The following is a 57,671-nucleotide window of genomic DNA, read 5'->3' as shown; positions in this document are numbered from 1 at the left end:
TGGGGAAAAAAAGGAAAAGAATCTTCGTCGTTATTTAAAATGGCAATAGGTGTTATTATTATGGCTTTTGGTTTTTTCTTTATGAGCAAAGCAAGTACAGAAGTAGTTATGGATGGAGAGAATGTTATAGCAAAATCAGCGATGATATGGTTGGTTTTAGCATATTTATTCCATACAATAGGAGAGTTGTGTGCTTCACCAGTCGCATTATCTTTTATAACAAAATTAGCACCAGTAAAGTATGCATCATTTATGATGGGGGCATATTTTGCAGCTACAGGTTTAGGTAATAAAGTAGCTGGGTTAGTTGGAGCAATGTCAGAAGGAGCAGGAGAATTTCAGGTTTTTACTGGTATCGCAGTTTTCTGTACCATTTTTGGAATACTAATAATTTTAATATTAAAGCCTCTAAAACGATTAACACATGGAGCTGAGGATATTAAAGGAACTTCAAACGAAGAAGCTGAAGGATTTGAATTAGCAGATAACAATTAAAAATAAAATAAAAACCTTGTGATATTAAATATTACAAGGTTTTTTTATTTGTAAATTATATATAACAAAAATATGAGTACAAACACAGTTAGATTTGAAGGTTCAGAAATGAATCGTAAATTATTAATGGGACACCCATCAGGACTATTTGTTCTTTTTTTTACTGAAATGTGGGAGCGTTTTTCGTATTATGGAATGCGTGCAATTTTAGTGTTATTTTTAACATCTGCTATCACTGGAGATAATCCTGGTTGGGGATGGTCGAGAGAGGATGCGTTAGGATTATATGGTACATATACAATGCTTGTGTATTTTTCTCCAATTATAGGGGGGTATTTAGCAGATAAAATTTTAGGATATCGATATGCTGTGGCAATTGGTGCTTTTATAATGACGTTAGGACATGCAACAATGGCTTTAAATACAGCCTGGAGTCTGTATTTAGGTATTGGTTTGTTAGTTGCGGGAAATGGATTGTTTAAGCCGAATATTACATCTATTATTAATGGTGTTTACAAAAATGCTCAAGATAAAAAAGATGGTGCTTTTACCATATTTTATATGGGAGTAAATGCTGGTGCTTTTGTTGGGATCTTACTTTGCGGATATGTTGGTGAAACTGCTGGTTGGCATTATGGATTTGGATTAGCAGGTGTATTTATGTTTTTAGGAATGTTGCAATTTTGGTTTGCTCAAGGAATTTTTGGAAGCATAGGATTATCGCCATCAAAGGCTATTGAATATAATGATGCAATTGAAAACATAGAAGAAAAGGGAACAATAGAAGAAGAAGAAATTCCAGCTAATGTTCAAAGAGATCGTTATATAGTTGTAGCTATTTTAGCCTTCTTTACTGTTTTCTTTTGGGCAGCTTTTGAGCAAGCTGGTGGATCAATGACTATTTTTGCAGGAGATTATACAAATAGAGTTTTAGAAGGAGATTCTGCAAATATATTTAGAGTTGCAAATACGTTATTAACAGTAGTTCCTTTATTAATAATAACATATGTTTTATTTCAATTATTTAAAATAACTTTTAAAAAATATGCTTTATCTAATCTTTTTTTAGGAGCTAGTTTTGCAATTATTTGGTGTATTGTTATTTGGATGTTAAAAAATCAATTTAGTGATGTTAAAACAGAAGTCCCTGCTTCTTGGTTCTCTATTTTAAATTCATTTTATATTATTGCTTTTGCTCCTTTAATTTCAAAAATATGGGAGAGTAAATTTAATCCTCCAGCTACAGTGAAATTCGGAATGGGACTGATCCTTTTGGGGTTAGGTTTTGGAGTGCTAGCTTATGGATCTTCTGAGATTCCACAAGGAGCACAAACGGCATCTGTAAGCATGGTTTGGCTAATACTAGCATATTTACTTCATACTTTAGGTGAACTATGCTTGTCGCCTGTTGGTTTATCTTATGTATCAAAACTTGTTCCAGCATCTACAATTGGTGTAATGTTTGGTCTTTGGTATATTGCGGTAGGTATGGGTAATAAAGCAGCTGGATCTATGGGAGGTATGATAGATAAGATTACTGCAACTTATGATATGAGTACATTCTTTTTAATTTTTACAATTGTACCAATGCTTGCTGGTTTTATTTTAATGGGATTAACTCCGTTAGTAAAGAAATTAATGCACGGGGTAAAATAAACTTAAATAAAACGTTAAAATATTTCATAAACCTGTCAATTATTAATAATTGACAGGTTTTTTTGTAAATTTGGAATACTTATTGAGACTTAAGAGATATGAAGAAATTAATTTTAGTAGCAGTTTTAGCAATTATTTCAGTTGGAGTAAAGGCACAAGAGAAAGTTAATTGGTTAACCTTTGAAGAAGCGTTGGAGAAAAATAAAGAGACTCCAAAACCTATTTTGGTCGATTTATATACAGACTGGTGTGGTTGGTGTAAAAAAATGGACAAGACTACTTACAAAAATAATGTTATTGTTAAGTTTATTAACGAAAACTATTATGCAGTAAAAATGGATGGTGAAGGAAAAGAGGATATAAGTTTTAAAGGTAAAACTTATAAATATGTACAAAAAGGTAAAAGTAAGTACCATGAGTTAGCTGCTGCTATTATGAAAGGTAAAATGAGTTACCCTTCTACAGCTTTTTTCGACTTAGAAGAAAGATTAATACAAACAGTGCCAGGTTATTTAGCCGAAAAGAAGTTCGAGATGGTTTTAGCTTTCTTTACAAAAGATAATTATAAAACAAAAAAGTGGTCTGAGTTTTCAAAAGCTTTTAAAGGTTCTATTTAATTAATTAACCTTATTTAATAATAAACGCTCCGTTTTGTCTAGTTTGATGAAACGGAGTTTTTTGTTTCTTACATGTAGCTTTCCATCTATTTAAAGAGCTTTTGTAGTTACTGCCATCTGCAATTATCTGTTTAGGTTCTAAAGTTTCAATTAACCTATTTAAATTTATTTTTGGAGAGTGCTGTAGAATTATTATAGGTTTTTTTAATGCAAGATCATAAATTCCTAAACTATCTATTATTAAAATAGTGTCCGAATTATAGCGAATAATGTTACCTATTTTAGGAGGGAAATTACTTTTTATATTTTCATTTATTCGATATGCTTTAATAACATTATTGTTATACGTTTTTAAAGTATCACCGTACTGTAGTAATTTAAATAGTTTTCCATTTCTATAACCTAGTAAATTTTCCTTAGTTTTATGAAAAACAATAATTTCTTGTTTATACTCCCTATCAATTTTATTATAAAGTAAAGAAGTTTGTAATAAAACTATCGAGAAAAGTAGAAACAGAAGTTGTTTAGTTTTTTTATGTATGCTTAATTGGTAAACAGATATAATTATAAAGTACCAAGTAATCATTTCATAGAAAGACATTGAAATTTCATGAAATAAAAAGGACTCTTGGTTTGATATCCAATTAACATATTTATTCATTAGTGAAATAATAGACCCATATATGTTAGCTAATAAATTGGGTAATGCTTTTGATAAAGCAAGTATTATAATTAATATACCTCCAATTAGTATTCCTCCTAAAAATGGAATAATTAATAAATTTGAAAGTATAAATAAACCAGGAAACTGATGAAAGTAATATAAGCTTATTGGTAATATTCCTGCTTGTGCAGCTAAAGAGATAGTAATAAGCTTCCAAAGTTTATTAAATAACCAAAGCTTAGGACTCCATAATTTGTAAAGTAGTGGTTGTATCCAAATAATTCCAAAAACGGCTAAATAGCTTAATTGAAACCCAACATCGAATAAAAATAAGGGTTTTATTAATAATAAGAAAAACATTGAGCTTATCAATGAATATTCAACAACTTTTTTCTTTTTAAACGATTCACCAACAGCTATGAAACAAAACATGGTAACTGCTCTAACTACCGAAGCGGATAAACCTGCAACAAAAGCAAAAGCCCACAGTAATATAATAATGAGTGCCGTTTTTATATATGAGCCATGTTTTAGCTTTTCTATAGGGGTTAATAAATATGATAAAATTAATAGAATGATTCCTATATGTAACCCTGAAATAGCGAGAATGTGTATTGCACCAGCTTTTACGTAACTATTAAGAATATTTTTTGATATGTCCTGTCGCTGACCTAGTAATAGTGCGTTGATTACCGAAAGTTGATCTTTAGTGAATGAATATTTTTTTAATGAACTAAGAATTCTATTTCTAAGTTTTGATGATAAGCTATAAATAGATATAATACCTTTTTTAAATTTTTTATAATCTTCTTGATTAATAACAATTTGCTGGTAAATGTATTGTTTAGCTAAATAGTCCTTATAGTTAAATTGGTAAGGATTTAATGGAGAGGTTAAATTTTTAAACTTCTTAGTTATATAAATTTGATTCCCCACTTTTAATAGAGTAGAAGTACTATCTTTTTTTAGATTTACTAATATATTGCCAATAGTTTTCCTGCTGTTAATTTGAACTACCTGAGCTACAAATTTATGATAGTATCTACTAGACTTTAATATTTTATTTATATGTAGTGTTGTTCCTTTCTTTTTTGAAGAATTATACTGGTAATGATTAGCGTAATTTTTAGGATTGTTTATAAAAGTTGTAGATATTCCAATTAAAATGAATAATATCATTGATACTACCGTAAAAGTCTTACGGTTTCCATTTCTTTTAAAAATATACAATAAACAAAGCATTAATAACATCAGACATACTATTAGTATTAAGTTACGCGCCCAAAGATTAGTATAGAATTGTATAGTAATTCCAGATATTATACATATAAGGAAGTGGAATGGTAAATATTCAATCAGTTTTTTCATAGCACAATAAAGTTATGAAAATAATAATAAATAATAATGTGTTGATTTACAGTGGTTTATTTTTATTTAGATTTATTATTCTCTTTTTAATAATAAATGCCAGTCCATTAAGTGTTATTCCTCTAGTTTGTAACTATAATTATTATTAGTTCTTATTATAAATAAAGGTTTTTCGATATTTTATAGTCAATAAGATGGGTAATAAGTTACTGATTATTAGTATTTTATGTAAATAATCGTTATCTTTAGAATAATAATTTTAACCAAACTAAACTTAAAAATTATGAAAAAATTAATTAAATTAATTTTCGTGCTAACACTTTCAGTTTTATTGTACAATTGTGCTAATAACACAGAAGACATTATTGAAACCGATCAAGTTCTAACTCCAGCAGATGTTAAAATTCCGATGGCAAAACAGAATACCGCTGTTAATGAATTTACTACTCTCGTGGCAGATCCTTGTGATGGGGTTGCTGAGTTTAATGGAGATAGCTCTTCTTATTCTATAGGAGATACGGTAACTTTCTTAGGTTCTTTATATGTAAAAACGGCTATTGGATGGGATTTTGTAGCCACGTGTGGTACTGGAGGAGGTCCATGTGATGGTGTTGATGCGTATAATGGGGATGACTCTTCTTATGCAGTTGGAGACTTAATGATTTACAAAGGGGTATTGTATGAAAGAACTGCTAGTGGATGGAATAACCTTGGACCATGTAGTGGAGGAGGTAGTTAATTGATTATCTAATTTATTGAATAAATTAGGATAAAAAACTTATTTTAATAAATGCTCTGGAAATACTCCAGAGCATTTTTTTTAGTAAAATACGAAGTTTTAAAATTCAAGGTTGAATTTAATCTTATAAATTTAAAACTATATATAACTGCTTTTTTTAGTGGTTATATAGCCATATTTTTATTTTTTATTAGAATGTAATTATATGGTTGCTTATTTTGTTAAGACATTAAAATAGGAGTACTCTTGTTTGTAATTTATGATATAAAAATAGGTTTAAAATCAATAAGTATAGTGCTTTTGTGTAGGGTAGAGTAAATGTAATTGTTTGTAATTCACAAGATTTACCACAGAGATTTAATAGTTTTAAAATAAAAAAAGATCGTTAAAAATTAATTTAACGATCTTTTAAACAAACAACTAAATTCTAAAACCTATTGGCTATAGAAGATTTTAAATAAGTAATTAGATAACAACTTGTGCTAATTACTAAATATAATTTAATTCCTCTTAGAGGATTAGAAGCAGTATTTATTCTCTGCTTTTAATTTTTCTGCAATCGTGTTACGTAATTCAACTACGTTAGGATAGTTAGCGTATTTAGTAAAACGCTTTAACCCCATTAACATCATACGTTGCTCATCACCTTCAGCAAAAGAAACAATTCCTTCCTTAGCATTTTTAATAACGATATCTACTGCGTTGTATAAATATAATTGAGACATAGCGATTTGCTCTTTTTGAGAAGCTTCACCAGAACGCTTAGCATTCTTTTCAGTTCTTAAAATAGCAGATTCAGCCATATACACTTCAATTAAAATATTTGAAGCTGCGTTTAATAATTGTTGATGCTCTTCTAGTTCAGGACCATATTTTTGAATTGCACCACCGGCAACCATTAAAAACACTTTTTTAAGCTTTGCAATAATTTCTTTTTCTTCAGCAAATAACTCAGAGTAATCTGGAGTATCAAAAGAAGGAATGCCTAATAATTCATTTCCTACAGCCGTTGCTGGTCCTAATAAATCAACATGACCTTTCATTGCTTTCTTCACTAACATACCAACAGAAAGTAATCTGTTAATTTCGTTAGTTCCTTCGTAAATACGAGCAATACGAGCATCTCTCCAAGCAGACTCCATAGGAGTTTCTTCTGAGAATCCCATTCCTCCAAAAATTTGAATTCCTTCATCAGCACAGGCTTGTACATCTTCAGAAACAGCAACTTTTAAGATAGAACATTCAATTGCATATTCTTCAACACCTTTTAATTCTGCTTCTTGATGTGTGTTTCCTTCAGCTTCACGCATCGCAATTCTATCTTCAATGTTTTTAGCAGCTCTATAAGAAGCAGATTCACCAACATATGCATTGGTTGTCATCTCAGCTAATTTCATTTTAATAGCACCAAAGTCAGCAATAGGAGTTTTAAATTGTTTACGTTCAGTAGCGTATTGTGTTGCATATGTAATTACTCTTCTTTGAGAATCTAAACAAGCACCAGCTAATTTAATACGACCTACATTTAATGCGTTCATGGCAATTTTAAAACCATTACCTCTTGCAGATAACATGTTTTCAATAGGAACAATAGTATCGCTATAGAATACTTGACGAGTAGAAGAAGCACGTATACCTAATTTGTGTTCTTCTTCACCTAAAGTAATTCCGTTTGGATTGTTTTTATCATATTCAACAATAAACCCAGTAATGTTTTTATCATCTTCAATACGAGCAAAAACGATCATTACTTGACAAAAACCTGCGTTTGAAATCCACATTTTTTGTCCGTTAATTTTATAATTTTTTCCGTCTTCAGTTAACTCAGCTGTAGTTTTTCCTGAATTTGCATCAGACCCAGCACCTGGTTCTGTTAAACAATAAGAACCAAACCATTCACCTGTAGCTAATTTAGGTACATATTTTTGTTTTTGAGCTTCGGTACCGTATAAAGTTATTGGCATTGTACCAATACCTGTATGTGCACCGAAAGCAGTACTAAAAGAACCTGTACCACTTGATATATAATCACAAGTAAGCATGGTGGAAACAAATCCCATTCCTAATCCGCCATAAGCTTCAGGAACAGAAACACCTAAGAAACCTAATTCACCTGCTTTACGCATTACTTCTTCTGTTAAAGCATAATCTTTAGCTTCAAAGCGAGCTTTATGAGGTGTGATTTCACGATCGTTAAATTCCATAACCGCGTCTTTCATCATTTTTTGCTCTTCAGAAAAATCTTCTGGAGTAAAAATATCTTCACATTTTGTTTCTTTAACTAGGAATTGACCTCCTCTTAATAAATCTGCCATTTTGTTTTTTTTTATTATTAGTTTAAGAATTCGAAAATACCTGCAGCACCTTGACCAGTACCTACACACATGGTTACCATTCCGTATTTTCCTTGCATATTACGCTTGCGCATTTCATCGAATAATTGAACCGATAATTTAGCTCCAGTACATCCTAATGGGTGTCCTAATGCAATCGCTCCACCATTTACATTAATAATGTCTGCGTCTAATCCTAATTCTCTGATTACAGCTAATGATTGAGAAGCAAATGCTTCGTTCAATTCAATTAAGCTAATGTCTTCTTGTTTTAAGCCTGCTTGTTTTAATGCTTTTGGAATAGCAGCTACAGGTCCGATTCCCATAATTCTAGGCGGAACACCAGCAGCAGCATAACTTACCATACGAGCGATTGGTTTCAGATTTAATTCCTTCACCATATCTTCACTCATCACCATTAAAAATGCAGCACCATCACTTGTTTGAGAAGAGTTACCTGCAGTAACACTTCCTCCAGTAGCAAATACTGGTTTTAAACGTTCTAAACCTGCAATGTTAGATCCTTTACGAGGTCCTTCATCTTTAGTTACTGTATATTTTCTTGTTACTTTTTTATCGTTAGCATCAACATACGTTTCTTCAACTTCAATTGGTACAATTTGATCTTGAAAACGATTTTCAGCTTGAGCTCTTAATGCCTTTAAGTGCGAGTTTAAAGCAAACTCATCTTGGTCTTTACGAGAAATGTTGTATTTATTCGCAACTTCTTCTGCAGTATTTCCCATACCCCAGTAATAATCTGCATGACCAGCAGCAACTGTATCGTAATTTAATTCTGGTTTAAAACCTGTCATAGGTACAGAACTCATACTTTCAGCTCCACCTGCAATAATACATTCAGCCATTCCTGATTGAATTTTTGCCACAGCCATACTAATAGTTTCTATTCCTGAAGAACAAAAACGGTTTACGGTTACACCAGGAACAGCATCAGTTTTTAATCCCATTAAAGAGATTAAACGAGCCATGTTTAAACCTTGAGAACCTTCTGGCATTGCATTACCAACGATAACATCGTCAATACGTGACTTATCAAAATCAGGTAACTGCTCCATCATATATTCGATAGTTTCAGCAGCTAACTCATCAGCTCTTTTAAATCTGAACGCACCTCTTTTAGACTTTGCTATGGCGGTTCTATATCCTTTTACTATATATGCTGTTTTCATCTTTTAGTTTCTTAATGGTTTACCAGTTTTTAACATGTGTTGAATACGCTCTAATGTTTTGCGCTCTGTACATAAACTTAAAAATGCTTCGCGTTCTAAGTTTAATAAATACTGTTCAGAAACTTTTGTTGGTTCTGATAAATCTCCACCAGCCATTACGTAGGCTAATTTATTTGCAATTTTTTGATCGTGCTCTGAAATAAATTTACTTGCTTGCATAGAATCGGTAGCTACCATAAATGCACCTAATGCTTGTTTACCAAGAACTAATACATCTTTACGAGCAGTAGGTTGTGTATAACCCGCTTCGGCCATTAACACTGCATGCTTTTTAGCTTCAGCAATTTGACGTTCTCTGTTTACAACAACAACATCTTTTCCTTTTTGTAATAAACCTAAGTCGTAAGCTTCATAAGCAGAAGTACTAACTTTGGCCATACCAATTGTTAAGAAATATTCTTGTAATACATTTAATTGAACATCTCCTGTACGGAAAGTATCTGAAGCGCGTAATGCCATTTCTTTAGATCCACCACCACCAGGGATAACTCCAACACCGAATTCTACTAATCCCATATAAGTTTCAGCAGCGGCAACAACTTTATCTGAGTGTAATGATAATTCACATCCACCACCTAAAGCCATACCGTGAGGTGCAGCAATTGTAGGAATTGATGAATAACGCATACGCATCATTGTATCTTGAAAATACTTGATAGCCATATTTAACTCATCATATTCTTGCTCTACAGCCATCATAAAAATCATTCCAATATTAGCACCAACCGAGAAGTTTGCTCCTTGGTTACCAACTACTAATCCTTGAAAATCTTTTTCAGCTAAATCAATTGCTTTATTTAATCCAGCTAAAACGTCTCCACCAATGGTGTTCATTTTAGATTGGAATTCACAGTTTAAGATACCGTTTCCTAAATCTTCAATAACAACTCCTGAGTTTTTAAATACTTCAGTCGTTTTACGAATGTTATCTAAAATGATAAACGAATCTTGACCTGGTTTTTTAGTTTGTGCTTTTGAAGTAACATCATAAAAATAAGTAGCTCCTTCTTTAATAGAATAGAAAGAAGTTTCTCCTTTAGCTACCATTTCAGTTACCCAAGCAGCAGGTTCTTTACCTTCTGCTTTCATTAAATCGATACCTTTTTCTACACCTACAGCATCCCATATTTCGAAAGGTCCGTTTTCCCAACCGAAACCAGCTTTCATAGCATCGTCAATCTTATATAATTCGTCAGAAATTTCTGGAATTCTATTTTGAACATACGCAAACATTGCTGCGAAGTTTTTACGGTAGAATTCTCCCGCTTTATCTTTTCCGCCAACTAATACTTTAAAGCGATCAATTGGTTTGTCAATAGTTTTTGTTAATTCTAAAGTAGCAAACTTAGCACGTTTTTTAGAACGATATTCCATCGTATCTAAATCTAACGTTAAGATTTCTTTCTTTCCTTCAGCGTTTACTGTTTTCTTGTAAAATCCTTGTTTTGTTTTACTTCCTAACCATTTGTTTTCCATCATGGTGTTGATGAAACCTGGTAATTTGAATAATTCGTGCGCTTCGTCGTTAGGACAGTTGTCATAAATACCATTAGCAACGTGTACTAAAGTATCTAAACCTACAACATCAACAGTTCTAAAAGTTGCTGATTTTGGACGACCGATTACTGGTCCTGTTAACTTATCAACTTCTTCAACAGTTAATCCTAATTCTTTTACTTGGTGAAATAAAGACTGAATTCCGAAGATTCCAATTCTATTTCCAATAAAAGCAGGTGTATCTTTAGCTAAAACAGACGTTTTTCCTAAAAACTTAGAACCGTAATCCATTAAGAAGTCTGTAACTTCTTGCTTACAGTTTGGTCCTGGAACAACTTCAAATAATTTTAAATATCTCGGGGGATTGAAAAAGTGAGTTACCGCAAAATGCTTTTGGAAATCATCACTTCTTCCTTCGTTCATAAATTTGATAGGGATACCCGAAGTATTAGAAGTAATTAAGGTACCTGGAGTACGATATTTCTCTAATTTTTCAAAAACGATTTTTTTAATATCTAATCGTTCAACAACAACTTCCATAATCCAATCTACATCAGCAACTTTTGCGATGTCATCTTCTAAGTTACCTGTAGTAATTCTACTTACAAACTTTTTAGAATAAATTGGTGACGGTTTCGATTTTAAAGAAGCAGTTAACGCGTCATTTACTAAACGATTACGAACAGCTTTGTCTTCTAACGTTAGTCCTTTTGCTTTTTCTTTGTCGTTAAGTTCTCTAGGAACAATATCTAATAATAAGACTTCAACGCCGATGTTAGCAAAATGACATGCAATTCCGCTTCCCATAATTCCGGAACCGATAATTGCTACTTTCTTAATTCTTCTTGTCATTTGTTTACAGGTTTATTTTATACAGCTTTTTTGTCGGTGTCATTATACACCATTTTGTCTGTAATAAGTTTGTTTATAGTGGTAGTTACTTTAAAGAAAGTGTTTAACTCTTCTTCAGTAATATGTTTTTTTACTTCATTATTAAATTGATATACATGGCCTTTTGAAATTTCACGCATTTTTTTACCGTAATCTGTAAGCTTTATGATGACACTTCTTCCGTCAGTTGGGCTTTTTTCTCTACAAATTACGCCCTTATCTTCCATTGTTTTTAATAATCGAGAAAGACTAGTAGGTTCCATTCCCATTAAAGGGCCAAGGGCAGTAGAAGGGGTACCTTTTTCAAAATCTATATTCAATAAAACAAAAGCAGTTGCCATTGTACTATCATGCTTTGCAGCCTGTTCGTTGTACATTTTTGCAACAGCTTGCCAAGTAGCTCTTAATTGATGATCTATTGATTTGTTTTTATCCATGTTGATGCCAAAGATACAGAAATTTATTATGCATGCATAGTATTTTGCGAAAAAGTTATGCATGCATAGTAAATTTAATATAGAGTTAAGTGTAACGTTTGTTGTAAACTGACTACTAATCATTGTAAAATATGTAAGTTTGTCATAGCTGGTTTTTTTGACAAACAGCAATTAATCAACTATAAAATCAATGAATAATTTATTAGAAATTAATAATGTAGTAAAGCGTTACGGCGATTACACAGCATTGAATAATGTGTCAATGCATATACCAAAGGGAAGTGTTTTTGGACTTTTAGGACCTAATGGAGCAGGTAAAACATCTTTGATTAGAATTATTAATCAAATTACAATGCCTGATAGTGGAGAGATAATTTTAGATGGAGAAAAATTAGCCCCTAATCATATTGAATATATTGGGTACTTACCCGAAGAAAGAGGTTTGTATAAATCGATGAGGGTAGGTGAACAGGCTTTGTATTTGGCGCAATTAAAAGGATTGAGTAAATCGGAAGCAAAAAAACGATTGAAATATTGGTTTGATAAATTTGATATTGGTGCTTGGTGGAATAAGAAAGTAGAAGAGTTATCTAAGGGAATGGCGCAGAAGGTGCAGTTTATTGTTACGGTTTTACATCAGCCTAAATTATTGATTTTTGATGAGCCTTTTTCGGGATTCGATCCAATTAATGCACAATTAATTGCTAAAGAAATTTTACAATTACGAGATGAAGGTGCTACTGTTATTTTTTCAACACACCGTATGGAAAGTGTTGAAGAGATGTGTGATAATATAGCTTTAATTGATAAGTCTAATAAAATATTAGATGGGAATTTAGATGATATTAAGCGTCAATTTAGAACCAATACATTTCAAGTAGGATTAAATACTTCAAATGAAAAAGAAGTAGAAGCGAAGCTAAAGGAAAACTTTAAAGTGTTGCCAGCAGATTTTAGGTTGTTAAATGATGGGTTAAAGTTAAATATTCAGTTAACTGAAGGTAAATCAGCTAATGAACTTTTATCATTTTTAACAACTCAAGGCCAAGTGCAGCATTTTGTAGAGTTAATACCAAGTGCTAACGATATTTTTATTCAAGCAATAAATAAAAACAGTTAAACTATGAGCAGATTACGATTAATTATAGAACGTGAGTTTATTGCTAAAGTTCGAAATAAATCATTTTTAATGATGACTTTTTTAAGTCCTTTACTAATGGTAGGTATGGGAGCATTGGTTTTTTTCTTGATGAAAAAGAACGATGAGAAGGTTAAGAAAATAGTATATGTTGATGAATCTGGATTGTTCTCTAAAGATATATTTAAAGATTCTAAAACTATTAAATATGAGGATTTTACAAAGCTAGGCTTGGTTGATACCAAAAAGAAAGTTGAAGAAGGGGATTATTATGGAGCTTTGTATATACCACAATTAGATAGTTTAGAAGTTTTGGCTAAATCGATTGAGTTTTACTCTAAAGATTCACCAGGAATGTCGGTTTTAGGAAATATAGAACGAAAAGTAGAAACACGTTTCAGAAATTTAAAACTTAATAATTTTGGTATTGATTTGGCTAAAATAAAAGCTTCAAAAATTTCTTCAGATATTAAAATGTTTAATTTTTCAGGAGAAGAATCTTCAAAAGCGAAAAATGTAGCTAGTATTATTGCAGGAGGAGCTGCAGGTTATTTGCTTTTTATGTTTGTAATGATTTACGGTACTTCAGTGATGAGAAGTGTTATTGAAGAAAAAACAAGTAGAATTATTGAAATAATAGTTTCTTCGGTAAAACCTTTTCAATTAATGCTTGGTAAAATTATAGGTAATGCATCAGCAGGTTTATTGCAGTTTTTAATTTGGGGAATTATTCTATTTATAATAAGTATTGTTGCATCCTCTTTATTAGGAATTGATATGGTAGAGATGCAAACCTCTAAAGTTTCTGCTGAGCAAATGGATGCAATGAAACAAGCTGCAAGTGGTGGTAAATTAGAGCAAATAATGAAAGAGGTTTTAAATCTTCCTTTATTTAAAATTTTCTGTTTATTTATTTTCTATTTCTTAGGTGGTTATATGTTGTATAGTTCTTTATTTGCAGCAGTTGGAGCAGCAGTAGATAATGAAACAGATACACAACAATTTATGATGCCAATTATGCTTCCTTTAATGCTTGGTATTTATGTAGGATTCTTTACTGTAATTAATGATCCTCACGGACCTATATCTATTATATTTTCATATATTCCATTCACATCACCCATTGTTATGTTAATGCGTATTCCGTTTGGTGTAGCTTGGTGGGAAATCGCATTATCAATGTTGTTATTAGTAATAACATTTATGTTTATGGTTTGGTTTGCAGCAAAAATTTATAGAGTAGGTATTTTAATGTATGGTAAAAAACCAACATATAAAGATTTATGGAAGTGGATTCGTTATAACGGATAATAAAAAAAGCAGTTATCATAAAAAGATAGCTGCTTTTTTTATCTAAAAACTATATATTTACTATAAATTTATTTTAGTGAAAGAACTTAATAAAATACTTAACTACACATTCCTGTTTAATAAAGATATTGGTATAAGTGTAAAGTCAATTTTAATGTTAATACTTGTATTAATTTTGGCCTCATTTTTAATTAAATTTTTCAAGAAATTTGTAAAAAAGAGATTACAAAAAGAAGATGAAAATAAGTTTGACACTGTTTTTTCATTTGTCAGCTGGTTATTATATATTGTTATATTCTTAACAACATTAAACTCATCAGGTGTAAATGTTACGGCAATATTTGCTGCTTCAGCAGCATTGTTAATTGGTGTTGGTTTAGCACTTCAAACTTTTTTTCAAGATATAATATCAGGAATTTTTATTATTATAGATCAAAGTGTACATGTTGGTGATATTATTGAACTAGACGGTAAGGTTGGAAGAGTTGAGGAAATAAAACTACGTACAACAAGAGCTGTAACGATAGATAATAAGGTGTTGGTGATACCAAATCATAAATATTTATCTAATAGTTTATATAATTGGACACAAAATGGTACAACAACACGAGAGAGTGTTTCTGTTGGCGTTGCATACGGTAGTGATACGCAGTTGGTGAAAAGCTTATTATTAAAAGCGGTAGATGAGCATCCTAAAATTTTTAAACATCCAGCAGCATTGGTTGTTTTTGAAAATTTTGGAGATAGTGCTTTAGAGTTTAAGGTTGTTTTTACATTAAATGATAGTTTTCAGGCGTTAATACCAAAGAGTGAAATTCGATTTAGAATTGATGAACTATTTAGGGAGCATAATATCTCAATTCCTTTTCCTCAAAGAGACATACATATTATTAAACAATAACTATTGATGGCGCGGTTATTGTGTCTCTTTAAAAAATAAATTTAGAAAAGAATGTCAAAAATATTAATCATAGAAGACGAAGCGGCAATCCGTAGAGTTTTAAAGAAAATCATTTCAGAAGAGAATGATACTTATGAAGTTGAAGAGGCAGAAGATGGATTGGCTGGAATTGAAATGATTAAAAATAAAGATTATGATTTAGTACTTTGTGATATTAAAATGCCAAAAATGGATGGTGTTGAGGTGTTAGAAAAGGCTAAAAAAATAAAACCAGAAACACCAATGGTAATGATTTCTGGGCATGGAGATTTAGATACCGCAGTAAATACAATGCGTTTAGGAGCATTTGATTATATTTCTAAGCCACCAGATTTAAATCGTTTATTAAACACTGTTCGAAATGCGTTAGATCGTAAAGAGCTTGTGGTTGAAAACAAACGTCTTAAAAAGAAAGTAAGTAAGAGTTATGAGATGATTGGCGAGAGTGATGCAATTACTCATATTAAAGAAATTATAGAGAAAGTAGCAACTACAGATGCAAGAGTTTTAATTACTGGTCCAAACGGAACAGGAAAAGAATTAGTAGCGCATTGGTTACATGAAAAATCAGATAGAGTAAAAGCTTCAATGATTGAAGTAAACTGTGCTGCAATTCCATCAGAATTGATAGAGAGTGAGTTATTTGGACATGTGAAAGGTTCTTTTACAGGTGCAAACAAAGATCGTGCTGGTAAGTTTGAAGCGGCAAATGGGGGAACTATTTTTTTAGATGAAATTGGAGACATGAGCTTGTCTGCACAAGCTAAAGTATTGCGAGCCTTACAAGAAAATAAAATTCAAAGAGTTGGTTCAGATAAAGATATAAAAGTAAATGTACGTATTGTTGCTGCAACGAATAAAGATTTAAAAAGAGAAATTGCAGAAGGTCGTTTTAGAGAAGATTTGTATCATCGTTTAGCGGTAATTTTAATAAAGGTTCCTGCGTTGAACGAGAGAAGAGGAGATATACCTTTATTAGTTGATTTTTTCTCTGAGAAAATTGCATTGGAACAAGGAATGGTTCAAAAAGAATTTTCAGTAGCTTCAATTAAGTTATTACAAGAATATGATTGGACGGGTAATATTAGAGAGCTTCGTAATGTTGTAGAGCGTTTAATTATTTTAGGAGAAAAAATAGTCTCAGAGAATGACGTGAAACTATTCGCGACTAAATAAAGTAAATCTATTTCACCACACCTATTGTATAGATAAAATTGATAACAAAATAAAAAATTAGCATTAAGTTTTTTATTAACTACCTTATTTCGGTGGTATATTTGTACCTGAAAATAATTAATAAAACATATAAAATGGCTACAGCAGTTGGTAAAAAATTTCCAAGTTTAAGCGTTGACGCAATGAACGAAATGGGTGATACATTTAAGTTAAATGTATTAGAAGAAGCAGTAAATAATAAGAAAAAGGTATTGTTATTTTGGTATCCAAAAGACTTTACATTTGTTTGTCCTACTGAATTACATGCTTTTCAAGAAGCATTGGGTGAATTTGAAAAGAGAAATACTATTGTAATAGGAGCTTCTTGTGATACTCCTGAGGTACATTTCGCATGGTTAAACCAATCTAAAGATAATGGAGGAATCGAAGGTGTAACATACCCTTTATTAGCAGATAGTAATCGTAATTTATCATCGATTTTAGGTATCTTAGATATTTCTGAAGAGATATTTGACGAAGCTACTCAAACAGTACAAGTAGTAGGAGATAATGTAACATACAGAGCAACTTATTTAATTGATGAAGAAGGAATTGTTTTTCATGAAGGTATAAACCATATGCCAGTAGGTCGTAATGTAAATGAATTCTTACGTTTAATTGACGCATATACTCACGTACAAGAGAAAGGAGAAGTTTGTCCTGCAAACTGGGAAGAAGGTAAAGATGCTATGCAACCAAACGCAAAAGGAACTGCTGAATATTTAGCAAGTCACTAAAAAATTAAAAAAAGAAGGGAATAAGTTCGTGTACGGTAGGTGAAGGGATCGAGCACGAACTCCTTTCGAAAAAATATAAATTATGATACAAGAATTAAGCAATGATAATTTAGCAGAACTAGTTGTAAATAATCCAAAAGTCGTAGTACAGTTTTCAGCAACTTGGTGTGGTAATTGTCGCATTATGAAGCCAAAATTTAAAAAGCTATCTTCAGAAAATGAAAATATAGTTTTTGTAATTGTTGATGCAGAAAAATTTTCTGAGAGTAGAAAATTAGCAGATGTAAGTAACTTACCTACTTTTGCAACCTTTGTAAATGGTAAAATTGTTAATCAAGTACAGACCAATAAGTTTGATGTATTAAAAAGCTTAGTAAACGAAGTTATTTAATGCCTTTATTAAGAAAGCAATAATCTTAATAAAATAAAAAACATTTAAAGTAAATTTTAAATTTACTTCGAAATAAATACACATACTTATGAAATTACCAGTTATTAAACATTTAACTTCTTTTATTGAAGAAAATGATCAAGATTATTTACTTGAAACAATAGAAACATTAGAAGCTTTAACTGAAGTTCCATCGTTAAAAGATGAAGAACTAGATGTTATAGGTGAGTTAATCTCTAACATGTATGGAGCTATTGAAGTAGATAAAATGATAAAAGAAGGTACTCCTAAAAAAGAAGCTTTAAATAGCTTTATGAAACGTGTTTTAGGATCTATAGATAAATAGTTTTTATTAAAAAATAAAGAAAATCCTAAACTTTAAAGTTCAGGATTTTTTATGCGTAATAAAATTAAACTTTGTAAAAAGGTATCTTATTTTACTTGCTTTATAAAGTTAGAAATACCAGTAATTCCATTCTTATCTAACTCTTTTATAAAGGCAGATCCAATAATGGCTCCGTTGGTATAGTTACAAGCAGTTGCGAATGTTTTGCGATCTGAAATACCAAAACCAAGAATTAACTTACTTTTTAATTTCATTGCGTTTATTCGATTAAAATAATCAATTTGCTGTTGTGATATTTCTCCTTTTGCTCCTGTAATTGCAGCAGATGCGACTACATAAATAAATGCTTCGGTTAATGAGTCTATTTTGCGAATTCGTTCTTCAGAAGTGTGTGGAGTAATTAAAAATACATTAATTATTCCGTAATTAGCGAATAGTTCTTTGTAATGATTTTCATACTCAATCATTGGTAAATCTGGTATGATTACGGTATCTATTCCACAATCTTTTACTTTTTTACAAAAACGATCTTCACCGTATTTAATAATCTGATTTAAATATCCCATTAATACTAATGGAGTTTTATTAGACTCTTTAATTTCTAATAATTGATTGAATATAATATCAAGGTTTATTCCGTTTTTTAGAGCGACAGCACTGCTGTGTTGTATTGTAGGGCCATCAGCCAAAGGATCAGAATAAGGAAGGCCTACTTCTATGAAATCAACACCACTTGAGCTTAGTTCTGAGATTACATCTTTAGTATCGTTTAGTTCTGGAAAGCCAGCTGTAAAGAAAATAGAGAGTAAATCTTGACTCTTATTTTGAAATATGTTTTTTACTGAATTCATTTTATTCGATTTTGTCAGTTCGAGCATGGTCGAGACCTATTTATTAAATTTGTCAAAACTTTTCGATTGCGCTTAAGGTGACAATTTATATTTTCTTAGTAATAATGGTTACTCTAAATGTTTAATGTAGGTTTCTAAATCTTTGTCACCTCTACCAGATAGGTTAATTACAACAATCTGACCTTTCTTTAAATCCATTTTAGGTAAAACAGCTAATGCATGTGCGCTTTCTAATGCAGGAATGATTCCTTCGATCTTAGTTAATTCATAAGCAGCAGTTAAAGCTTCTTTGTCTGTTGCATTCATGAATTTTGCACGCTTAGTTTCATGTAAGTAGGCATGTAAAGGGCCAACTCCAGGGTAATCTAACCCAGCAGATATTGAATAAGGTTCAACTATTTGTCCGTATTCATCTTGCATTAAAATTGTTTTACTACCGTGAATAACACCAACTTCACCAAGTTGAGAGGTAGCTGCGCTCTCACCAGAATCAACACCTAAACCAGCGGCTTCAACAGCAATTAGTTCAACATCTTTGTCGTTTAAATAATGATAAAAAGCACCTGCAGCATTAGAGCCTCCTCCAACACATGCAATAATTGTATCGGGATTTTCTTTTCCTGTATGTGCTTTCAATTGCACCTTCATTTCTTCAGAAATTACAGCTTGTAAACGGGCTACCATATCTGGATACGGATGAGGTCCAACCACAGAACCGATTAAATAATAGGTCTCTGGGTGTTGAATCCAATAACGAATAGCTTCGTTTGTAGCATCTTTTAAAGTTTTACTTCCGCTAGTTGCAGGAATTACTTTTGCGCCAAGCATTTTCATACGCGCTACATTTGGTGCTTGTCTTTTTATGTCTATTTCTCCCATAAAAACAACACATTCTAAATCCATTAACGCACAAACGGTAGCCGTGGCAACTCCGTGTTGACCTGCGCCTGTTTCAGCAATAATTTTAGTTTTACCTAAATGTTTGGCAACTAAAATTTGACCTACTGTATTGTTTATTTTGTGAGCACCTGTATGATTTAAGTCTTCTCGTTTTAAATAAATGGTAGCTCCATATTTTTCAGATAAACGTTTTGCTAAGTATAGCGGACTTGGTCGACCAACATAGTGTTGTAGTAAGTCTTTATACTCTTTTTGAAAAGCTTCTGAACCAAGGATTTCTAAATAATTATCTTCTAGCTCTTTTACGTTTGGATATAATAATTCAGGGATAAATGCTCCTCCAAATTGTCCGTAATACCCTTCTTTAGTTGGTTGAAATTTTGATTCCATATTCTAATTTTCTGTCATTGCGAAGAATGAAATAATCTTTTAAACTAAGAAATAGATTACTTTATTTTACTTATAATGACTTGTTTTTTAAATTCCGCTATGTTTTTTACTGATTTTAAGCCAGCTTCAGTTTCAAATTTACTATTTACATCTAAAGCGTAAATAGGTAAATCTGTTTTTTGTAATTCTTTAATTTCATTTACTTCTTCCATGCCAATTCCCCCGCTAAGAAAGAAAGGCTTGTTAGAATTATAACCTTTTAAAACCGACCAATCGAATGTAATTCCGTTTCCGCCTCTTTCTTTTCCTTTGGTATCAAATAAAAAGAAATCAACAAACTCTTCGTAAGGCTTTAAAGTATTAAAATCGAAATCATCTTTAATTCCAAAAGTTTTTATAATTTCTGGTATTTTGTATTTAGCCTTTGGATGTTTTTCAGCAATACTTTCTTTAAAAATTGTACCCAAACGATCTAGGTACTCAGGTGTTTCCTCTCCATGTAGCTGTATCATATTTAAGCCGTATTCTTCAACGAATGAAACTACTATTTCAGGAATCTCATTTACAAAAACACCTGCTTTTTTTATTTCTTTAGGTAAATCAGGGATGATTCCTTCAAAATTTCTTTTCGACCTATCATAGAAAATAAATCCCAAATAGTCAGGTTGCAGTGCTGCAACTTGTTGGATGTTTTCTATGTATTTCATTCCACAAATTTTCAGCTTCATGGCTTATCTTATTTGATTGATGAAGTCTTGACAAGCTTGCCCAGGGTTATCTGTTTTCATAAAAGTCTCACCAATTAAAAAACCTTGAAAACCATGTTCTTTTAATCCGGTAATAATTCTAGGGTCTGAAATTCCACTTTCTGAGACTTTAATTGCAGTATCAGGAATTTGATTTGCTAGATTAATTGAGTGCTCTAAATCAACTTCGAAAGTTTTTAAGTTTCTATTATTAATTCCGATAATTTTATTATCTAAATCGTTAATTTTATCTAAGTCCTCTTGCGTATGTACTTCGTATAAAACTTCTAAACCTAAATCACTTGCTAATTGCCCGTAATTTTTTAATTCTTTTGTTGTTAAATAAGCAGCTATTAATAAAATAACATCTGCACCAATAGCTTTGGCTTCAACAATTTGAAATCCGTCCACAATAAAATCTTTTCTTAAAATAGGTTTTATCTGGTTTACAGTTCTTGCTTCTAATAAATCAGCCATAGTTCCTCCAAAAAAAGAAGTGTCTGTTAAAATAGATTGTGCAGCAACATTTGCATCTAAATACCCTTCTGTTACTTCAATAATTGTAGATTTATTATTAATAATTCCTTTAGAAGGGGATTTGCGTTTATATTCTGCTATAATTCCTGTTGAACCTATTGAAAGTAAAGCCTTTTTTAGTGAGAACGAAGTGTTCTTAAAATTTGGACTTTCAATTAATTTTTTTACAGGTACTTCTGCTTTAATTTTAGCAACTTCTGTTTTCTTAAATGCGATTATTTTATCTAGTATTGTCATTTTTTATTCTTTTGTCATTCAAACAAAGTAGGTAATATTCTTTATAAGATTACTTCGTTATTCTTTCTTGTAATGATATTTTAATTTACTAATTTATTTAAACATTCCTTTGCTTTTAAACCTAATAAAGAGTTTTTAGCTTCTTCATAAGCTTCTGTAAAACTCTTTTTATGATCAACAATTTTTAGAGCGAATGCAGCGTTTGTTAAAACAACACTGTTTTGTGCTTCAGTACCGTTTCCTTCAATAATATTCTTAAATATTTTTGCAGCATCGGCAACAGAGTTTCCTCCAAAAATATCTGATTGTTGTAATTTTTTTTGTCCTAAATCTTCAGGATTAATTAATTGTTCTCCGTTTTTGGTAAATAATTTAAACCCGCTTGTTAGCGATATTTCATCATAACCATCTAGGGCGTGTACAATTCCGTAGTTACTGCCTTCTTCTTGTAAAATGTAATTGTATAAGCGAGCAACTTCTAAATTGAATGTTCCTAATAATTGATTTTGCGGTGAACTCGGGTTTACTAATGGCCCTAGCATATTAAAAAAGGTTTTTAAAGCTAATGCTTTTCTAGTTGAACTCACAGCTTTCATTGCTGGATGAAATTTAGGAGCGTGTAAAAAACAAATATTTGCTTTTTCTAAATGCGATTTTAAAATAGCTTCGTCATTTGTAAACTTGTAACCGAAACTTTCTAACATATCAGATGATCCAGACTGTGAAGAAACAGAGTAATTACCATGTTTAGCTACTTTTTGCCCAGTTCCTGCAACAATAAAAGAAGTCATTGTAGATATATTAAAAGTGTCTTTCCCATCACCTCCAGTTCCTACAATATCTATGGTGTTGTATTCAGAGAAATCGACTTTTATGGCTAGTTCTTTTAAAGCGTCTCTAAATCCTGAAAGTTCGTCAACAGAAATTGGACGCATCATAAAAACAGTCATAAAAGATGCTAAATGTGCATCATTAAATTTTCCTGAAGCAATATCTATCAAAACCTGTTTTGCTTCAGGTTTAGTTAATCTTTTATGTTGATATAAGTTGTTTAATATTTGTTTCATAATTTAATCTTGTAATTGCGAAGCAAATGATAATTTGCTGTAGCAACCTGTTTATCAATTAAGAGATTACTTCGTTGTATTCGTAATAACGTTATTCTTTAATATTATCTAAAAAATTTCTAACTATTTGTTCGCCTACTTCGGTTAATATTGATTCTGGGTGAAATTGTACTGCTGATAAATTAAATACTTTATGTTCGATAGCTTGAATGCCACCGTCTTCATCTTTTGCTGTAATCATAATTTCTGAAGGAAAGTTTTCGTTTGAAGCGATCCAAGAATGATACCTTGCTGCATCAAATTTTTCAGGAATATCTTTAAAAAGAATAGCATTTTTATTAATAACTTCCATTTCTGTGGCTACTCCATGAAATACCTCTCCCATATTTTCAATTTTCCCGCCAAAAACTTCTGTTATTGCTTGTAGTCCTAAACAAACGCCAAAAATAGGTTTTTTACCTGCATATTTCTTTATAACATTTTTTAAAATACCAGCTTCATCAGGTATTCCTGGGCCTGGAGATAAAATAATAGCATCGTAACGTTCTATTTCTTCAATAGAAATTTCATCGTTACGATATACATCTGGTAAATTACCAGTAATATCTTCTACCATGTGTACCAAGTTATAAGTAAATGAATCGTAATTGTCTAGTATTAATATATTCATCTTAAATGTTTTCTGCTAAGGTTAATGCTTTTTTCAAAGCAGCTAATTTATTGTTTACTTCTTGTAATTCTTTTTCTTCATCAGAATGAATTACAATTCCTGCACCTGCTTGGTAGTACAATACATTGCTCTTACTAACGAAAGAACGTATTGCAATAGCAAGATTTACAGAGCCATCTAAGCCGATTATTCCAACGGCACCACCATAAAATCCACGAGATTGATTTTCGTGCTTGTCAATTAATTGCATGGCTTTATATTTAGGGGCTCCGCTTAATGTACCTGCCGGAAATGTGTCTCCTACGATGTTAATCGGATTTCCTTTAATCTTACCTTGCACTGTAGATACTAAGTGAATTACATGACTAAAATACTGAACTTCTTTAAAAACTTCAACTTTTACGTTTTCAGCATGTTTACTTAAATCGTTTCTAGCTAAGTCAACTAGCATTACATGTTCGGCAGTTTCTTTCTTGTCTTCAGATAATAGTTTTCCTAGTTTAATATCTTCTGCCATATCACCTGTTCTTCTGAATGTACCAGCGATTGGGTTGATGATTGCTTTACCTGCGCTTATTTTAATTTGTGCCTCTGGTGAAGAACCCATTAATTTAAATGATCCGTAATCGAAATAAAATAAATAAGGTGATGGATTTATTGAGCGTAATGCTCTGTATACATTAAATTCGTCTCCTTTAAATTCTTGTTGAAATTGACGTGATAAAACTAATTGAAAAACATCTCCTCGTTTACAGTGAGCTTTTGCTTTTACTACATATTCTTTAAAGTCTTCATCGGTGCAATTTGAAGTTTCTTCTCCGCTGATTTCAAATTTTTGAGTATTGAATGTTTGTGCTTCAATAATGGTTTCTATCTCAGAAATTCTTGAAGTTGTTCCTACTTCGATATTTTCAATCAAAGTCATTTCATCATTAAAATGATTGATCGCAATAATAAAACGATAAAAACTGTATTGCATTTCAGGAATTGCAGAAGGTGCTTTTTTGTTCTTAAATTGAATATTTTCGAAATATTGAACAGAATCGAAAGTTGAATATCCATACAAACCATTAAATGATTTTAATTCAGCAGGGCAATCTAAATCTATCGAATTCGTAAACTGATCAAATAATTGATAAAAATTTTTATCAACAGGTTGTTTGTTAGTCTGTACATCTTTATGAGAAATAGAAAATTGATAATTGTCAACTTTCATCGTAACAATAGGTTCAATAGCTATGAAAGAAAAACTTTCTTCTTTACTATGATAATCTGAACTTTCTAATAATAACGTATTTGCGTATTTATCTCTAAATCTTAAATACAAACCTACAGGGGTAATAGTATCTGAAATTCGTTTTTTACTAACTGTTTTGAATGCTATTTTGTTCATTTTATCTTGTCTGGTCGAGCGCAGTCGAGACCATTTTAATCTCTTTTATTTTAATGACCTCTCGACTGCGCTCGAGGTGACATTTTTAGTATTAAAAACAAAAAAAGGCTTATCGTGAGATAAGCCTTTTCGTTATATTATATACATATAGGTTTCTTCTCACTTAAATATTAAGAGAGTTCCACCACCATATGTTGTTTTGTTTCATCATTATAAGGCAAATGTAAAATAGATTTTTGATTTCACAAACTTTATTTTACTTTTTTATTAATAACTATTAAAGTGTTGTTGTTTTTGTTGATAATTGATTAATGTAGTTACATATTGTTGTTTTTATTTATTTTATTGTTTCATATTTATACTAAAATATTGTTTTGTGTTTTCAAAAAGAAACTATATACCGTAGTTTGTGTCATAAATAGAAACAAATATTCTTTTTTAAGAAAGTAATTAAAATATAAAGTTATGTGTGGAATTGTATGTGCGTTTGATTTAAAACAAACTTCGGATAGTTTAAGACCTCAGGTTTTAGAAATGGCTAAAAAAATTAGACACCGCGGCCCAGATTGGAGTGGTGTTTATAGTGATGATAAAGTTATAATGGCTCATGAAAGATTAGCAATTGTTGATCCTGCTTCTGGTCAACAACCTTTATTTAGTGCTGATAAAAAATTAATTTTAGCAGCAAACGGAGAAATATACAACCACAGAGAATTAGCTAAAAAACTTACAGGTTCTTATGAGTTTCAAACGGCTTCTGATTGTGAAGTGATTTTAGCACTTTACAAAGAAAAAGGTGCTGACTTTGTAGATGATTTAAACGGAATTTTTGGTTTCGCTTTATATGATGTCGAAAAAGATGAGTACTTTATTGCTCGTGATCATATGGGAATAATTCCTTTATATATCGGTTGGGATATAAACGGAACTCTTTATGTAGCTTCTGAATTAAAAGCTTTAGAAGGGGTTTGTTCTAAAATAGAATTATTTCCTCCAGGACATTATATGTCTAGTAAAGACGGGAAATTTGTACAATGGTATAAAAGAGATTGGTCAGACTATCAGGCAGTAAAAGAAAATGAAACTAGTATTGCAGAAGTTAAAGAAGCTTTAGAAGCTGCAGTACACAGGCAATTAATGAGTGATGTACCTTATGGTGTTTTACTCTCTGGCGGATTAGATTCTTCAGTAATATCAGCAATTGCTAAAAAATACTCACAAAAAAGAATTGAATCTGATGATAAATCAGAAGCTTGGTATCCACAATTACATTCTTTCTCTGTAGGATTAGAAGGTTCACCTGATTTAGCTGCAGCTCAAAAGGTGGCAGATCATATAGGTACTGTTCATCATGAAATAAAATTCACTATTCAAGAAGGTTTAGATGCTATTAAAGATGTTATCTATAACATAGAAACATATGATATTACAACAATCCGTTCTTCTACACCAATGTATTTAATGGCACGAGTTATTAAATCGATGGGAGTTAAAATGGTGTTATCTGGTGAAGGTGCTGATGAAATTTTTGGAGGTTATTTATACTTTCATAAGGCTCCAAGTGCAGAAGAGTTTCATGAAGAAACTGTTCGTAAATTAGACAAATTACATATGTATGATTGTTTAAGAGCAAACAAAAGTTTAATGGCTTGGGGAATTGAAGGGCGTGTCCCATTTTTAGATAAAGAATTTATGGATGTTGCGATGCGCATTAATCCACAAGATAAAATGATTAACGGAGAGCGCATGGAAAAATGGGTGGTTCGTAAAGCTTTTGAAGACATGTTACCTGAAAGTGTTGCTTGGAGACAAAAAGAGCAATTTTCTGATGGTGTCGGTTATAGTTGGATTGATACTTTAAAGGAGGTTGTAGATAAGGAGGTTACTGATGAGCAATTAGCAAACGCTAAATTTAGGTTTCCAATTCAAACACCAACCAATAAAGAAGAGTTTTATTATCGTTCAATTTTTGAAGGTCATTTTCCAAGTGATACTGCTGCTTTAAGTGTGCCGCAAGAAGCTAGTGTAGCTTGTAGTACTGCTACAGCACTTGAATGGGATGAGGCGTTTAAAAATATGAATGAGCCTTCAGGAAGAGCAATAATGAGCGTGCATGATGATGCATATTAAATTTTTTATTCTTAGTAGTTTTAAAAAAGACTTTTAAATAAGTTATAGTCAAACTGATTTTAAAATAGAATCTATATACTAGTAAAATAAAAATAATAACACAGTTTTAAACAATCTGTTGTAAATTATCACTAATTTGATTGCTTTTAAACAAAAAAATACTTTTACACTCAAAATAAACGATTTAAGATGAAAATAAAAAAAGTACTTGTTGCAAATAGAGGAGAAATTGCTATTAGAATTTTTAGAGCCTGTACTGAAATTAATGTAGAAACTGTAGGTGTTTATACCTTTGAAGACAGGTATTCATTGCATCGGTATAAAGCAGATGAAGCGTATCAAATTGGAGAAAATAATGAACCTTTAAAGCCTTATTTGAGTATTAATGAGTTAATTAGAGTTGCATTAGAGTGTGGTGCAGATGCGATTCACCCAGGTTATGGTTTTTTGTCTGAAAATGCAAATTTTGCTCAAGAATGTGAAAAGAATAGTATTATTTTTATTGGACCAAAAGTGTCCGTTTTAAAATCGTTAGGAGATAAAATAACAGCTAAAGAGGTTGCTTTAGCAAATAACATTCCTATTATTAAAAGTAATGAGGAAGCTTTAGTGAGTATTGAGGTAGCTTTGAAAGAAGCAGAAAAAATAGGGTACCCTGTAATGTTAAAAGCTGCTTCTGGAGGTGGTGGTAGGGGAATGCGTGTTATTAGGAAGGCTGAAGAATTAATAAAAGCTTTTAATGAAAGTAAGCGTGAAGCTTTAAATGCATTTGGTGATGATACGGTTTTTCTTGAGAAGTTTGTAGAGAATCCAAAGCATATTGAAATTCAAATTGTAGCAGATAATTATGGGAATACAGTTCATTTATTTGAACGTGATTGTTCTGTGCAGCGTCGTTATCAAAAAGTAATTGAATTTGCACCATCATTCGGTTTAAAACAAGAAACAAAAGATGCGCTTTATAAATATGCAATAGCTATTTGTAAGGCGGTAAGTTATAATAATATTGGAACGGTAGAGTTTTTAGTAGATGATGATGGTTCTATTTATTTTATAGAGGTGAATCCGCGTATTCAAGTAGAGCATACGGTTACAGAAGTAGTAACAAATATCGATTTAGTAAAAACACAATTGTTTATTGCGGGAGGTTATAAATTAGCAGATCAGCAAATAAAAATCACGAATCAAGAAGCTGTAAAGATTAATGGATATGCGCTACAGTGTAGGATTACAACTGAGGATCCTCAGAATGATTTTAAGCCAGATTATGGAGAAATCACGGCTTATAGAAGTGCTTCTGGTTTTGGTATTCGTTTAGATGCAGGTAGTGTATATCAAGGAGCAATTATTTCGCCATTTTTTGATTCTATGCTTGTTAAAGTTACTGCAAATAGTAGAACTTTAGATGGAGCATGTAGAAAAGTGAGTCGTGCTTTGGCAGAGTTTAGAATTAGAGGTGTTAAAACAAATATGCCTTTTCTTGATAATATTTTAAAACATGATACTTTCAGAAAAGGAGAGGTAACAGTTAATTTTATTAAGAAAACTCCTGATTTATTTGTTTTTAAAGCACCAAGGAATAGAGCTACGAAGTTAATTACTTATTTAGGGGATGTTATTGTAAACGGAAACTCAGATGTTAAAAAGTTAGATTCAACGAAGAAGTTTATTCAACCTGTAGTTCCTTCGTTTGATGCAAATGCTAGTTATCCCAAAGGAACAAAAGATTTGTTAACTGAATTGGGACCAGAAAAATTTGCTGAATGGTTAAAGAATGAAAAGAAAATTCATTTTACAGATACCACAATGCGTGATGCCCATCAGAGTTTATTAGCCACTAGAATGCGAACTTTTGATATGTTAAAAGTAGCAGAAGGTTATGCTAAAAATAATGCAGATATTTTTAGTATGGAAGTTTGGGGTGGTGCAACATTTGATGTTTGTATGCGTTTTTTACAAGAAAACCCATGGGAACGTTTACGTTTGTTACGTAAATCTATGCCAAACGTATTACTACAAATGTTAATTAGAGGCTCAAACGGAGTTGGGTATACAGCATATTCAGATAATTTAATAGAAAAATTTGTTGAGCAATCTTGGGAAAATGGAGTAGATATTTTTAGAATTTTTGATTCCTTAAATTGGATGAAATCTATTGCTCCTTGCATTGAGCATGTTCGTAATAAAACTCAGGGATTAGCTGAGGGATCAATTTGTTACACAAGTGATATTTTAAATCCGAAGAACACAAAATATAACCTTAAATATTATACACAATTAGCTAAGGATATTGAAAATGCAGGAGCGCACATCTTAGCTATTAAAGATATGGCTGGTTTATTAAAACCATATGCAGCTTTCGAATTAGTTTCTGCTTTAAAACAAGAAGTTAATATTCCTATTCACTTACATACACATGATACCTCGTCTATTCAGTCAGCAACCTATTTAAAAGCTATTGAAGCAGGAGTGGATGTTGTTGATGTGGCACTTGGTGGTTTATCTGGATTAACATCACAACCTAATTTTAATTCTGTTGTAGAAATGATGAGGTTTAATGATAGGGAAAGTAGTTTAAGTGTAGATTCTTTAAATGAATATTCTAATTATTGGGGAGATGTAAGAGAGTATTATTACCCGTTTGAATCTGGCTTAAAATCTGGATCAGGAGAAGTTTTTAAACATGAAATTCCAGGAGGACAGTATTCTAATTTAAAGCCACAAGCACAAGCATTAGGTTTAGAAGATCGCTTTCATGAAATTACTAAAATGTATGGAGATGTAAACTTACTCTTTGGTGATATTGTAAAAGTAACGCCAAGTTCGAAAGTTGTTGGTGATATGGCGCAATACCTAGTAAGTAATAATTTAACGGTTCAGGATGTTTTAGAGCGTGGAGATACAATTTCATTCCCACAATCAGTAGTGAGTTTTTTTAGAGGTGATTTAGGTCAGCCTGTAGGAGGTTTTCCTAAAGATCTTCAGAAATTAATTTTAAAAGATCAAAAACCATATACAGATAGACCGAATGCACATATTGAGCCTTTAGATATTGAAGAAGAATATAATGATTTTAGAAAAATATTTGAAAATGATTTAAGTAGGCCTATAGATTTCACAGATTTCTTGTCATATAAATTATATCCTAAAGTATTTACTGATGCCTTTAACAAGCATTTAAAATATGATAGTTTAATAAATTTACCAACGAAAAACTTCTTTTATGGAATGGAAAGAGGTGAGGAGATAATTGTTGAGTTAGATAAAGGGAAAAGATTATTAATTACTTTGGATTCTGTTGGGAGGCCAAATGAAGATGGAATGATAACTGTTTATTTTAAAGTAAATGGTCAAGGTAGGTCTGTTCAGGTAAAAGATGAGTCAATTAAAACTACTAAAGTTGTAAATACGAAAGCGGATAAAGATAATTTAAAAGAAATAGGAGCTCCATTACAAGGAATGTTGTCTACTATTTTGGTGAAAAAAGGTGAAAATGTAACAAAAAATCAACCTTTATTTATTATTGAAGCAATGAAGATGGAGACTACTATTACTGCTGTTGAAGATTCAACGATAAAAGAATTGGTTTTAGAATCGGGAATAATGGTGAACTCAGAAGATTTAGTAATTGAATTAGTTTAGTTATTTTTATCTAAAAAGTAGGAGAAATCTCGCGATTTGCGAGATTTCTTTTGTTTTTAACAAAAATGTTCTGTCTTAAATTTAAGGTGTTTTTGTGTTTTTTTAAAAAATATTTGAATCATTAATTATGAGTAATAAGAAAAAATATTTTTTATTATTACTATTTTATATCTATATTTAGATTTATCTTTTGTGAAACTAATACCCCCAGATAGAATGAGTACCCCAATATTCAAAAAAAAAATATTACTTGTATTATTATTTGTAGCAACAGTATTCTCCTTTATATACGCATTTAATAAGAGTTATGATTACAAAGTTGTGAGTTCTAAGCTTAAAAAATCTGTTGAAGAAAAAAATGAATTACAACTTGAACTAGATGAGAAAATAGCAAGTTATAAAAAGTTGGCTGTTAAGAATAAAAAACTATCTAAGCGAGTTATTTCTGAAATAAATAAAATTATAGACTTAAAAGATTCGGTAGATGATTTAGATAATGATTTAAAAAAAGATAAAAATGCATTAACTCAAAAAATAACCTTAACAAAAAAACTTTATAATAAAGTTAATTATTTAGCTTCTAAAATAGATAAAGCTAGATTGTTAAAAGTAAATATTTCTGAAATCCTTACTGTGAAGAAAAGGAATAGTGGGAAGTTTACAAAAACAACTAATAAAAATAAGGTAGATGCTTTTAAAGTTAGTTTTTATGTTTTAGAAAACGAAATGGCTACTCCAGGGAAAAAAAGAGTTTCTATAAAGATTTTAGATTCTCAAAATAATGTAGTTGTTACTAAAAGCGGAGCTAAAAATAACCTAATTGTAGATTACAAAAATGAATCACTGAGTGTTACATCATATGTCGAATTTGATAGGGAAAATGTAAAAGCAGGAAGGTACAAAGTAATTATTTCAATAGAAGGGCTTTCAGCAGGACAAAAAACCATTAATTTAGGTTAAATCACAAATTTTTATAAAATCACAGACTTTAAAAACCTTGCTTATGCGAGGTTTTTAATTTTAACTCTTCTTGCATCATTCATATATATAAGTGTATTTGAAATTAAAGTGTTTTTTAAAGCTTTTAAGGTGTTTTTTTAGAATTGTTAATTCTCACTATCAAACACGTAAAAACTTTTATTTAATAACTAAAACACGTAAATTTGTTAGATTCTATATTTGTCTTTTATAGACGGTTTTTTGAAATTAAAACTTAATTAATTCACTTATTATGAGCGAAGAAAATAAAAATAATTACGATGCTTCCAGTATTCAGGCATTAGAAGGGATGGAGCATGTAAGAATGCGTCCATCAATGTATATTGGAGATGTTGGAATACGTGGTTTACACCATTTAGTATACGAGGTTGTAGATAACTCTATTGATGAAGCAATGGGGGGGCATTGTGATACAATTAATGTTACGATTAACGAAGACAACTCTGTTACGACTAAAGATAATGGACGTGGAATACCAGTTGGTATTCACAAAAAAGAAGGAGTTTCTGCATTACAAGTTGTAATGACAAAAATTGGTGCTGGTGGTAAATTTGATAAAGATTCTTATAAAGTTTCTGGTGGTTTACACGGTGTTGGTGTAAGTTGTGTAAATGCGTTATCTGAACATTTAACAGCAACAGTACATAAAGAAGGTAAAGTTTGGCAGCAAGAATATTCTGAAGGAAAATCATTATATCCAGTTAAAACAATTGGAGAGACTGATTTTACAGGAACGATTGTTACTTTTTTACCAGATAAATCAATTTTCCAGCAAACTACCGAGTATAATTACGATACGTTAGCTACTCGTATGCGTGAATTAGCATACTTGAACAAAGGAATTACAATTACTTTAACAGATAAAAGAGTAACGGATGATGAAGGTAATTTTCCTGTAGAAACTTTTTATAGTGATGAGGGTTTACCAGAGTTTATTAAATATTTAGATTCTACTCGTGAGCAGTTAACTTCCAAAGTAATTTCGATGGAAGGTGAAAAGAACGGTATTCCTGTAGAAGTAGCTATGGTTTACAATACTTCATATTCTGAAAATTTACATTCGTATGTAAATAATATTAATACACATGAAGGAGGAACGCATTTATCTGGTTTTAGAAGAGGTTTAACACATACATTGAAAAAGTATGCAGACGAATCTGGATTACTTAAAAATGTGAAATTCGAAATTGCAGGAGATGATTTCCGTGAAGGTTTAACGGCTATTGTTTCTGTAAAAGTAGCAGAACCTCAATTTGAAGGACAAACAAAAACAAAATTAGGAAATAGAGAAGTATCTTCTGCTGTATCTCAAGCAGTATCAGAAATGTTAACTGATTATTTAGAAGAAAATCCTAATGATGCAAAAATTATTGTTCAGAAAGTAATTTTAGCAGCGAATGCACGTCACGCAGCACGTAAAGCACGTGAAATGGTACAGCGTAAAACTGTAATGAGTATTGGTGGTTTACCTGGTAAATTATCAGATTGTTCTGAAACAGACCCAGCTCAATGTGAAATTTTCTTAGTTGAGGGAGATTCGGCAGGTGGAACAGCAAAACAAGGACGTGATCGTAACTTTCAAGCAATTCTTCCACTTCGTGGAAAGATATTGAATGTTGAGAAAGCAATGCAGCATAAAGTTTTTGAAAATGAAGAGATCAAGAATATGTTTACTGCTTTAGGAGTTTCTATAGGAACAGAGGAAGATCCAAGAGCTTTAAATTTATCTAAAGTTCGTTATCATAAAGTAGTTATTATGTGTGATGCCGATGTAGATGGTAGTCATATTGCTACTTTAATTTTAACTTTTTTCTTTAGGTATATGAGGGAAATGGTTGAACAAGGGTATATTTATATTGCAACTCCACCTTTATATTTAGTTAAAAAAGGACAAAAAAGAGAGTATGCTTGGGATGATAATCAACGTGATTTAATTGCTCAAAAATTAGGAGGTAATGTAAGTATACAACGTTATAAAGGTCTTGGGGAGATGAATGCAGACCAGTTATGGGATACGACTATGAATCCTGAATTTAGAACTTTACGTAAAGTAGTTATTGATAGCCCAACAGAAGCAGATAGAGTATTCTCAATGCTAATGGGAGATGAAGTGCCACCTCGTAGAGATTTTATCGAACGTAATGCAAAGTATGCAAATATTGATGCGTAACAGCAATTTAAATTAAATATATAAAAAAGCTCAATTTCAATAGAATTGAGCTTTTTTATATATTTGCAAAATAAAAACTTAGAAAAATGAAAAAAACTACTTTATCACTATTAACTTTTTTTGCATTAGCTTTTAATGCAAAAGCTCAGGATGGTTTTGAACAAGCTATCTTAGGTAGTACAAAAGACGCAGGAAACCTTATTCAAGGGTATTTTAGCCCCGGAATGGAGGGACTAATAAATAGCATGAACACAGGTTGGTATCATACAGCCAAAGTGCATAAAAAATTTGGTTTTGATATCACTATTGGTTTAAATGCAAGTTTTATCCCAACAGAAAAAGAGACGTTTAACATTCAACAAGCTTTAGGAGCTGGATCTTCAATTACTTCGGCGTCTACTACTGCCTCTACTTTTGCAGGACCAGATACTCCAACAACATTTACTGTTACAAGAACTGTAGATATAGGAGGTACAAATCAACAAGTAACAGCAGATTTTGAATTACCGGGGGGAATTATTGGTGATTTACCTTTAAAAGCAGTTCCTGCTCCAGCTGTACAATTAGGATTAGGTTTGCCTTATAAATTTGAAGTTATGGCTCGTTTCTTTCCTGAAACAAAATTTGGTGATGATGGAGCAAAGGTTAGCATGTTTGGTCTTGGATTAAAAAAAGAAATTACGAATTGGTTTGGTCCATTAGATAAATTACCATTACATGTTTCGTTATTAGCTGCATATACAAATTTAGATGTAAACTACGGATTTGGAAATCAAACATCAGGTTCGTTAGGTATTCAAAATGGTGTTGGTGAATTTGGTTTATCTGCTTTTACTTTTCAAGCTATAGCCTCGTTAAATTTTCCAATAATTAATATTTACGGAGGTTTAGGTTATAATTCTGGTAACGCTGACTTAAAAATGAATGGTGCATATACTGGTACCTTTAACTATCCTGGAGGAACAGAACAAATAACATTAACTGCTCCAAACTTAAAATTTAAATCAAGTAGCTTTAACACTACTTTAGGTGCAAGAATCAGTTTAGGTTTCTTCAAGATTTTTGGAAGTTACTCTTTACAAGAATATAATACTGTAAATGCAGGTATTGCTTTTAGTTTTAGATAAAATTTTAAGTATACAAAAAAGAGTCTAATAAAAAAGAATCCTATTTTATCCCATAGGGTTCTTTTTTATTTTATATTTTCGGACTTTATTACATAATAATCAATTATTTAATGATAAATAAAAGAAACATGAAAACAAAATTATTATTTTTATTATTATTAGCCTGTTTTATAGGACATGCTCAAAAAGAAGCTGATCATTCAATATCTTTTGATACTAAAATTTCTGATTTGTACTTACATAATACAACAGGAATTAATATTGTAACAACTGCTGGTGGTGTGTATGGTGTAAATGGTGAGAATGGTGAAAAAATTTGGGAATTTAAAGAGTCAGGTTTTATTACAACTTTAAATACTCTTGGCCAAGATGGAGGATCAGCTTTTAGAGAAATTCCATTATCTCCATTTGGTAAATTTGGTCAAACAATTTTTAATATCAAAACGGGGAACAAAATTATAGATAACAAAACGAACTCTTATAAAAGTTTATTTGCTAATAAATATGTATTAGGTAACAAAGCAATTTTATTTTTTGCTAAAACAGCAAAAACTGAAGCGAAATTATTTTTAACTAGTATTGAAAATGATAAGATTCTTTGGGAAAGCGCTATAAAAACTAATAAAAAATTAGGTAGTCTATTAAGCGGAGCAGGTGTTTATAATTTTATTCAAAATGAAAATAGAATAGCATTTACTGCAGGTAAAACAGTATTTTTAGTTAATAAAGAAGACGGGAAAGTTCTTGTTTCAGAGAAATTTGATGCAGGAAAATTATTTTTCACAGAGAATAAAGAGTCTTTAATTGCTGTAGAAAACAAAAGCAGTTCTATGATTGGAGGAGCAATAAAAGCTGGTTTTACAATGGGGTTATCTTTACTAGGAAAAAAGGTTATTGGTAAAGAGTTAATTGCTTTCGATATAAATTCAGGGAAAGAAGTTTGGAAGAAATCTATAAAATTGGATGAAGGTTTTGTTGATTATCAGTTTGAAGATGGAAAGCTGTTTCTTATACATAAAGACGGGGCTAAAATGTATGACTACCATACAGGTAAGGAAGCATGGAGAAAAGAATTTAAACGTAAAAAAGTAAAAGGTGTTGAGAAAACCGATGAAGGATACATTGTTTACTATAAAAATAAAAAACATTTAGTTGATAACACAGGGAAGAAAATTTGGAAAAAACCTCGTAAAGTTATTCAAAATGTAGATTTTGAAGTAGAAGATGAGGAAGAGTTTACTGTATTGAAATATGATAAAGGTACAGTTTTCGTAACTCCATATAGAATTGAATACTACCAAAAAGATGAAGAAAAACGTGTTTATAAAATTAAATTAGATGAGAAAGTAGATAAACTTACTTTTGATGAAAATAATAATAACTTAATTTTATTAAGTCGTAAAAAATTATACATTATAAACCCTGATAGCAATTTAGGTAAGGATGATGTTAAAAAAATAGATTTTAATGACCATAGTAAAATAACATCAGTTGAGGTTAGAGATAATGGATATTTTATAAATAGTAATTGGGAATATGTTATTACTGACCCTAAAGGGAATGTGATAAAACAACAATACTTTAAGCAGCCAGGTGAAGGCTTACGTCATCTTAAAAATGCGATAGCTATTGCTGGAGGTGCCACTGCTGCAGGTATGCAAGTTTCAGGTATAGCGAATATGAGTGCAGGAGGTGCACTTGCTGGAACCGGAGCCTTTGTAGGAAGTAGAAACGCAATGGATCAAGGAATGGGTCATTTTAGAAAAGGAGCTAGACAGCATAGTCAAGGTTTAATTCTTGGTGAAGTATCTAATGCCTTATGGGATGGAAATCGTTACAATGCTTTTAAAGCTACCAAAAACAGTGCTTTTTTCTACACAAAAACAGAAGGAAAAAAAATGTTGTTACAAGTTAATAAAGACTCTGGTAGTACTACAGAATCTTATGAGTTTAATGTAAATAAACCTAAATATAAAATTGACAAACCTTCTAAACGTATTTATTTTAGAAAAGGAAAAGATCTAAAAATATTTAGTTACAACTAATAACTATAAACCCCATTGAAATTTCAATGGGGTTTTGTTTTTATATCCTTAGTCAAATCGTTATTTTTGTGCAACTTAAATTAATCATCACAATTAAAAATATAAAAAAATGAAAGTAACAGTTGTAGGAGCAGGTGCTGTAGGTGCAAGTTGTGCAGAGTATATTGCTATTAAAAATTTCGCGTCAGAAGTTGTATTGGTAGATATTAAAGAAGGTTTTGCTGAAGGTAAAGCAATGGATTTAATGCAAACAGCTTCTTTAAATGGTTTTGATACTAAAATTACCGGTACTACTGGTGATTATAGTAAAACGGCTGAATCTGATATTTGTATAATTACTTCTGGTATTGCTCGTAAACCAGGTATGTCTCGTGACGAGTTATTAGGGATAAATGCAGGTATCGTAAAAACTGTTGCTTCTAGTTTAGTAGCGGAATCACCTAATACAATCATTATTGTGGTTTCTAACCCAATGGATACAATGACTTATTTAGTTCATAAAGAAACTGGTTTACCTAAAAACAGAATTATAGGTATGGGAGGAGCTTTAGATTCTGCACGTTTTAAATATCGTTTAGCAGAAGCTTTAGGAGCACCTATTTCTGATGTAGACGGAATGGTAATTGGTGGTCACTCAGATAAAGGAATGGTGCCTTTAACACGTTTAGCTACTCGTAATTCTGTTCCTGTTTCAGAATTTTTATCAGAAGAAAGATTAGCACAAGTTATGCAAGACACTAAAGTTGGTGGAGCTACTTTAACTGGTTTGTTAGGTACTTCAGCTTGGTATGCTCCTGGAGCAGCCGTTTCTGGTATGGTACAAGCAATTGCTTGTGATACTAAGAAGATTTTCCCTTGTTCAACATTCTTAGATGGTGAATATGGTTTATCTGATTTATGTATTGGAGTTCCTGTTGTTTTAGGAAAAAACGGAATTGAAAAAATCGTTGAAATTAACTTGTCTGATGCTGAAAAAGAGCATTTAGTATCTTCTGCAGAAGCTGTTAAGAATAACAATGCTGCTTTAAATTTATAAAATAAATTTATTATAATATATAAACCCCTGAGTAATTTTTTACTCAGGGGTTTTTTCATAAAAAGTGTTAAAATTTACACTAAGCTGTAAGTTTATTTAAAGAAATACGTCTTTAAGTATAAGAGAAGCATTAGTAACGTTTCTTTTTTCATAGTTTTTCATAGCAATTTTCCCGCCTTATTTTATAAGGTGGGTTTTTTTTATGAATGCATCTTAAATAGATTGTTGTACTACTTCAAACAGTTCTCCTCCTTCACATTTAATTGTTTTTTGCTTAAATTTTACAATTAGTTGATAATCGTGAGTAGCCATTAATATTGTTTTACCACTTTGATGAATTTCATTTAGTAGTTCCATAACCTCCAATGATGTTTTAGGATCTAAGTTTCCGGTAGGTTCGTCAGCTAAAATTAATTCAGGGTCATTTAATAAAGCTCTTGCTATTGCAACTCTTTGTTGTTCACCTCCAGAAAGTTCAAAAGTTTTTTTGTAGTATTTTTCTTTCATTCCTACTTTATCTAAAACTTCATGAATTTTACTTTTCATATCCATTTTGTTTTTCCATCCAGTAGCTTTTAAAACAAACTCTAAATTATCAAAAACATTTCGATCGTTTAAAAGTTTAAAATCTTGAAAAACGATACCTAATTTTCTTCGTAAGAAAGGAATATCTTTTTCTTCAATTTTTTTTAAATCAAAACCAACAATTTCACCTAAACCGCGTTGCAGTCTTAAATCACCATATAAGGTTTTTAGTAAGCTACTTTTTCCGCTTCCTGTTTTTCCTATTAAATAATAAAAGCCACCTCTATTTAATTTGAAATTAATTTTTGACAATACTAAATTATCTTGTTGATAAATATCTGCATTTTCAAGATGTAAGACAGGTCTTTCCATATATCAATTTGTTTTTACAAATCTAAAATTTTATTATGTAATTCTATAACATTTCTTACTTTTGATGTATTGTTTCCCAACATAAACAAAAAAGGAACGTTATAATCCTTAGAGAACTAAAAAATATGAAATTTATTTGTTACAAGAAGAGTTGTTATTTATTATTTTTAATTGCTTTTTCAACAACTATACTAGCACAAAAATCAGCAATTAACTCAGCCGTTACATCAGATTTACACAAAGCTGTAAAACTTTACAATAATAAAGCATATGCAGCAGCACAACAGTTATTTGTGGGTGTTTCTAGAGAAGCTGAACAGCATAGAACCGCCAAAGCGGATGCTGATTATTATGATGCTATGTGTGCTATAAAATTAATACAAGATGATGCAAATGAAAAAGTGTTAAATTTTGTCGAAAACTACCCATATAGTAATAAAAAGGAGAAAGCTTTTTTAAATGTAGGTAACTATTATTTTGCGAACAGAAAAGCGGCTCACGCGTTAAGATGGTATCAAAAAGTAAATGAAAAATTATTAAGTCAGCCAGAAAGAGATGAACTTAATTATAAAATGGGGTATGCTATGTTGGTTTCTAATTATTTAAAAGAAGCAAAAGCTCGTTTTCAAACTTTATTAGGAAACCCTATTTACGGTACAGACGCTCGTTATTATTTCGGTTTTATAGCGTATAAGCAAGAAAATTTTGGAGAGGCTGAAGATAATTTAAGTCAGTTAGCAAACGATGCAACTTACCAAGCAAAAGCAAATTATTATATTTTAGATATTAGTTTTAAAGCGGGACGTTTTGATAAGTCTGTAAAAATTGGAGAGAAACTTTTAGAAGAATCAAAAGACGAAAAAGAAATTTCTCAAGTTTCTAAAATAGTTGGAGAAAGTTATTTTAACCTTAAAAAATATGATCAGGCAATTCCATACTTGAAAGCATATAAAGGAACAAAGGGTAAATGGACAAATACTGACTACTATTATTTAGGATATGCTTATTATCAGCAAAAAGAATATGAATTAGCTATTGGTAATTTTAATAAAATTATAAATGGTAATAACAAAGTCGCACAAAACGCATATTATCACTTAGGAGAATGTTATTTAGAATTAAAGAAAAAACCTGAAGCTTTAAATGCATTTAAAAATGCTAGTGAAATGGATTTTGATTTAAAAATAACAGAGAGTGCTTCGTTAAGTTATGCTAAATTAAGTTACGAGCAAGGAAACCCATATGAAAGTGTTCCAGATGTATTAAAAAGTTTTTTAACTAAATACCCTAATTCACCAAATGCTATTGAAATAAATAATTTGTTAATTACTTCTTATTTATATCAACAAGATTATCAAGGGGCGTTAGATTATATAAATAGTTCGAAATCTTTAGCAAATGAAAAATTAGCAAATGAAGTTTCTTTATATAGAGGAATTCAATTATTTAATGAAAGTAAACTAAAAAAATCTAAACCATATTTTACAAAAGCTACTTTAGCAGAGAATTCAATTATTAGTAGTAAAGGTGCTTTTTGGTTGGCTGAAACAGAATATTTATTAGGTAATTATGAAGCTGCTTTAACTAGTTTTTTAAAGGTTACAAATAAAGATATTGAAGAAGCTAAAAAGTTAGATTATAATATAGCATACACTTATTTTAAACAAAAAAAATACACGAATGCTGCGAAATATTTTAAAAACTTCTTAAATATTGGGTTTGATGATAACGATTTAAATGATGATGCCTCAAATAGGTTGGGGGATTCTTATTATGCATCTAAAAATTACTCGGAGGCAATAAGTTCTTATGATAAGGTAATTCAAGAAGGCGGTGTAGGTTCAGATTATGCACAATATCAAACAGCAATGAGTAATGGGTTTATGGGAGATAATGATAAGAAAATTGAAAATTTAAAAAATCTTATTACCACATATGCAGGCTCTCAATTAGAAGATGACGCATTGTTTCAATTAGCAACAACATATACGACTTTAAATAACGTATCAAAGGCACAAAAAACATACAATAGCTTATTATTAAAACATTCAAATAGTAACTATGTTCCTAATGTGCTGTTAAGGCAAGGACTATTGTATTACATTAACAATGATAGTAAAAAGGCTTTAGAAAAATATAAAGAAGTTGTAACAAAACATCCAAACTCTAAAGAAGCTAGGCAAGCAGTTACCAATGTTAAAAATGTATATATTGATATTGGTGAAGTAGATGAATATGCGGCTTGGGTAAAAAATGTAAAGTTTGTAAATGTTACAGATGCTGAATTAGACAATGCAACATATCAATCTGCTGAAAATAAATTTTTAGAAAATAATAGCACTAAAGCAATAGTAGGGTTTACTAAGTATCTTCAAACATTTCCTACAGGACTAAATGCTTTAAAAGCTAATTTTTACTTAGCAGAATCATATAATAATACGGCTCAATTTAAGAAAGCAGTTTTTCATTATGCAAATGTAATTAGTCAAGAAAAAAGTGAGTTTTCAGAAGAATCATTAAATAAGCTGGCTAAAATATATTTAGAAGAAGAAAATTGGAAGAAAGGAATCGTAATCTTAGAAAAATTAGAAAAATTAGCTAATTATCCGCAGAACATTATTTTTGCACAAAGTAATTTAATGAAAGGCTATTATAATAAAAAAGAGTATTCAAAAGCAATTAGCTATGCCGAAAAAGTTTTAGGAACAAGCAAATTGGATGCGAGTATTGCTGAAGATGCAAAAGTAATTCTTGCACGTTCAGCATTTAAAACAAATGATTTTTTAAATGCTGAAGAGTTTTTTAATGAAGTTAGTAAAAATGCAACGGGAGAGTTAAAAGCCGAAAGTTTGTATTATAATGCTTTCTTTTTAAATGATCATAAAGATTATGAAGCATCTAATAAAGCGGTACAAAGTCTAATAGCAAATTACTCTTCATATAAATACTGGGGAGTTAAAAGTTATATTATAATGGCTAAGAATCATTATGCATTAAAAGATGCTTACCAAGCTACTTATATTTTAGAAAACATTGTTAAAAATTTTACACAGTATAAGGATGTAATAGAAGAAGCAAAAAATGAGCTTAGTACTATTAAAAATAAAGAAGCAAAAACAAACAAATCAGTAACTACACAAAACTAAAATTTGTTAATAACAAAAAAGAGTTCAATGATTAGATCAATGAAAAAGCATTTAAGTTTACTAGTTTTATTTGTAATATCTATTGCAAATTCGCAAGAGAAAAATACACCAGAAAAAACAAAAGATACTATAATTAAAACAGAAGTAGTTAAAGTAGTTACATCTTATGTACCTAAAATAACTGATGCTTTTAAGATAAAGCAAAAGCCTATAATAAAGCACACAAAAGAAACTCAGAAAAAAGAGTTAGAATATAAAATATTTTCAGTGCCAGTTGCTTCTACTTTTATTCCTAAAAGTGGTGTTATGAAAAAAGTTGATTTAGGTAAAAGAGAACAGCTATACCCTAATTACTTTTCTCTTGGAATAGGAAATAAGATTACTCCTTTTCTTGAGGCGTATGTGAGACGAAATGAGAGTTATGATAGTGAGTATGGAGTACATTTAAAGTTTCTTCTTTCAGCTGATCCTGTTGAAAAAACGCAGCTTAGTAGTACTTATTATAATATGAATTTAAACTTGTTTTATGCCCAGCAAGAACGTTACCTTAATTGGAGAGCAGGCATAAGTGCAGGAAGAAATAAGTACAATTGGTATGGTTTGCCAAAAAATATAACTTTTACAGATGCTACTATTAGCCGTATAGAAGAAGAGCAAGCACATAATCTTTTTAAGGTTTTCGGTACAATTAAATTTGACGATTCTTATATAGAAGAGGCAAATGGTTCCGTTTCTTTTTTCTCAGATGTATTAAGCAGTAGTGAATTTTTAATTGATGGGAATGCTAAATTTAAGTTTTCTCTAGATCGCTTTCATCGTGAATTAAACGATTTGTATGTAAACACTACATTTAGTTATTTAGGAGGTAAATTTGAGAATTCATACGAAACTCAAAATGAGTTAAAACACAGCTTTTTTACGGTAGGAGTTCATCCTTCTTATAAGTTTTTAGTACAAGATTTAGCTATAAAAATAGGAGCGAAGTCTTATTTCTCATTAGATATTCAAAATAAAGGAAATAATTTTTTCATTTATCCTGATGTAGAAATTTCATATCCTATTGTAAATGATTTTGCAAATATTTTTGTAGGAGCTTCGGGTGATTTAGAAACAAACACGTATAAATCTCTTGTAGATAAAAATCCGCATATATCGCCTACGCAAGAAGTATTACAAACAAATAAGAAGTACAATGCTTTTGCAGGAATTAGAGGTAAATTAGATTTTCAGTTTAGTTATAACTTTAAAGCAAGTTATGCAGCTATAGAAAATAACCCATTTATTTCATTAAATCAATCAAAATCTAATGGAAGGAACAATGCGGGTACCAATGCTTTTTCATTTTTAGGGTATGAATATGGAAATTCATTTAATACAACATATGATGATATTAAATTAATGACGTTTTTTGGAGAAATAGCTTACGACGGAATTAAAAATTTAACGCTAGGAGTAAACGGGAAATTTAACAAGTTTACCTTAACAAAAGAAGAAGAAGCTTGGAATGCTCCAAAAATTGAAGGAGAGCTTTTTGGTACTTATAAAGTGGAAAAATGGTTTGCTGGTGCTAATTTGTTTTTTGTTGGTCAACGAAAAGGGAAACTACATGAGATTTTACCATTAGATACTTTTACAACAGTTGATATAGAAAGTTATTTTGATATAAATTTTAATGGAGGATACCATTTTAATGATTCTTTTTCAGTGTTTTTAAACTTAAATAACGTTTTAAATAATAGTTATCAAAGATTTAATAATTTTAATGTTCAAGGTTTTCAGGCAATGGGTGGTTTAACATGGAAGTTTGATACGCTGTTTTAAAAATTAATAGAAAAGTATTACATTCGAAGAATGTTAGCCATCGTATCTAATTATATTACAGCCATTGTTTGTTTAATTACAGCTTTCGTAATTCAACGAGTGTATGTGAAAGAGAGAACTAAAAATGTAGATGGTAAATCTGTGGAAGGTATTCAATGGTTTTCATTGGCTATTTTTTCATGGGGATTAGGCGCTTTTTTAAACATTTTTTTAATTTCTTTTTTTGATATTAACAGTAACCATAAAATCATTGTTAGTTTAGGTGTTTTAATTTCATTAATAAATTCATTATTTATTTTAATGTCTATCCCTTCTATAGAACATTATGAAAAAAGAAATTTGGTTATTAGAATAATAGAACGATTCACAAATAAAGAAGTATTTATCATTTTTGGAGGGGTTTTACTAATGATAGCTTCAGTATTTTTAATTTCTTTTTACAGTAATAATCAAGAAAACTCAAGTAATAATGTTATTTGGTTAATAGATATTCCTATTTCTTTAGTCGTTGCTTTTTCTTTATTACAAGAATTAAATAAAGCATTTAAAAATAGAGGAATGCAGTTTATGTATTTACCAACATTTGCTTTGTTTGCCTTAATAATTATTGCTGTTACCCATCGAATTATACCTGTTGAATATATTGAAACTTGGGCGCATTTGAGTGCTTGGAATTCACTTGGAGTAATTTCTGCAGTTTCTTTTAAACTTTTATTTATTCTTTTATTTATCATTTTACTTTATAGTTGGAAATTACTTTTAGAAAAGGAAGAACAACAGTCAGAATTTATAAAAATTAAAACAAAAAAAGAGGCTTTAGAAAAAGGCAAAGAAATTTTATTAATTGCTAACGAAAGTCATTTAGATACAATTAAGCACTTGAAAATTGAAATAGCATGTGCTAAAAAGAAGTATAAAAAATTAAAAAAATCTTCAAAAGTTGAATTATCTGATCGGCAAAAAGAAGTTTTGGCAAACCTTGGTATTTGTGGAGCTAAAAAATCATACACTGAAATTGCAGAAGCTATGAATATAAGTGTAGATGGTTTTCAAGCTCATATTTATCAAATTAAAAAGGCATTAAATATTTCAGGGGCTGATGGAAAAGAACAATTGATCACTTATGCTACTGATAAAAAATTAATAGATTTCGCCACTATTTCTTGTGATTAGATTACTACTTAATCATATACTTAACTACTAGTATGTTTAACTTTCATCAATGCGTAACCTTTTTTTTAATGTTGATTATAGGCAATTTAGCCGAAATCAATTTTAAAAATTATGAATCAATTTCTTACGTTCATTACTTTATTTAGCAGCTCTTTTTTTACCATTGCTCAAAATAAAACTCAATCTTTAGATCAACAAATCGATCAATCATTTCATAATGCTACAAGTTGGTTTACAGATGTTATATTATATCAAATACCAATAACTGAAAATATAGCTATTCCGTGGGTATTAATAATTTTAGTAGGCGGAGCTCTTTATTTTACTTTCTATTTTAAAGGAATTAATTTTAATGGTTTTATAACTGCAATTAATGTAGTTAGAGGTAAGTATGATGATATAGATAAGCCTGAAAATAAAACAGATATTTCAGAAACGATAAAAGTAGAAGGTGAAGGAGAGGTTTCGCATTTTCAAGCTTTAACAGCAGCTCTATCGGCAACTGTAGGTTTAGGTAATATTGCAGGCGTTGCTATAGCGTTATCTATTGGAGGAGCTGGAGCAACTTTTTGGATGATTGTTGTTGGTTTGTTAGGTATGGCTTCAAAGTTTGTCGAATGTACTTTGGGAGTAAAATATCGAGAAATAGAAGTTGATGGGACTGTGTTTGGAGGTCCGATGTATTACTTAAAAAAAGGATTAAAAGAAGTAGGATACAGTAAATTAGGTAAAAGTCTTTCTATTTTATTTGCTATCATGTGTGTAGGAGGTTCTTTTGGTGGAGGAAACATGTTTCAAGTAAACCAAGCTTTTAAATTGTTTGAATACGTTACAGGAGGAGAGCAAAGTTTTATTTATGGAAAAGGATGGTTATTTGGATTAATCATGGCAATATTTGCAGGAATTGTTATTATAGGAGGTATAAAAAAAATAGCAAAAGTTACAGATAAAATTGTACCAATTATGGTAGTTGTATATGTACTGGCAGTTATAACTATTTTAGTAATGAACTACACACAAATACCAAATGCTATCAATCAAATTATTCAAGGAGCATTTAATCCTAATGGTATTGCAGGAGGTGTTATTGGAGTGATGATTCAAGGGTTTCGTCGAGGAGCGTTTTCAAATGAAGCAGGTATTGGTTCATCATCAATTGCACATGCTGCAGTAAAAACAAACTATGCTGCAAGTGAAGGATTGGTTGCTTTATTAGAGCCTTTTATAGATACCGTTGTAGTTTGTACTATGACAGCTTTAGCGTTAGTTATTACGGGGCAAATTACAGCAGGAAATCAAGTGTCGTTTGAACAAGGAGCTATTCTTACTTCAAAAGCTCTTGAAAGTGGTATATCATGGTTTCCTTATGTATTAACAGTTGCAGTTATACTATTTGCTTTTTCATCAATGATTTCTTGGTCTTATTACGGATATCAAGCATGGTCTTATTTATTCGGAAGAGAAAAAAGAACGGGAAATGTTTATAAAATCATTTTTTGCATTTTTACTATAATAGGTGCGTCAGCAACATTAAATGCCGTTGTTAACTTTTCAGATGCTATGGTGTTTGCAATGATGGTTCCGAATATGATTGGTTTAGTCTTATTAGCACCTAAAGTAGTTAAAGAGCTTAACCGATATAAAAATGCTATTCAAAATAAATTGTAAATGTTAAGATTGAACGACCAAAAGCTTAATCCAATTTTGTAGATTTATAATCTTAAACTACAAACTTAAATGAAAAACATATCGCTACTTTTAATATCCAGTTTATTAATAGCATCTTGTAAACCGGAACACAAAGAAATATCAAAAATAGCATCTACTTTTTCTGTTGAAGAAAAAATAGATTCAACTCAAATAAAAAGTCTCTTCAATTCAGCCTTAACTAAAGGGAAATCGTATGAATGGTTACGCGATTTAACCGCTAATATTGGTAGTCGATTATCTGGTTCTGAAGGTGCTGCGAAATCTGTTGTTTGGAGTGAAAAATTAATGAAAAGTGTTGGGTTAGATTCTGTTTGGTTGCAACCTGTTATGGTTCCTCATTGGGTTCGTGGAGAAAAAGAAGTTGCTAATTATAATTTTAATGGGCAAAAAGTAAATGTACCTGTTTGTGCTATTGGAGGTTCTATTGCTACACCTACAAGCGGAATTACAGCAGAAGTAATTGAGGTGAAAAGTATAGAGGAAGCAAAAAAAATAGGAGATAAAGCAAACGGTAAAATTATTTTCTTTAATGGCGCTTTTGATAATACTTTAATTCAAACGTTTAAGGCTTATGGAGGTTGTGTTGGTCAACGATATGCAGGAGCATCCGTAGTTGGTAAATTTGGAGCTAAAGCAGTTATTGTTCGTTCAATGACTAATGGAATTGATGATTATCCGCATACAGGTTCTATGGGGTATGGAGATATTCCGAAATCAGAATATATTCCTTCTGCCGCAATTAGTTCGAGAGCAGCAGAGAATTTAAGTAAGCATTTAAGAGAGAATCCTACACTTAAATTTTACTTAAAACAAAGTTGTGAAACGTTACCAGATGCTCCTTCGCATAATGTAATTGGAGAAATTAAAGGAAGTGAAAATCCAGATAAAATTATGGTAATTGGAGGGCATTTAGATTCTTGGGATTTAGGAGATGGAGCTCATGATGACGGAACAGGAATTGTACAATCACTAGAAGTTGCTTACTTACTTAAAAAGAACAATATCAAACCAAAAAATACGATACGAATTGTATTCTTTATGAATGAAGAAAACGGTTTACGTGGAGCAACTGAATATGCGCGTTTAGCAAAATTAAATAACGAAATTCATATTAGTGCTTTAGAATCAGATGCAGGAGGGCATACTCCTAGAGGTTTCTCTATTGATGCTAATGATAAAAATAGAGAGTTATTACAAAGTTGGAAAAAATTATTAGCTCCTTATGGTTTACATGATATTACTAAAGGAGGCGGAGGTGCTGATATTGGACCGTTAAAAGACGATCATGTTACTTTAGTAGGATATCGCCCAGACTCTCAACGTTATTTTGATTATCATCATGCAGCTAGCGATACGTTTGATAAAGTTAATAAACGTGAATTAGAATTAGGAAGTGCTTCTATGGCAAGTATTGTGTATTTAATGGATAAATATTTATATAATAACGAAACGTTAAAACCATAATTAGTTATGAAATATATTTTACTAATTTTAAAAATACTATTAGCTGTTTTCTTAATTTATGGAGGATTCAATCATTTTTATAAACCTGAATTTTATAACGGGTTTATTCCTGAGTTTTTACCAAAACTTGGTGTAAACTATGTTTCGGGTATTATGGAAATTTTATTAGGTATTGGATTATTTATAAAAGGATATCAGAAAAAATCAGCTTATGGTATTTTCTTATTAATGATTCTTTTTATGCCTATTCATATCTGGGATGCTTTTAAAGAAGTACCTGCAATAGGTTCAAAAACTGCTGCATATATTAGAATCGTAGTTCAAATATTATTTATTGGATGGGCATATACTATCTATAAAACAACAAAACATATTTAACTTTCTCAAGAAACACATTTTTTAGTCTTTAAAATGTAAATAACTGTAATTCAGTGATATAGGTTTGTTGTATATTACTGAATTATTTTTACCTCCAGATTTACTTATCTATAATAAAAGAATAAGCTTTCAGCTAATTTCATGTAAATCATCACGTTTTAATTTAAAAACACAAGTCTTTAGAGTACAATTTAAGGGGGGCAGAGATGCCTCCTTTTTCTTGTATAGGCTAACTAAAATTCAGATTTTATTTTTTTTGTCTCCATATATACTATTTGCCCCGTTTAGCTGTTTAACGAGTCGAGATAATTAAATCTCCGACTAAATGAATTATTTTATAACTAAAAAATGTATTTTATGAAAAACAATAAAAAAAAACTATTTTTCAAACACAAAGTGTTTTTACTCCTTTTTATTGCCTTTTTGACTAATCTTTCTGCACAAGAAAAATTTAGAATTAGTTTATCTGGAGGTGGGAATAACAATGATATAACCTATAGCGCAGGCAATAGAATAAATACAGAATATTCAGGGAATACAGGATATTATTTTAAAGCTGGATTTAATTTAAAAGTTTACAAAAACATCAGTATTCAAACTGGATTAACCTATATAGATAAAAACTATAAATATCAAAGAACAGGAGCTCAAGACGGAATAGCTACACATCACAAAGCTAAATATTTTAATATACCTGTTATGGTGGGGATACAACCTTTACATAGCTCTCTAAAAAACACGAAATTTAATTTTGAAATTTTTGCAGGAACCTATGTTGGTTGGTGGAATTCTCTTGAAAGAGAAAGTACTGTCGAAGTTTTTACTGAATTAGACTTTAATGGTTTTCCAAGAAAAACACTAGTAGAATCGTATGATTTTGAAAAGAACGAAAATCAATTTAACAGAGTAGATTATGGCTTGCAAGCTGAAACTAGACTTGGTTATAGTTTTTATAAAAATATGAGTTTATTTATTGAATATTCTATGATGTATGGTTTGTCTGATAATCAAAAAAATGAATTAAGAAAAACGTCTAACTATTATTACACTACCTCTAATTATGGTATTGGAATATCTTACAAATTTTAATTATTATGAAAAATTTTAAATACATTTTACAAATTTTTATAGTTGTAATATCGCTATATACATTACAATCTTGTAGAGAAGATTCCTTAGAGATTGCTGAATTAGACAGAACTGATGTAAATAATTATTCTGACCTTTTCAATACTTTTTGGGACACCATGAATAATGACTATAATTATTTTAATGAGCAAGAAGAGAATTGGGATGATATTTATAGAAAATACAGTCCTAAATTTAAAGCTTTAACAACTTTTAATAAGACGAATGTCGATCCTGTTTTAGCTGAAAAAGAGGCTGATTTAACGTTTAAATATTTTGCTGAAATTATTACAAATAAAATATTAGATCAACATTTTAATCTAACTGTAAAAATACCTTTACCTAGTGTTAAATCTGTAGATCGTAAAGCGAGTATAGTTGAAGTTTTTTTTAGTAAAATGACTTACAAGTACACTGAGGAAGGTGGTTATGTTAGTTTCGGTAAAACTTATAGAAATCCAGTAGTAAAACAATCTGATGTCTCTTCAATTATGAGTCTTCAAAAATTAAAGCCTGAATCTGTATATTATGGGAAGCCTATTTTAGCTGGATTCTTAAAAGATGCCCCAGGAACTATGTACATTCAATTATCAGAATTCGATGTTGTTAATCTTGCGATTAATGATGGTGCATTTCCTGTCTTAAAAGATATTAGTAGTCTTGCAGGAATCAATCAATCATACTTTAAAGGTTTAAGTGATTTAGATAATGTATTTAGTACTCAAGTTGAAAACTTAATAAACGATAATTTAAGCGAACTTAAAGCGTTAGTATCTACTATTATAACCTCAAATGAATATGAAAATTATATAGCTGCTCTTGACAATTTCAAAAGTACAGAATTAGTTGACGACCTTGAGGCTAGCTTAATTCCTTTAGCAGGTTTCACTACCAAGGCCAAAGAAAATTTTAATACTAAAAGTAAGAACTTTTTGTCTTTATTAGTAGCTTATTACTTAAATACTACAACTACACAAGCTCAAAAAGATGCTATTGATAAACTATATGGAATATATACAAATCGGATAAAAAGCTACCAAACTATTTCTGGTTACATCTCCTCGACTAAATTTACTAAATCTAATGATTTTGATAATGTATTAAACACTATTTCTCAAAGTTATTCTTTTGACCTTTATAGAAAGGTTTACAACCCAATCGCTAATGGTGAAGTAAAGAAGATAATTTTAGATTTGAGAAGTAATGGTGGTGGAGCTATAATTGATTCTCGCATATTTACAGAAAGATTTGTAACTCAACAAAAAACTTGGGGATACCAAAGAACAAAAGAAGGTAATGGTAGATTTAATTACAGTCCTTGGGTACCACAAGAAACTACCCCACATAGATTTGGTCTTAAACAAAATGTACCAATAGCTATATTAATTGATGAATCATCAATGAGTATGTCAGAAATGAGTACTATGATGATTAAATCTCAAGGTAACCATGTAACAATTATTGGTGACAACAGTGCAGGAGGTACTGCTGGTTTAGGAGGTCAAGATACTTTTAATGGAGGTAACAGATTAAGAAATGGTTATTTAAGTTTTTATATGCCCTTAATGGCTTTGAAAGATAGTAACGGTAAAATTGTTGAAGCTGTAGGTGTAACCCCAGATATAAAAGTAATTCCTACTCAAGAACAAGTTTCTGAGTTACAGACTACGTTTATTGACCCGGCCTATAATGCTGCTTTAAACGCTATAAAGTAAACTAAAATAACTTTTTATTATATATTTAAAAGGAAAACTAATTATAGTTTTCCTTTTTTTGTTTGAAATAACTAATATAAATTAAATACATTTGATTTATTATCTATTATTTAACTTCCTTTATTATGAAAAAGACAATACTTCCGCTACTCATTACATCTCTTATCATTTCTTGCGTACAAAAAGAAAAAGCAGATATAATTATAACAAATTCTAATACTTATACTGTAAACTCAAATTTTGATAAAGCTGAAAGTTTTGCAATTAAAGACGGTAAGTTTATTGCTATTGGAAGCAATAAAGAGATTCAAGATAAATATGCGACTTTAAAAACGGTCGATGCAAAAAATAAAGCGGTATATCCTGGTTTTATAGATGGGCATTGTCATTTTTATGGACTGGGTTTACAGCAACAAAAAGTAAACTTAGTAGGGACAAAAAGTTACGATGAAGTTTTACAAAAACTTGTTGAGTTTCAAAAAGAGAAAAACACAACGTTTATAACAGGTCGTGGTTGGGATCAGAATGACTGGGAAGTAAAAGAATTTCCAACGAAAGAAAAGTTAGATAAGTTGTTTCCTAAAACCCCTGTAGCTGTTCGTAGAATTGACGGACACGCAATGTTAGTAAATCAGGTAGCAATTAATTTAGCAGGAATTTCAATCAATTCAAAAATTGATGGTGGAGAGTTTCTTCAAAAAGAAGGAAAACTTACAGGGGTGTTAATTGACAATGCTATGAACTTTATTAAAGTTCCAAGACCAAGTAAAAGAGAGCAAATTCAAGGGTTAAAAGATGCTGAGAAAATTTGTTTTGATTTAGGATTAACCACTGTTGACGATGCTGGTCTAGATAAACAAGTAATAGAATTAATAGATAGTTTACAACAATCAGGCGATTTAAAAATGCGTATTTATGCGATGATTTCAAATAATAAAACCAATTTAGATTATTATTTGAAAAAAGGAATTGTAAAAACAGATAGATTACATGTTCGTTCGGTAAAAGTATATGCAGATGGCGCTTTGGGGTCTCGGGGAGCAACTTTAAAAAGTGAATATTCAGATAAGAAAGGTCATTTTGGTTCTTTGGTAAATTCGTACGATAATCTTCAAGATTTAGCAATGAGAATTGCAGCTTCCGAATATCAAATGAATACACACGCTATTGGTGATTCAGCTAATTATGTAATGCTTAATACATATAATAAAGCGCTGAAAAATAAAGAAAACCGTCGTTGGAGAATAGAGCATGCACAAATTGTAGATTTAAAAGATTTTCATCATTTTAAAAATATTTTACCATCTATTCAACCTACACACGCAACATCTGATATGTATTGGGCAGAAGACCGTGTAGGAGCAGAAAGAATTAAAGGAGCGTATGCATATAACGATTTATTAAAACAGTACGGTAAAGTAGCTCTAGGAACAGATTTCCCTATTGAAAATGTAAGTCCACTTTATACCTATTACGCAGCTACGATACGAAAAGATTTAAAAGGATATCCTAAAGAAGGATATCAAATGAATAATGCCTTATCTAGAGAAAATGCTTTAAAAGGAATGACTATTTGGAATGCTTATGGTAATTTTGAAGAAGCTGAGAAAGGAAGTATTGAAGTTGGTAAAGTTGCCGATTTTATCATTTTAGAAAATGATATTATGACAGTTGAAGGAGATAAAATTCCGAATACAAAAGTTATAGCAACTTATGTAAACGGTGAAAAAGTTAAATAAATCTTAGTGTTTAAATTATAAATAATTAAAAATGAAAAAAATAGCATCCCTATTAACAATTATTTCAGCATTCTTTTCTTGTTCAAGTGAAGAACCTAATTTTGACGCACAGAATGAAGCCGAAATTGTAAAATATATTGCCGATAATAACTTAACAGCTAAAAAAAGTGATTCTGGCTTATACTATGTTATAAATACTGAAGGTACTGGTGGGCAACCAACATCAAACTCAAAGGTAACCATAGCTTATAAAGGTTATTATTTAGATGGAAAAGTATTTGATCAAAACTCAGCGTTTGAAACTAATTTACAAGGTGTAATAAAAGGATGGACAGAAGGTGTTACTTATTTTAAAGAAGGAGGAAGTGGTATTTTATTAATTCCATCAAAACTAGGATATGGTAGTAAGAATTATAGAGGGATCCCTGGAGGGTCTGTTTTAGTTTTTGATATTAGTTTATTAAAAATACATTAAAGAGCATCTTTTTATGTAAATGAGTGTCATATTCTTAAACGATATAATTATGACACGCCTACAACGTAAACAAGAATATTACAATCAATTAATATTCGCTAAAAAGGCACTTAAAAGCAATCGCTTTAAAGTGTCTTTTTATCATTTAGAAAACGCTCATATTTTAGGGCAAAAACATTTATATAGGCACACGTTATCTCATTGTTGGATGTTTATTTACGGAATTAGAATAATAAGCGTAAAAGAAATAATTGGGCAGTTTACTAGAATTTTAGCTGCTATATTGTTTACAAACATTTGGGTACCAAAAGGAAATACTGGTGGGGCAAATATTTCGCCAATAAAGCCCATGCCTATTAGAAAAGAACTTCAAAAATGTTTTTATAAATAAATGCATCTTTTTAAATATAAATAAGTCTACTATATGAATTTAAAGATTAAATATCATGAAATATAAAAATCAATGTACGTGTAATTGTGACGGTTGTAAAACAGGAAGTTGTACAAACTGCACATGCGAAAGTTGTACATGTAGTAACTGCAATTGTTAAACCACAAATTTGTTAACTTTTTGTTATTACGAAGTATAAGGTGTTTTTTCTAATGTTTAATTGAAAATTAGCCTTGACTTCGTAATAACATTTTTGTAAATTTATAAAATGACAACAAATCAAGTTTGGACAAAATATGCCGATGACGTTAAATACTTTATTTTAAGTAAGGTTAAAGACGCTACGGTTACAGATGATATTTTGCAAGACACTTTTATTAAAATACACACAAAGCTCCATACGCTAAAAGATATTACGAAATTAAAGGCGTGGATATTCACCATTGCTAGAAATGCTATAATGGACTATTTTAAAAGTACGAATAAAACTTTTGAACTAGCTAATTTTGAAACGGAAACAAAAATAGAAGAGCATACGCATACAGAAAAAGATTGTTTGCGGGGTATTTTACAAAACTTACCAAAAAAATATAGAGATCCTTTATTTTTATCTGATATTAAAGGATTAAAACAACAAGAAGTTGCAATTACTTTAAAGCAAAGTTTACCAACCACAAAATCACAAATTCAGCGAGCACGTAAATTAATCGCTAAAGGGTTTATGGATTGTTGTGGCTTTATTTTAAATGATGATGGTAAATTAGTTGGTGAAATTCAAGATAAAGACGATTGTAAAGTTTGCGGTTAAAAACAACCTTAATTCCTGATTTTTTTTAATAATTTAGCTTGCGCTGAATATAATTAGTTATTGTGTAATTGTATTTTTAATAACGTTGGATAGAAAGAGAAAATAGCTATGATAAAACCAAAAAAATTAAAACAAGGAGATAAGGTCGCTACTATTTCTTTATCATGGGGTGGAGCAGGTGAAATTCCTAGTAGATATGAAATTGGTAAAAGGCAGATATATGACAATTTTGGATTAGAAGTTTTTGAAACCAAAAATGCATTGAAATCAGCTAAATGGATTTATGAAAACCCCAAAGCAAGAGCAGAAGACTTAATGGAGGCTCTTGAAGATAATTCAATAAAAGCAATTATTTCTAATATTGGAGGTGATGATAGCATAAGAATATTACCATTTATTGATTTTGATGTTATTAAAAGAAACCCTAAAATTTTTATTGGTTTTTCTGATTCAACAGTGGCACATTTTTGCTTTTATAAAGCAGGAGTAACATCTTTCTACGGAACATCGACACTTGTTGGGTTTGCAGAAAATAATGGAATGCATAATTATCAAATATCAGATATAAAAAACACCTTATTTTCTAATGGAGTTAGAAATGAAATTAAACCAAATATTGAGGGGTGGACATCTGAACGACTTGAATGGAATAATCCAAAAAATCAAAAAAAATCTAGACAGTTAACAAAATCCAATGGTTGGAATTTCTTACAAGGTTTTAAAACTGTTTCAGGAGAATTGTTAGGAGGGTGTTTTGATGTTTTAGAAACTTTAAAAGACACAAAATTATGGGTGAGTCCTTCTGAATGGCAAGGTAAAATAATGTTTTTAGAAACATCTGAAGCAACTATATTGCCTCATTATTTTCTTTGGATATTAAGAAATTATGTAGCCTCGGGCATAATGCATAATATTAATGGGCTAATAATAGGAAGACCTTATGATAATAAATATATAAAAGAATATGAGAATGCATTAATACAAGTAATTAGAAACGAAGCTGGTTTAACAGATTTGCCTATAATTACTGAAATGGATTTTGGGCATACTTGTCCTACTTTTACGATTCCTTATGGAATAAAAGCTGAAATAGATCCAATAAATAAAACTTTTTCTATAGTTGAGAATGCTTTAGTAAATTAAAAAAAGCAATTAATAAAGATAGCTATTGTAAAAGGCTATATTTTTTCTAAAACTAGATAAAGAATAAAATGAGAGTTTTAATTTTTGCTAAACTTAAAAAAGTAAATTCAAAATGAATATTTTTAGAAAAAAAGATGAAATATTAGCATCTCTTGGAAACATGAGAGCAATGAAAAGATTACATGTTGATACTTATACTGAAAATATAATAAAAAGTATTTCAGGTATTAAAATTGCTGAATCAAAAGATGGTCAATTTTGGGTTGAATTTCAAGAACTCAATGAAACTTTATTTTTGAATTCTACTATTTTAAGTAAAATTGATTTAAAAACATTTAAAGGAGCTAAAATAATTTTACTAACTGAAGATTATGAAATAGAAATTAATTCAGATGAAAGAACTATTGAATCTGATTTTTCAAATGTATCCAATACATGGATTACAAAAGTGAGTTTTATTATCGATTCAAAAGAAAGAAAAATAATTGAGGAAAGAAACTTTGAAGAATTAGAATATAAGTTCAAAACGGAGGTGTTAAATTTACGAGTAGTAGCGAAAATAGAAAATAGTTAATAAGCCCTATCATTACTTCAAATTTTGGGTTAATGTGGATTTTGTATTTAAAAATAATGAGAATAGTATACATAATTTTATTATTAGTTAGCACTTTTTCTTTTAGTCAAAAGATAAAATATGTTAATCTTAAAAATGGTTTGAATATAAGAGAAAAACCAAATTCAAGATCTGGTATTATAGGTCAACTTAATTATTTAGAAAAGATTGAGGTTGTTAAAAAAATAGATAAAGAATGGCTTAAAATCAGTAACGTTGAGAGGGACTCCATTTTTATTGGGTATGTTTTGGGCAGATATCTAATAAATAAAAAGAGTGAATCAAACATGAATGAATGGACTGTTCATGATTTTATAGTTGAGTGTTCAGAGAATTATAAATTAGAACTAGAACAGCTTATTGAATATGAAAGAGAGCAATGGAAAGATGTTCCGAATCCTCTTGTCGTTATTTATAAAGGAAATGACATAGGAGACTATCATCACATAAATTTTGAAGATTCAGATGGGAAAACATATGATTTTGGATTTGGACAAAATGATTTTAGAGATATATCACTTTTTGATAAAAAAGAATTAAACGATAACCCAAAATACTTAGATAAATCGTTTAAAATATTTTGGAAGTGGAAAGTTTCATCCTTTCCTTGTTGTTCTGGTGATTATACAATTGTTAAAGCTTACCTTCCTTCGATAGTAAAATTAGAAATTTTAAAAGAATAGCTTCTATTCGTTTACTTTATTTAGAAAAACGTAACATAGAAGAGGTATTAATAATAACTAAAAAATGAATAAAATAATAGTAGTATTACTTACTTTAATAACAATTTTATCTTGTAAAATAGAAAAGGCAACTGAAATAATTGTTATAGGAGCGTTACATAAACCAGCACCTAATTTTAATTCAGATATTCTCTTTGATATATTAGAAGATGTAAAGCCTGATTTTATATTAAGAGAACTAGATTCTTCGTTTTTTACTGCTAAATTTAAATATAAAAAGAAACCAAATAGTAATGAGGGTATAGCATCTGAAAAATATGCTAAAAAGTATCCAACAATTCAGTTAAGACCGTATGAGTTTGAAGGGAGAAACGAATATAGAATAAATATTGGATCACGACCTACCGATGGATTTACAACAA

At 30.5% G+C, this 57,671-nt stretch carries 47 protein-coding genes (2 of these 47 cut by a window edge); 34 read left to right on the top strand and 13 right to left on the bottom strand.

The genetic code is table 11. The features are described 5' to 3' along the window. The 3 genes from CXF68_RS00500 to CXF68_RS00490 form a co-directional block, all read left to right on the top strand. Positions 1–495: the 3' end of a peptide MFS transporter gene (locus CXF68_RS00500; RefSeq protein ID WP_101042415.1), read on the top strand. The gene continues 909 nt to the left of window position 1, outside the view; only the last 495 of its 1,404 coding nucleotides appear in the window; its start codon lies beyond the left edge, outside the window; its stop codon occupies positions 493–495. A gap of 72 nt (positions 496–567) precedes the next feature. Next, entirely contained in the window at positions 568–2,151 is a 1,584-nt protein-coding gene (locus CXF68_RS00495; RefSeq protein WP_101042414.1) for a peptide MFS transporter, read from the top strand. A 98-nt stretch (positions 2,152–2,249) separates the two neighbouring features. Beyond that, positions 2,250–2,768, top strand: a complete 519-nt coding sequence (locus CXF68_RS00490; RefSeq protein ID WP_101042413.1) for a DUF255 domain-containing protein — start codon at positions 2,250–2,252, stop codon at positions 2,766–2,768. Between the two features lie 10 nt (positions 2,769–2,778). On the opposite strand, the gene CXF68_RS00485 is transcribed toward CXF68_RS00490, so the two are convergent. Next, positions 2,779–4,800, bottom strand: a complete 2,022-nt coding sequence (locus tag CXF68_RS00485; protein ID WP_101042412.1) for a ComEC/Rec2 family competence protein — start codon at positions 4,798–4,800, stop codon at positions 2,779–2,781. Positions 4,801–5,083: 283 nt separating this feature from the next. On the opposite strand from CXF68_RS00485, the gene CXF68_RS00480 reads away from it, so the two are divergent. Further along, positions 5,084–5,539: a hypothetical protein gene (locus tag CXF68_RS00480; protein WP_101042411.1), complete on the top strand. Its 456-nt coding sequence runs from the start codon at positions 5,084–5,086 to the stop codon at positions 5,537–5,539. A gap of 518 nt (positions 5,540–6,057) precedes the next feature. On the opposite strand, the gene CXF68_RS00475 is transcribed toward CXF68_RS00480, so the two are convergent. The 4 genes from CXF68_RS00475 to CXF68_RS00460 are packed head-to-tail and all read right to left on the bottom strand — an operon-like array spanning position 6,058 to position 11,947. After that, entirely contained in the window at positions 6,058–7,854 is a 1,797-nt protein-coding gene (locus CXF68_RS00475) for an acyl-CoA dehydrogenase family protein (RefSeq protein WP_101042410.1), read from the bottom strand. A gap of 17 nt (positions 7,855–7,871) precedes the next feature. Continuing rightward, positions 7,872–9,062, bottom strand: a complete 1,191-nt coding sequence (locus CXF68_RS00470) for an acetyl-CoA C-acyltransferase (RefSeq protein ID WP_101042409.1) — start codon at positions 9,060–9,062, stop codon at positions 7,872–7,874. A 3-nt stretch (positions 9,063–9,065) separates the two neighbouring features. Further along, positions 9,066–11,471 carry a 3-hydroxyacyl-CoA dehydrogenase/enoyl-CoA hydratase family protein gene (locus CXF68_RS00465; protein WP_101042408.1) on the bottom strand — a complete coding sequence of 802 codons (2,406 nt, stop codon included), beginning with the start codon at positions 11,469–11,471 and terminating at the stop codon, positions 9,066–9,068. Positions 11,472–11,488: 17 nt separating this feature from the next. After that, positions 11,489–11,947: a MarR family winged helix-turn-helix transcriptional regulator gene (locus CXF68_RS00460; protein WP_101042407.1), complete on the bottom strand. Its 459-nt coding sequence runs from the start codon at positions 11,945–11,947 to the stop codon at positions 11,489–11,491. A 190-nt stretch (positions 11,948–12,137) separates the two neighbouring features. Between CXF68_RS00460 and CXF68_RS00455 the strand changes: the two genes are divergently transcribed. The 7 genes from CXF68_RS00455 to CXF68_RS00425 all read left to right on the top strand — a co-directional run bounded on the left by CXF68_RS00455 (position 12,138) and on the right by CXF68_RS00425 (position 18,025). After that, positions 12,138–13,067 carry an ABC transporter ATP-binding protein gene (locus CXF68_RS00455; protein ID WP_101042406.1) on the top strand — a complete coding sequence of 310 codons (930 nt, stop codon included), beginning with the start codon at positions 12,138–12,140 and terminating at the stop codon, positions 13,065–13,067. A 3-nt stretch (positions 13,068–13,070) separates the two neighbouring features. Further along, positions 13,071–14,396 (top strand): ABC transporter permease, encoded by a 1,326-nt coding sequence (locus tag CXF68_RS00450; protein ID WP_101042405.1) that lies wholly within the window; start codon positions 13,071–13,073, stop codon positions 14,394–14,396. A gap of 76 nt (positions 14,397–14,472) precedes the next feature. Next, positions 14,473–15,297: a mechanosensitive ion channel family protein gene (locus CXF68_RS00445; RefSeq protein ID WP_369800449.1), complete on the top strand. Its 825-nt coding sequence runs from the start codon at positions 14,473–14,475 to the stop codon at positions 15,295–15,297. Between the two features lie 51 nt (positions 15,298–15,348). Beyond that, on the top strand, positions 15,349–16,512 hold the full coding sequence (locus tag CXF68_RS00440) for a sigma-54 dependent transcriptional regulator (protein ID WP_101042404.1): 1,164 nt from the start codon (positions 15,349–15,351) through the stop codon (positions 16,510–16,512). Between the two features lie 134 nt (positions 16,513–16,646). Next, a complete protein-coding gene (locus CXF68_RS00435; protein WP_101042403.1) occupies positions 16,647–17,288 on the top strand; it encodes a peroxiredoxin in 642 nt (213 codons plus the stop codon). Between the two features lie 82 nt (positions 17,289–17,370). Beyond that, positions 17,371–17,679, top strand: a complete 309-nt coding sequence (locus CXF68_RS00430; RefSeq protein WP_101042402.1) for a co-chaperone YbbN — start codon at positions 17,371–17,373, stop codon at positions 17,677–17,679. A gap of 88 nt (positions 17,680–17,767) precedes the next feature. After that, positions 17,768–18,025, top strand: a complete 258-nt coding sequence (locus CXF68_RS00425) for a hypothetical protein (protein WP_028890142.1) — start codon at positions 17,768–17,770, stop codon at positions 18,023–18,025. An 86-nt stretch (positions 18,026–18,111) separates the two neighbouring features. On the opposite strand, the gene trpA is transcribed toward CXF68_RS00425, so the two are convergent. From trpA to CXF68_RS00390, 7 genes are all read right to left on the bottom strand, one after another. Further along, entirely contained in the window at positions 18,112–18,876 is a 765-nt protein-coding gene (trpA, locus tag CXF68_RS00420; protein WP_101047268.1) for a tryptophan synthase subunit alpha, read from the bottom strand. A gap of 108 nt (positions 18,877–18,984) precedes the next feature. Continuing rightward, positions 18,985–20,166, bottom strand: coding sequence for a tryptophan synthase subunit beta (trpB, locus tag CXF68_RS00415; protein WP_101042401.1), 1,182 nt, complete (start codon positions 20,164–20,166; stop codon positions 18,985–18,987). Positions 20,167–20,222: 56 nt separating this feature from the next. After that, positions 20,223–20,873 carry a phosphoribosylanthranilate isomerase gene (locus CXF68_RS00410; protein WP_232771587.1) on the bottom strand — a complete coding sequence of 217 codons (651 nt, stop codon included), beginning with the start codon at positions 20,871–20,873 and terminating at the stop codon, positions 20,223–20,225. Positions 20,874–20,897: 24 nt separating this feature from the next. Continuing rightward, positions 20,898–21,686, bottom strand: a complete 789-nt coding sequence (gene trpC / locus CXF68_RS00405) for an indole-3-glycerol phosphate synthase TrpC (RefSeq protein WP_101042399.1) — start codon at positions 21,684–21,686, stop codon at positions 20,898–20,900. An 80-nt stretch (positions 21,687–21,766) separates the two neighbouring features. Beyond that, positions 21,767–22,753: an anthranilate phosphoribosyltransferase gene (trpD, locus tag CXF68_RS00400; protein ID WP_101042398.1), complete on the bottom strand. Its 987-nt coding sequence runs from the start codon at positions 22,751–22,753 to the stop codon at positions 21,767–21,769. Between the two features lie 91 nt (positions 22,754–22,844). Beyond that, entirely contained in the window at positions 22,845–23,423 is a 579-nt protein-coding gene (locus CXF68_RS00395) for an aminodeoxychorismate/anthranilate synthase component II (protein WP_101042397.1), read from the bottom strand. Position 23,424: 1 nt separating this feature from the next. After that, complete coding sequence (locus tag CXF68_RS00390) at positions 23,425–24,816, bottom strand: anthranilate synthase component I family protein (protein ID WP_101042396.1); 1,392 nt, start codon at positions 24,814–24,816, stop codon at positions 23,425–23,427. A 465-nt stretch (positions 24,817–25,281) separates the two neighbouring features. Between CXF68_RS00390 and asnB the strand changes: the two genes are divergently transcribed. From asnB to mdh, 7 genes are all read left to right on the top strand, one after another. Continuing rightward, a complete protein-coding gene (asnB, locus tag CXF68_RS00385) occupies positions 25,282–26,946 on the top strand; it encodes an asparagine synthase B (protein ID WP_101042395.1) in 1,665 nt (554 codons plus the stop codon). A 189-nt stretch (positions 26,947–27,135) separates the two neighbouring features. After that, positions 27,136–30,588, top strand: coding sequence for a pyruvate carboxylase (locus tag CXF68_RS00380; RefSeq protein WP_101042394.1), 3,453 nt, complete (start codon positions 27,136–27,138; stop codon positions 30,586–30,588). 216 nt (positions 30,589–30,804) lie between these two features. After that, positions 30,805–31,548, top strand: coding sequence for a hypothetical protein (locus CXF68_RS00375; RefSeq protein ID WP_101042393.1), 744 nt, complete (start codon positions 30,805–30,807; stop codon positions 31,546–31,548). 271 nt (positions 31,549–31,819) lie between these two features. Beyond that, complete coding sequence (gene gyrB, locus CXF68_RS00370) at positions 31,820–33,757, top strand: DNA topoisomerase (ATP-hydrolyzing) subunit B (protein ID WP_101042392.1); 1,938 nt, start codon at positions 31,820–31,822, stop codon at positions 33,755–33,757. An 86-nt stretch (positions 33,758–33,843) separates the two neighbouring features. Next, positions 33,844–34,884, top strand: a complete 1,041-nt coding sequence (locus CXF68_RS00365) for a DUF6588 family protein (protein WP_101042391.1) — start codon at positions 33,844–33,846, stop codon at positions 34,882–34,884. A gap of 128 nt (positions 34,885–35,012) precedes the next feature. Next, complete coding sequence (locus CXF68_RS00360) at positions 35,013–36,929, top strand: PQQ-binding-like beta-propeller repeat protein (protein ID WP_157821823.1); 1,917 nt, start codon at positions 35,013–35,015, stop codon at positions 36,927–36,929. A 109-nt stretch (positions 36,930–37,038) separates the two neighbouring features. Further along, complete coding sequence (mdh, locus tag CXF68_RS00355) at positions 37,039–37,965, top strand: malate dehydrogenase (RefSeq protein WP_101042389.1); 927 nt, start codon at positions 37,039–37,041, stop codon at positions 37,963–37,965. Between the two features lie 213 nt (positions 37,966–38,178). Here mdh and CXF68_RS00350 read toward each other — a convergent pair whose 3' ends face one another. Further along, positions 38,179–38,862 (bottom strand): cell division ATP-binding protein FtsE, encoded by a 684-nt coding sequence (locus CXF68_RS00350; RefSeq protein ID WP_101042388.1) that lies wholly within the window; start codon positions 38,860–38,862, stop codon positions 38,179–38,181. Positions 38,863–38,987: 125 nt separating this feature from the next. Between CXF68_RS00350 and CXF68_RS00345 the strand changes: the two genes are divergently transcribed. The 16 genes from CXF68_RS00345 to CXF68_RS00270 all read left to right on the top strand — a co-directional run. Beyond that, positions 38,988–42,008, top strand: coding sequence for a tetratricopeptide repeat protein (locus tag CXF68_RS00345; protein WP_101042387.1), 3,021 nt, complete (start codon positions 38,988–38,990; stop codon positions 42,006–42,008). 27 nt (positions 42,009–42,035) lie between these two features. Then, positions 42,036–43,829 (top strand): hypothetical protein, encoded by a 1,794-nt coding sequence (locus CXF68_RS00340; protein WP_198553730.1) that lies wholly within the window; start codon positions 42,036–42,038, stop codon positions 43,827–43,829. A gap of 30 nt (positions 43,830–43,859) precedes the next feature. After that, positions 43,860–45,002: a hypothetical protein gene (locus tag CXF68_RS00335; protein ID WP_101042385.1), complete on the top strand. Its 1,143-nt coding sequence runs from the start codon at positions 43,860–43,862 to the stop codon at positions 45,000–45,002. Positions 45,003–45,113: 111 nt separating this feature from the next. After that, positions 45,114–46,670: a sodium:alanine symporter family protein gene (locus CXF68_RS00330; RefSeq protein WP_101042384.1), complete on the top strand. Its 1,557-nt coding sequence runs from the start codon at positions 45,114–45,116 to the stop codon at positions 46,668–46,670. Positions 46,671–46,739: 69 nt separating this feature from the next. Next, entirely contained in the window at positions 46,740–48,176 is a 1,437-nt protein-coding gene (locus CXF68_RS00325; RefSeq protein ID WP_101042383.1) for a M20/M25/M40 family metallo-hydrolase, read from the top strand. A gap of 6 nt (positions 48,177–48,182) precedes the next feature. Next, positions 48,183–48,554, top strand: a complete 372-nt coding sequence (locus tag CXF68_RS00320; protein WP_101042382.1) for a DoxX family membrane protein — start codon at positions 48,183–48,185, stop codon at positions 48,552–48,554. 357 nt (positions 48,555–48,911) lie between these two features. Then, positions 48,912–49,643, top strand: a complete 732-nt coding sequence (locus CXF68_RS00315; RefSeq protein WP_157821822.1) for an outer membrane beta-barrel protein — start codon at positions 48,912–48,914, stop codon at positions 49,641–49,643. Positions 49,644–49,648: 5 nt separating this feature from the next. After that, entirely contained in the window at positions 49,649–51,397 is a 1,749-nt protein-coding gene (locus CXF68_RS00310) for a S41 family peptidase (protein ID WP_101042380.1), read from the top strand. A 125-nt stretch (positions 51,398–51,522) separates the two neighbouring features. After that, entirely contained in the window at positions 51,523–53,136 is a 1,614-nt protein-coding gene (locus tag CXF68_RS00305; protein ID WP_101042379.1) for an amidohydrolase, read from the top strand. Between the two features lie 31 nt (positions 53,137–53,167). After that, on the top strand, positions 53,168–53,611 hold the full coding sequence (locus tag CXF68_RS00300; RefSeq protein WP_101042378.1) for an FKBP-type peptidyl-prolyl cis-trans isomerase: 444 nt from the start codon (positions 53,168–53,170) through the stop codon (positions 53,609–53,611). A gap of 49 nt (positions 53,612–53,660) precedes the next feature. Then, on the top strand, positions 53,661–54,002 hold the full coding sequence (locus tag CXF68_RS00295; protein ID WP_101042377.1) for a DUF3703 domain-containing protein: 342 nt from the start codon (positions 53,661–53,663) through the stop codon (positions 54,000–54,002). 268 nt (positions 54,003–54,270) lie between these two features. Then, on the top strand, positions 54,271–54,810 hold the full coding sequence (locus tag CXF68_RS00290) for a sigma-70 family RNA polymerase sigma factor (RefSeq protein WP_101042376.1): 540 nt from the start codon (positions 54,271–54,273) through the stop codon (positions 54,808–54,810). Between the two features lie 108 nt (positions 54,811–54,918). After that, a complete protein-coding gene (locus CXF68_RS00285; protein WP_101042375.1) occupies positions 54,919–55,953 on the top strand; it encodes a S66 peptidase family protein in 1,035 nt (344 codons plus the stop codon). A gap of 112 nt (positions 55,954–56,065) precedes the next feature. Beyond that, positions 56,066–56,527 (top strand): hypothetical protein, encoded by a 462-nt coding sequence (locus tag CXF68_RS00280; RefSeq protein WP_101042374.1) that lies wholly within the window; start codon positions 56,066–56,068, stop codon positions 56,525–56,527. Between the two features lie 56 nt (positions 56,528–56,583). Beyond that, positions 56,584–57,249 carry an SH3 domain-containing protein gene (locus CXF68_RS00275; protein WP_157821821.1) on the top strand — a complete coding sequence of 222 codons (666 nt, stop codon included), beginning with the start codon at positions 56,584–56,586 and terminating at the stop codon, positions 57,247–57,249. A gap of 64 nt (positions 57,250–57,313) precedes the next feature. Continuing rightward, positions 57,314–57,671 carry the 5' portion of a hypothetical protein gene (locus CXF68_RS00270; protein ID WP_101042372.1) on the top strand. It continues 461 nt past the right edge of the window, so only the first 358 of its 819 coding nucleotides appear in the window; its start codon is at positions 57,314–57,316; its stop codon lies off the right edge, out of view.

The sequence above is a fragment of the Tenacibaculum sp. Bg11-29 genome (assembly GCF_002836595.1).
Taxonomy (GTDB): domain Bacteria; phylum Bacteroidota; class Bacteroidia; order Flavobacteriales; family Flavobacteriaceae; genus Polaribacter.
The sequence above is the reverse complement of the archived record's forward strand: the minus strand, read 5'-3'. Positions and strand labels throughout refer to the sequence as shown.

What these genes read in the sequence shown, in the direction of transcription:
- CXF68_RS00495 (WP_101042414.1), top strand. Translation starts at nt 568, where the DNA reads ATGAGTACAAACACAGTTAGATTTGAAGGTTCAGAAATGAATCGTAAA.
- CXF68_RS00490 (WP_101042413.1), top strand. Translation starts at nt 2,250, where the DNA reads ATGAAGAAATTAATTTTAGTAGCAGTTTTAGCAATTATTTCAGTTGGA.
- CXF68_RS00485 (WP_101042412.1), bottom strand. Translation starts at nt 4,800, where the DNA reads ATGAAAAAACTGATTGAATATTTACCATTCCACTTCCTTATATGTATA.
- CXF68_RS00480 (WP_101042411.1), top strand. Translation starts at nt 5,084, where the DNA reads ATGAAAAAATTAATTAAATTAATTTTCGTGCTAACACTTTCAGTTTTA.
- CXF68_RS00475 (WP_101042410.1), bottom strand. Translation starts at nt 7,854, where the DNA reads ATGGCAGATTTATTAAGAGGAGGTCAATTCCTAGTTAAAGAAACAAAA.
- CXF68_RS00470 (WP_101042409.1), bottom strand. Translation starts at nt 9,062, where the DNA reads ATGAAAACAGCATATATAGTAAAAGGATATAGAACCGCCATAGCAAAG.
- CXF68_RS00465 (WP_101042408.1), bottom strand. Translation starts at nt 11,471, where the DNA reads ATGACAAGAAGAATTAAGAAAGTAGCAATTATCGGTTCCGGAATTATG.
- CXF68_RS00460 (WP_101042407.1), bottom strand. Translation starts at nt 11,947, where the DNA reads ATGGATAAAAACAAATCAATAGATCATCAATTAAGAGCTACTTGGCAA.
- CXF68_RS00455 (WP_101042406.1), top strand. Translation starts at nt 12,138, where the DNA reads ATGAATAATTTATTAGAAATTAATAATGTAGTAAAGCGTTACGGCGAT.
- CXF68_RS00450 (WP_101042405.1), top strand. Translation starts at nt 13,071, where the DNA reads ATGAGCAGATTACGATTAATTATAGAACGTGAGTTTATTGCTAAAGTT.
- CXF68_RS00440 (WP_101042404.1), top strand. Translation starts at nt 15,349, where the DNA reads ATGTCAAAAATATTAATCATAGAAGACGAAGCGGCAATCCGTAGAGTT.
- CXF68_RS00435 (WP_101042403.1), top strand. Translation starts at nt 16,647, where the DNA reads ATGGCTACAGCAGTTGGTAAAAAATTTCCAAGTTTAAGCGTTGACGCA.
- CXF68_RS00430 (WP_101042402.1), top strand. Translation starts at nt 17,371, where the DNA reads ATGATACAAGAATTAAGCAATGATAATTTAGCAGAACTAGTTGTAAAT.
- CXF68_RS00425 (WP_028890142.1), top strand. Translation starts at nt 17,768, where the DNA reads ATGAAATTACCAGTTATTAAACATTTAACTTCTTTTATTGAAGAAAAT.
- trpA (WP_101047268.1), bottom strand. Translation starts at nt 18,876, where the DNA reads ATGAATTCAGTAAAAAACATATTTCAAAATAAGAGTCAAGATTTACTC.
- trpB (WP_101042401.1), bottom strand. Translation starts at nt 20,166, where the DNA reads ATGGAATCAAAATTTCAACCAACTAAAGAAGGGTATTACGGACAATTT.
- CXF68_RS00410 (WP_232771587.1), bottom strand. Translation starts at nt 20,873, where the DNA reads ATGAAATACATAGAAAACATCCAACAAGTTGCAGCACTGCAACCTGAC.
- trpC (WP_101042399.1), bottom strand. Translation starts at nt 21,686, where the DNA reads ATGACAATACTAGATAAAATAATCGCATTTAAGAAAACAGAAGTTGCT.
- trpD (WP_101042398.1), bottom strand. Translation starts at nt 22,753, where the DNA reads ATGAAACAAATATTAAACAACTTATATCAACATAAAAGATTAACTAAA.
- CXF68_RS00395 (WP_101042397.1), bottom strand. Translation starts at nt 23,423, where the DNA reads ATGAATATATTAATACTAGACAATTACGATTCATTTACTTATAACTTG.
- CXF68_RS00390 (WP_101042396.1), bottom strand. Translation starts at nt 24,816, where the DNA reads ATGAACAAAATAGCATTCAAAACAGTTAGTAAAAAACGAATTTCAGAT.
- asnB (WP_101042395.1), top strand. Translation starts at nt 25,282, where the DNA reads ATGTGTGGAATTGTATGTGCGTTTGATTTAAAACAAACTTCGGATAGT.
- CXF68_RS00380 (WP_101042394.1), top strand. Translation starts at nt 27,136, where the DNA reads ATGAAAATAAAAAAAGTACTTGTTGCAAATAGAGGAGAAATTGCTATT.
- CXF68_RS00375 (WP_101042393.1), top strand. Translation starts at nt 30,805, where the DNA reads ATGAGTACCCCAATATTCAAAAAAAAAATATTACTTGTATTATTATTT.
- gyrB (WP_101042392.1), top strand. Translation starts at nt 31,820, where the DNA reads ATGAGCGAAGAAAATAAAAATAATTACGATGCTTCCAGTATTCAGGCA.
- CXF68_RS00365 (WP_101042391.1), top strand. Translation starts at nt 33,844, where the DNA reads ATGAAAAAAACTACTTTATCACTATTAACTTTTTTTGCATTAGCTTTT.
- CXF68_RS00360 (WP_157821823.1), top strand. Translation starts at nt 35,013, where the DNA reads ATGAAAACAAAATTATTATTTTTATTATTATTAGCCTGTTTTATAGGA.
- mdh (WP_101042389.1), top strand. Translation starts at nt 37,039, where the DNA reads ATGAAAGTAACAGTTGTAGGAGCAGGTGCTGTAGGTGCAAGTTGTGCA.
- CXF68_RS00350 (WP_101042388.1), bottom strand. Translation starts at nt 38,862, where the DNA reads ATGGAAAGACCTGTCTTACATCTTGAAAATGCAGATATTTATCAACAA.
- CXF68_RS00345 (WP_101042387.1), top strand. Translation starts at nt 38,988, where the DNA reads ATGAAATTTATTTGTTACAAGAAGAGTTGTTATTTATTATTTTTAATT.
- CXF68_RS00340 (WP_198553730.1), top strand. Translation starts at nt 42,036, where the DNA reads ATGATTAGATCAATGAAAAAGCATTTAAGTTTACTAGTTTTATTTGTA.
- CXF68_RS00335 (WP_101042385.1), top strand. Translation starts at nt 43,860, where the DNA reads ATGTTAGCCATCGTATCTAATTATATTACAGCCATTGTTTGTTTAATT.
- CXF68_RS00330 (WP_101042384.1), top strand. Translation starts at nt 45,114, where the DNA reads ATGAATCAATTTCTTACGTTCATTACTTTATTTAGCAGCTCTTTTTTT.
- CXF68_RS00325 (WP_101042383.1), top strand. Translation starts at nt 46,740, where the DNA reads ATGAAAAACATATCGCTACTTTTAATATCCAGTTTATTAATAGCATCT.
- CXF68_RS00320 (WP_101042382.1), top strand. Translation starts at nt 48,183, where the DNA reads ATGAAATATATTTTACTAATTTTAAAAATACTATTAGCTGTTTTCTTA.
- CXF68_RS00315 (WP_157821822.1), top strand. Translation starts at nt 48,912, where the DNA reads ATGAAAAACAATAAAAAAAAACTATTTTTCAAACACAAAGTGTTTTTA.
- CXF68_RS00310 (WP_101042380.1), top strand. Translation starts at nt 49,649, where the DNA reads ATGAAAAATTTTAAATACATTTTACAAATTTTTATAGTTGTAATATCG.
- CXF68_RS00305 (WP_101042379.1), top strand. Translation starts at nt 51,523, where the DNA reads ATGAAAAAGACAATACTTCCGCTACTCATTACATCTCTTATCATTTCT.
- CXF68_RS00300 (WP_101042378.1), top strand. Translation starts at nt 53,168, where the DNA reads ATGAAAAAAATAGCATCCCTATTAACAATTATTTCAGCATTCTTTTCT.
- CXF68_RS00295 (WP_101042377.1), top strand. Translation starts at nt 53,661, where the DNA reads ATGACACGCCTACAACGTAAACAAGAATATTACAATCAATTAATATTC.
- CXF68_RS00290 (WP_101042376.1), top strand. Translation starts at nt 54,271, where the DNA reads ATGACAACAAATCAAGTTTGGACAAAATATGCCGATGACGTTAAATAC.
- CXF68_RS00285 (WP_101042375.1), top strand. Translation starts at nt 54,919, where the DNA reads ATGATAAAACCAAAAAAATTAAAACAAGGAGATAAGGTCGCTACTATT.
- CXF68_RS00280 (WP_101042374.1), top strand. Translation starts at nt 56,066, where the DNA reads ATGAATATTTTTAGAAAAAAAGATGAAATATTAGCATCTCTTGGAAAC.
- CXF68_RS00275 (WP_157821821.1), top strand. Translation starts at nt 56,584, where the DNA reads ATGAGAATAGTATACATAATTTTATTATTAGTTAGCACTTTTTCTTTT.